Origin of the sequence: Kitasatospora dryopteridis, from assembly GCF_050749075.1 — a bacterium.
In the GTDB taxonomy this organism is placed as follows: domain Bacteria; phylum Actinomycetota; class Actinomycetes; order Streptomycetales; family Streptomycetaceae; genus Kitasatospora.
Genome location: NZ_CP192749.1, coordinates 6,220,470 through 6,275,106, shown reverse-complemented (window position 1 = coordinate 6,275,106; position 54,637 = coordinate 6,220,470). Strand labels below are relative to the sequence as shown.

58 protein-coding genes and 1 tRNA gene (1 of these 59 running past the window's edge) are annotated in these 54,637 nt (G+C 74.2%); 37 read left to right on the top strand and 22 right to left on the bottom strand.

Annotated features, from left to right (window positions below):
- Positions 1-203: 203 nt before the first annotated feature.
- From modA to ACQ614_RS28285, 3 genes are read left to right on the top strand one after another with little or no spacing between them, the layout of a single operon-like run.
- Positions 204-1,025, top strand: a complete 822-nt coding sequence (modA, locus tag ACQ614_RS28295; RefSeq protein ID WP_431681618.1) for a molybdate ABC transporter substrate-binding protein — start codon at positions 204-206, stop codon at positions 1,023-1,025.
- Entirely contained in the window at positions 1,022-1,846 is an 825-nt protein-coding gene (locus tag ACQ614_RS28290; RefSeq protein WP_431681617.1) for an ABC transporter permease, read from the top strand. The genes modA and ACQ614_RS28290 overlap by 4 nt, the downstream gene beginning before the upstream one ends.
- A gap of 19 nt (positions 1,847-1,865) precedes the next feature.
- Complete coding sequence (locus ACQ614_RS28285) at positions 1,866-2,927, top strand: ABC transporter ATP-binding protein (protein ID WP_431681616.1); 1,062 nt, start codon at positions 1,866-1,868, stop codon at positions 2,925-2,927.
- 2 nt (positions 2,928-2,929) lie between these two features.
- Here the strand turns inward: ACQ614_RS28285 and ACQ614_RS28280 are convergent, their stop codons facing one another.
- From ACQ614_RS28280 to ACQ614_RS28270, 3 genes are all read right to left on the bottom strand, one after another.
- Positions 2,930-3,517, bottom strand: a complete 588-nt coding sequence (locus ACQ614_RS28280) for a hypothetical protein (RefSeq protein ID WP_431681614.1) — start codon at positions 3,515-3,517, stop codon at positions 2,930-2,932.
- Between the two features lie 158 nt (positions 3,518-3,675).
- Complete coding sequence (locus ACQ614_RS28275) at positions 3,676-4,305, bottom strand: response regulator (RefSeq protein ID WP_431681612.1); 630 nt, start codon at positions 4,303-4,305, stop codon at positions 3,676-3,678.
- Positions 4,306-4,318: 13 nt separating this feature from the next.
- Entirely contained in the window at positions 4,319-5,482 is a 1,164-nt protein-coding gene (locus ACQ614_RS28270; RefSeq protein ID WP_431681611.1) for a sensor histidine kinase, read from the bottom strand.
- A gap of 128 nt (positions 5,483-5,610) precedes the next feature.
- Here ACQ614_RS28270 and ACQ614_RS28265 point away from each other — a divergent pair, with 128 nt between their 5' ends.
- From ACQ614_RS28265 to ACQ614_RS28255, 3 genes are all read left to right on the top strand, one after another.
- Positions 5,611-6,525, top strand: a complete 915-nt coding sequence (locus tag ACQ614_RS28265; protein WP_431681610.1) for an ABC transporter ATP-binding protein — start codon at positions 5,611-5,613, stop codon at positions 6,523-6,525.
- On the top strand, positions 6,522-7,259 hold the full coding sequence (locus ACQ614_RS28260) for a hypothetical protein (protein ID WP_431681609.1): 738 nt from the start codon (positions 6,522-6,524) through the stop codon (positions 7,257-7,259). Before ACQ614_RS28265 ends, ACQ614_RS28260 begins: the two co-directional genes overlap by 4 nt.
- A 212-nt stretch (positions 7,260-7,471) precedes the next feature.
- The gene (locus tag ACQ614_RS28255) at positions 7,472-8,437 is read left to right on the top strand and encodes a DMT family transporter (protein ID WP_431681608.1); all 966 of its coding nucleotides are present in this window, start codon (positions 7,472-7,474) and stop codon (positions 8,435-8,437) included.
- Between the two features lie 47 nt (positions 8,438-8,484).
- Here ACQ614_RS28255 and ACQ614_RS28250 read toward each other — a convergent pair whose 3' ends face one another.
- From ACQ614_RS28250 to ACQ614_RS28240, 3 genes are read right to left on the bottom strand one after another with little or no spacing between them, the layout of a single operon-like run.
- Positions 8,485-9,225 (bottom strand): class I SAM-dependent methyltransferase, encoded by a 741-nt coding sequence (locus ACQ614_RS28250; protein ID WP_431681607.1) that lies wholly within the window; start codon positions 9,223-9,225, stop codon positions 8,485-8,487.
- Between the two features lie 2 nt (positions 9,226-9,227).
- On the bottom strand, positions 9,228-9,938 hold the full coding sequence (locus tag ACQ614_RS28245) for an aminoacyl-tRNA hydrolase (RefSeq protein ID WP_431681606.1): 711 nt from the start codon (positions 9,936-9,938) through the stop codon (positions 9,228-9,230).
- A 30-nt stretch (positions 9,939-9,968) separates the two neighbouring features.
- Positions 9,969-10,889 (bottom strand): hypothetical protein, encoded by a 921-nt coding sequence (locus ACQ614_RS28240; RefSeq protein ID WP_431681605.1) that lies wholly within the window; start codon positions 10,887-10,889, stop codon positions 9,969-9,971.
- Between the two features lie 216 nt (positions 10,890-11,105).
- Between ACQ614_RS28240 and ACQ614_RS28235 the strand changes: the two genes are divergently transcribed.
- Together ACQ614_RS28235 and ACQ614_RS28230 are read left to right on the top strand one after the other, a co-directional pair.
- The gene (locus ACQ614_RS28235; protein WP_431681603.1) at positions 11,106-11,477 is read left to right on the top strand and encodes a YbjQ family protein; all 372 of its coding nucleotides are present in this window, start codon (positions 11,106-11,108) and stop codon (positions 11,475-11,477) included.
- A 58-nt stretch (positions 11,478-11,535) separates the two neighbouring features.
- Entirely contained in the window at positions 11,536-12,675 is a 1,140-nt protein-coding gene (locus ACQ614_RS28230; RefSeq protein WP_431681602.1) for an FAD-dependent oxidoreductase, read from the top strand.
- 24 nt (positions 12,676-12,699) lie between these two features.
- On the opposite strand, the gene paaE is transcribed toward ACQ614_RS28230, so the two are convergent.
- The 6 genes from paaE to ACQ614_RS28200 all read right to left on the bottom strand — a co-directional run bounded on the left by paaE (position 12,700) and on the right by ACQ614_RS28200 (position 18,049).
- The gene (gene paaE, locus ACQ614_RS28225; protein ID WP_431681601.1) at positions 12,700-13,767 is read right to left on the bottom strand and encodes a 1,2-phenylacetyl-CoA epoxidase subunit PaaE; all 1,068 of its coding nucleotides are present in this window, start codon (positions 13,765-13,767) and stop codon (positions 12,700-12,702) included.
- Positions 13,768-14,250: a 1,2-phenylacetyl-CoA epoxidase subunit PaaD gene (gene paaD / locus ACQ614_RS28220; RefSeq protein ID WP_431681600.1), complete on the bottom strand. Its 483-nt coding sequence runs from the start codon at positions 14,248-14,250 to the stop codon at positions 13,768-13,770.
- Positions 14,250-15,131: a 1,2-phenylacetyl-CoA epoxidase subunit PaaC gene (paaC, locus tag ACQ614_RS28215; RefSeq protein WP_431681598.1), complete on the bottom strand. Its 882-nt coding sequence runs from the start codon at positions 15,129-15,131 to the stop codon at positions 14,250-14,252. Before paaC ends, paaD begins: the two co-directional genes overlap by 1 nt.
- A gap of 31 nt (positions 15,132-15,162) precedes the next feature.
- Positions 15,163-15,456, bottom strand: coding sequence for a 1,2-phenylacetyl-CoA epoxidase subunit PaaB (paaB, locus tag ACQ614_RS28210; protein ID WP_030265759.1), 294 nt, complete (start codon positions 15,454-15,456; stop codon positions 15,163-15,165).
- Entirely contained in the window at positions 15,453-16,400 is a 948-nt protein-coding gene (gene paaA, locus ACQ614_RS28205; protein ID WP_431681596.1) for a 1,2-phenylacetyl-CoA epoxidase subunit PaaA, read from the bottom strand. Before paaA ends, paaB begins: the two co-directional genes overlap by 4 nt.
- A 260-nt stretch (positions 16,401-16,660) precedes the next feature.
- Positions 16,661-18,049, bottom strand: coding sequence for a M20 family metallopeptidase (locus ACQ614_RS28200; protein ID WP_431681595.1), 1,389 nt, complete (start codon positions 18,047-18,049; stop codon positions 16,661-16,663).
- A gap of 539 nt (positions 18,050-18,588) precedes the next feature.
- Here ACQ614_RS28200 and ACQ614_RS28195 point away from each other — a divergent pair.
- The 3 genes from ACQ614_RS28195 to ACQ614_RS28185 all read left to right on the top strand — a co-directional run bounded on the left by ACQ614_RS28195 (position 18,589) and on the right by ACQ614_RS28185 (position 21,230).
- Entirely contained in the window at positions 18,589-19,605 is a 1,017-nt protein-coding gene (locus ACQ614_RS28195; protein WP_431681594.1) for an aldo/keto reductase, read from the top strand.
- A gap of 36 nt (positions 19,606-19,641) precedes the next feature.
- Complete coding sequence (locus ACQ614_RS28190) at positions 19,642-20,229, top strand: TetR family transcriptional regulator (RefSeq protein ID WP_431681593.1); 588 nt, start codon at positions 19,642-19,644, stop codon at positions 20,227-20,229.
- Positions 20,230-20,339: 110 nt separating this feature from the next.
- Entirely contained in the window at positions 20,340-21,230 is an 891-nt protein-coding gene (locus ACQ614_RS28185) for an ADP-ribosylglycohydrolase family protein (protein ID WP_431681592.1), read from the top strand.
- Positions 21,231-21,321: 91 nt separating this feature from the next.
- Here the strand turns inward: ACQ614_RS28185 and ACQ614_RS28180 are convergent, their stop codons facing one another.
- Positions 21,322-21,765: a hypothetical protein gene (locus tag ACQ614_RS28180; RefSeq protein WP_431681591.1), complete on the bottom strand. Its 444-nt coding sequence runs from the start codon at positions 21,763-21,765 to the stop codon at positions 21,322-21,324.
- A 67-nt stretch (positions 21,766-21,832) separates the two neighbouring features.
- On the opposite strand from ACQ614_RS28180, the gene ACQ614_RS28175 reads away from it, so the two are divergent.
- Positions 21,833-22,678 carry a phosphotransferase family protein gene (locus tag ACQ614_RS28175; RefSeq protein WP_431681590.1) on the top strand — a complete coding sequence of 282 codons (846 nt, stop codon included), beginning with the start codon at positions 21,833-21,835 and terminating at the stop codon, positions 22,676-22,678.
- Between the two features lie 134 nt (positions 22,679-22,812).
- Here ACQ614_RS28175 and ACQ614_RS28170 read toward each other — a convergent pair whose 3' ends face one another.
- Both ACQ614_RS28170 and ACQ614_RS28165 read right to left on the bottom strand, forming a co-directional pair.
- Positions 22,813-24,294, bottom strand: a complete 1,482-nt coding sequence (locus ACQ614_RS28170; RefSeq protein WP_431681589.1) for a glycoside hydrolase family 6 protein — start codon at positions 24,292-24,294, stop codon at positions 22,813-22,815.
- A gap of 240 nt (positions 24,295-24,534) precedes the next feature.
- Positions 24,535-24,801: a GlsB/YeaQ/YmgE family stress response membrane protein gene (locus tag ACQ614_RS28165; RefSeq protein WP_431681588.1), complete on the bottom strand. Its 267-nt coding sequence runs from the start codon at positions 24,799-24,801 to the stop codon at positions 24,535-24,537.
- Between the two features lie 206 nt (positions 24,802-25,007).
- Between ACQ614_RS28165 and ACQ614_RS28160 the strand changes: the two genes are divergently transcribed.
- From ACQ614_RS28160 to ACQ614_RS28105, 12 genes are all read left to right on the top strand, one after another.
- A complete protein-coding gene (locus ACQ614_RS28160; RefSeq protein WP_431681586.1) occupies positions 25,008-25,718 on the top strand; it encodes a response regulator transcription factor in 711 nt (236 codons plus the stop codon).
- A complete protein-coding gene (locus ACQ614_RS28155; RefSeq protein WP_431681585.1) occupies positions 25,715-27,154 on the top strand; it encodes a sensor histidine kinase in 1,440 nt (479 codons plus the stop codon). The genes ACQ614_RS28160 and ACQ614_RS28155 overlap by 4 nt, the downstream gene beginning before the upstream one ends.
- A 129-nt stretch (positions 27,155-27,283) precedes the next feature.
- Entirely contained in the window at positions 27,284-27,673 is a 390-nt protein-coding gene (locus tag ACQ614_RS28150) for a hypothetical protein (RefSeq protein WP_431681584.1), read from the top strand.
- The gene (locus ACQ614_RS28145) at positions 27,634-27,873 is read left to right on the top strand and encodes a hypothetical protein (RefSeq protein ID WP_431681583.1); all 240 of its coding nucleotides are present in this window, start codon (positions 27,634-27,636) and stop codon (positions 27,871-27,873) included. The genes ACQ614_RS28150 and ACQ614_RS28145 overlap by 40 nt, the downstream gene beginning before the upstream one ends.
- A 371-nt stretch (positions 27,874-28,244) precedes the next feature.
- The gene (locus ACQ614_RS28140; RefSeq protein ID WP_431681582.1) at positions 28,245-28,775 is read left to right on the top strand and encodes a cysteine dioxygenase; all 531 of its coding nucleotides are present in this window, start codon (positions 28,245-28,247) and stop codon (positions 28,773-28,775) included.
- Complete coding sequence (locus tag ACQ614_RS28135; RefSeq protein WP_431681580.1) at positions 28,772-29,167, top strand: rhodanese-like domain-containing protein; 396 nt, start codon at positions 28,772-28,774, stop codon at positions 29,165-29,167. Before ACQ614_RS28140 ends, ACQ614_RS28135 begins: the two co-directional genes overlap by 4 nt.
- Positions 29,168-29,258: 91 nt before the next feature.
- Positions 29,259-30,299, top strand: a complete 1,041-nt coding sequence (locus tag ACQ614_RS28130; RefSeq protein WP_431681579.1) for an ABC transporter ATP-binding protein — start codon at positions 29,259-29,261, stop codon at positions 30,297-30,299.
- Entirely contained in the window at positions 30,289-30,948 is a 660-nt protein-coding gene (locus ACQ614_RS28125; RefSeq protein ID WP_431681578.1) for an ABC transporter permease, read from the top strand. Before ACQ614_RS28130 ends, ACQ614_RS28125 begins: the two co-directional genes overlap by 11 nt.
- Positions 30,945-31,637: an ABC transporter permease gene (locus ACQ614_RS28120; RefSeq protein WP_431681576.1), complete on the top strand. Its 693-nt coding sequence runs from the start codon at positions 30,945-30,947 to the stop codon at positions 31,635-31,637. Before ACQ614_RS28125 ends, ACQ614_RS28120 begins: the two co-directional genes overlap by 4 nt.
- Complete coding sequence (locus ACQ614_RS28115) at positions 31,634-32,542, top strand: ABC transporter substrate-binding protein (protein ID WP_431681575.1); 909 nt, start codon at positions 31,634-31,636, stop codon at positions 32,540-32,542. Before ACQ614_RS28120 ends, ACQ614_RS28115 begins: the two co-directional genes overlap by 4 nt.
- A gap of 67 nt (positions 32,543-32,609) precedes the next feature.
- Complete coding sequence (locus ACQ614_RS28110; RefSeq protein ID WP_431681573.1) at positions 32,610-33,422, top strand: class I SAM-dependent methyltransferase; 813 nt, start codon at positions 32,610-32,612, stop codon at positions 33,420-33,422.
- A 42-nt stretch (positions 33,423-33,464) separates the two neighbouring features.
- The gene (locus tag ACQ614_RS28105; protein WP_431681571.1) at positions 33,465-34,373 is read left to right on the top strand and encodes a hypothetical protein; all 909 of its coding nucleotides are present in this window, start codon (positions 33,465-33,467) and stop codon (positions 34,371-34,373) included.
- A 65-nt stretch (positions 34,374-34,438) separates the two neighbouring features.
- Here ACQ614_RS28105 and ACQ614_RS28100 read toward each other — a convergent pair whose 3' ends face one another.
- From ACQ614_RS28100 to ACQ614_RS28090, 3 genes are all read right to left on the bottom strand, one after another.
- Positions 34,439-35,707 (bottom strand): multidrug effflux MFS transporter, encoded by a 1,269-nt coding sequence (locus ACQ614_RS28100; RefSeq protein WP_431681570.1) that lies wholly within the window; start codon positions 35,705-35,707, stop codon positions 34,439-34,441.
- A 73-nt stretch (positions 35,708-35,780) separates the two neighbouring features.
- Entirely contained in the window at positions 35,781-36,155 is a 375-nt protein-coding gene (locus ACQ614_RS28095) for an ADP-ribosylation/crystallin J1 (protein ID WP_431681569.1), read from the bottom strand.
- 145 nt (positions 36,156-36,300) lie between these two features.
- Positions 36,301-37,560: an ALF repeat-containing protein gene (locus tag ACQ614_RS28090; protein ID WP_431681568.1), complete on the bottom strand. Its 1,260-nt coding sequence runs from the start codon at positions 37,558-37,560 to the stop codon at positions 36,301-36,303.
- A 274-nt stretch (positions 37,561-37,834) separates the two neighbouring features.
- Here ACQ614_RS28090 and ACQ614_RS28085 point away from each other — a divergent pair, with 274 nt between their 5' ends.
- Positions 37,835-38,842 carry a chitinase gene (locus ACQ614_RS28085; protein ID WP_431681567.1) on the top strand — a complete coding sequence of 336 codons (1,008 nt, stop codon included), beginning with the start codon at positions 37,835-37,837 and terminating at the stop codon, positions 38,840-38,842.
- Positions 38,843-38,864: 22 nt separating this feature from the next.
- Here ACQ614_RS28085 and ACQ614_RS28080 read toward each other — a convergent pair whose 3' ends face one another.
- Positions 38,865-39,188: a hypothetical protein gene (locus tag ACQ614_RS28080; RefSeq protein WP_431681566.1), complete on the bottom strand. Its 324-nt coding sequence runs from the start codon at positions 39,186-39,188 to the stop codon at positions 38,865-38,867.
- Positions 39,189-39,296: 108 nt separating this feature from the next.
- Here ACQ614_RS28080 and ACQ614_RS28075 point away from each other — a divergent pair, with 108 nt between their 5' ends.
- Entirely contained in the window at positions 39,297-40,154 is an 858-nt protein-coding gene (locus tag ACQ614_RS28075; RefSeq protein ID WP_431681565.1) for a carbon-nitrogen hydrolase family protein, read from the top strand.
- 118 nt (positions 40,155-40,272) lie between these two features.
- Positions 40,273-41,667, top strand: a complete 1,395-nt coding sequence (locus ACQ614_RS28070; RefSeq protein WP_431681563.1) for a class II fumarate hydratase — start codon at positions 40,273-40,275, stop codon at positions 41,665-41,667.
- 82 nt (positions 41,668-41,749) lie between these two features.
- On the opposite strand, the gene ACQ614_RS28065 is transcribed toward ACQ614_RS28070, so the two are convergent.
- Both ACQ614_RS28065 and ACQ614_RS28060 read right to left on the bottom strand, forming a co-directional pair.
- A complete protein-coding gene (locus ACQ614_RS28065) occupies positions 41,750-42,217 on the bottom strand; it encodes an SPW repeat protein (RefSeq protein ID WP_431681562.1) in 468 nt (155 codons plus the stop codon).
- Between the two features lie 98 nt (positions 42,218-42,315).
- Positions 42,316-43,359 carry a winged helix DNA-binding domain-containing protein gene (locus tag ACQ614_RS28060; protein ID WP_431681561.1) on the bottom strand — a complete coding sequence of 348 codons (1,044 nt, stop codon included), beginning with the start codon at positions 43,357-43,359 and terminating at the stop codon, positions 42,316-42,318.
- 82 nt (positions 43,360-43,441) lie between these two features.
- Here ACQ614_RS28060 and ACQ614_RS28055 point away from each other — a divergent pair, with 82 nt between their 5' ends.
- The 4 genes from ACQ614_RS28055 to ACQ614_RS28040 all read left to right on the top strand — a co-directional run bounded on the left by ACQ614_RS28055 (position 43,442) and on the right by ACQ614_RS28040 (position 47,312).
- The gene (locus ACQ614_RS28055) at positions 43,442-44,806 is read left to right on the top strand and encodes a hypothetical protein (RefSeq protein WP_431681560.1); all 1,365 of its coding nucleotides are present in this window, start codon (positions 43,442-43,444) and stop codon (positions 44,804-44,806) included.
- Between the two features lie 42 nt (positions 44,807-44,848).
- Positions 44,849-44,923 (top strand) — tRNA-Ser (locus ACQ614_RS28050).
- 116 nt (positions 44,924-45,039) lie between these two features.
- Entirely contained in the window at positions 45,040-45,606 is a 567-nt protein-coding gene (locus ACQ614_RS28045) for a PadR family transcriptional regulator (RefSeq protein ID WP_431681559.1), read from the top strand.
- The gene (locus tag ACQ614_RS28040) at positions 45,606-47,312 is read left to right on the top strand and encodes an acyl-CoA dehydrogenase family protein (RefSeq protein WP_431681558.1); all 1,707 of its coding nucleotides are present in this window, start codon (positions 45,606-45,608) and stop codon (positions 47,310-47,312) included. Before ACQ614_RS28045 ends, ACQ614_RS28040 begins: the two co-directional genes overlap by 1 nt.
- 49 nt (positions 47,313-47,361) lie before the next feature.
- Here ACQ614_RS28040 and ACQ614_RS28035 read toward each other — a convergent pair whose 3' ends face one another.
- Positions 47,362-48,594, bottom strand: a complete 1,233-nt coding sequence (locus ACQ614_RS28035) for a M28 family metallopeptidase (RefSeq protein ID WP_431684047.1) — start codon at positions 48,592-48,594, stop codon at positions 47,362-47,364.
- Between the two features lie 370 nt (positions 48,595-48,964).
- On the opposite strand from ACQ614_RS28035, the gene ACQ614_RS28030 reads away from it, so the two are divergent.
- From ACQ614_RS28030 to ACQ614_RS28005, 6 genes are all read left to right on the top strand, one after another.
- On the top strand, positions 48,965-49,873 hold the full coding sequence (locus ACQ614_RS28030) for a hypothetical protein (protein WP_431681557.1): 909 nt from the start codon (positions 48,965-48,967) through the stop codon (positions 49,871-49,873).
- Between the two features lie 37 nt (positions 49,874-49,910).
- Positions 49,911-50,210 carry a putative quinol monooxygenase gene (locus ACQ614_RS28025; protein WP_431681555.1) on the top strand — a complete coding sequence of 100 codons (300 nt, stop codon included), beginning with the start codon at positions 49,911-49,913 and terminating at the stop codon, positions 50,208-50,210.
- Between the two features lie 53 nt (positions 50,211-50,263).
- Complete coding sequence (locus tag ACQ614_RS28020) at positions 50,264-51,556, top strand: phosphoribosyltransferase family protein (protein ID WP_431681553.1); 1,293 nt, start codon at positions 50,264-50,266, stop codon at positions 51,554-51,556.
- A 165-nt stretch (positions 51,557-51,721) separates the two neighbouring features.
- Positions 51,722-52,930, top strand: coding sequence for a 4-hydroxyphenylpyruvate dioxygenase (gene hppD / locus ACQ614_RS28015; RefSeq protein ID WP_431681552.1), 1,209 nt, complete (start codon positions 51,722-51,724; stop codon positions 52,928-52,930).
- A 27-nt stretch (positions 52,931-52,957) separates the two neighbouring features.
- Positions 52,958-54,157 carry a homogentisate 1,2-dioxygenase gene (locus tag ACQ614_RS28010; protein ID WP_431681551.1) on the top strand — a complete coding sequence of 400 codons (1,200 nt, stop codon included), beginning with the start codon at positions 52,958-52,960 and terminating at the stop codon, positions 54,155-54,157.
- Positions 54,154-54,637, top strand: partial view of a hypothetical protein gene (locus ACQ614_RS28005; RefSeq protein WP_431681550.1) — the 5' portion only. The gene runs 329 nt beyond the window's last position; the window shows 484 of its 813 coding nt (coding positions 1-484); it begins with the start codon at positions 54,154-54,156; its stop codon lies beyond the right edge, outside the window. The genes ACQ614_RS28010 and ACQ614_RS28005 overlap by 4 nt, the downstream gene beginning before the upstream one ends.

The window sequence follows — 54,637 nt, the reverse complement described above, 5'->3', positions numbered from 1 at the left end:
GTGAGGGGGACCACTCTGGCGGGCGGCCGGCGGCCGGGGCCAGGGATTTTCCATCCGGGGTATCGCACATACCAGCTGGAAGCCGCCCGCATGCTGGCCTGTGCGATGAAACAGGGGACGTCCGAGCCGCAAGTGCGACAGTATGATCGGCGTTGTCACCGCACCTCCGCGCCTCCCAGCGGCGCGGCAGAAGGGGAACCCCCATGAGCACCGCCAGACGCCGTTCCGCCGTTGCCGTCCTCGCCGCCGCGGCCCTCGCCGCCGGCCTCACCGCCTGCGGCAGCAGCGGTTCGGGCAGCACCACCGCACCGGCGTCCGCCGCCTCCGCGGGGGCCGCGTCCTCCGCCGCCAAGGTCTCCGGCAGCATCACCGTCTTCGCCGCCGCCTCGCTCAAGGAGTCCTTCACCGAGCTGGGCAAGAAGTTCGAGGCCGCCAACCCCGGCACCAAGGTCACCTTCAACTTCGGCGGCAGCTCCGCGCTCGCCCAGAGCATCGTCTCCGGAGCGCCCGCGGACGTCTTCGCCGCCGCCAGTCCGGCCACCATGAAGACCGTCACCGACGCCAAGGCCGCCAACGGCGAGCCCCAGGTGTTCGTCAAGAACACCCTCGAGATCGCCGTCCCCAAGGGCAACCCCAAGCACATCACAAGCCTCAAGGACCTCACCGGCGTCAAGGTCGCGCTCTGTGCGCAGCAGGTGCCCTGCGGCGCCGCCGCCGTGAAGGCCCTCGACGCGGCCGGTGTGAAGCTCACCCCGGTCACCCTGGAGCAGGACGTCAAGGGCGCCCTCACCAAGGTCGAGCTCGGCGAGGTCGACGCCTCGCTCGTGTACCGGACCGATGTGAAGGCCGATGCTGCGAAGATCGACGGCGTGGAATTCCCCGAGGCCGCCAAGGCCGTGAACGACTACCCGATCGCCGCCCTCGCCAAGGCGCCCAACGCCGCCGCCGCGGCCGCCTTCGTCGAGTACGTCCGGTCGCCCGAGGCCGCCCGGGCCCTCACCGCGGCGGGCTTCCAGGCACCGTGACGACCGCACCGGCCGAGACCCGCCGCCGCACCCGGCGCGGCGGCGGGCGGGTGCCGTACGCCCTGCTCCTCCCGGCCCTGCTGGGCCTGGCCTTCCTCGTCCTGCCGCTGGTCGGTCTGCTGGTCCGCGCGCCGTGGAGCGCGCTGCCCGAGCAGCTCTCCAGCCCGGAGGTCTGGCAGGCCCTGAGGCTCTCACTGATCTGCGCAACGGCGGCCACGGGGGTGTCGCTGGTGCTCGGAGTGCCGCTGGCCTGGCTGCTCGCCCGCACCGAGCTGCCGGGCCGGCGGCTGGTGCGGGCCCTGGTGACACTGCCGCTGGTGCTGCCTCCGGTGGTCGGCGGCGTCGCCCTGCTGCTCGTCCTCGGCCGCAACGGCATCGTCGGCCGATGGCTGGACTCCGCCTTCGGCATCACCCTGCCGTTCACCACACCCGGCGTGGTGCTCGCCGAGGCCTTCGTCGCCATGCCGTTCCTGGTGATCAGCGTGGAGGGGGCGCTGCGCGCCGCCGACCCGCGCTACGAGGAGGCCGCCGCCACGCTCGGCGCCTCCCGGCTCACCGCCTTCCGCCGGGTCACCCTGCCGCTGATCGCCCCCGGCATCGGGGCCGGCGCGGTGCTGGCCTGGGCGCGGGCGCTCGGCGAGTTCGGCGCGACGATCACCTTCGCCGGCAACTTCCCGGGCCGCACCCAGACCATGCCGCTCGCCGTCTACCTGGCGATGGAGTCCGAGCCGGAGGCCGCGATCGCGCTCAGCCTCGTCCTGCTCGCCGTCTCCATCGCCGTCCTGGCCGGCCTGCGGGAACGCTGGATGTCGACCCCGTGACCCTCCTCCGGAGCCCCCGATGACCCCGCCCGCCCTGGACGCCCGGCTGCGGGTCGACCGCCCCGCCTTCCGGCTCGACCTCACCCTCACCGCCGCCCCCGGCGAGGTCGTCGCCCTGCTCGGCCCCAACGGCGCCGGCAAGTCCACCGCCCTGCGCGCGCTCGCCGGGCTCCTCCCGCTCACCGCCGGCCGGCTCGCCCTCGACGGCACCGTGCTGGAGAACCCGGCGACCGGACTGCACACCCCCGCCGAGGAACGCCCGGTCGGCGTGGTCTTCCAGGACTACCTGCTCTTCCCGCACCTCGGCGCCCTCGACAACATCGCCTTCGGCCTGCGCTGCCAGGGCCTGCGCAAGGCCGCCGCCCGGGCGGCCGCCCTGCCCTGGCTGGAGCGGATGGGCCTCGCCGAGCACGCCGCCACCCGCCCGCGCAGCCTCTCCGGCGGCCAGGCCCAGCGGGTGGCCCTCGCCCGGGCGCTCGCGGTGCGGCCCAGGCTGCTGCTGCTGGACGAGCCGCTGGCCGCCCTGGACGCCCGGACCAGGCTGGAGGTGCGGGCCCAGCTGCGCCGCCACCTGGCCGAGTTCGAGGCGGTGGCGGTGCTCGTCACGCACGACCCGCTGGACGCCATGGTGCTCGCCGACCGGCTGGTGGTGATCGAGGACGGCCGCGAGGTGCAGTCCGGCGCACCCGCCGACATCGCCCGCCACCCGCGCACCGACTACATCGCCCGCCTGGTCGGCCTCAACCTCTACCGCGGCACCGCCGAAGGCCACACCGTCACCCTGCCGGACGGCACCGCCCTCACCACCTCCGAGGAGCTCGCCGGCCCGGCCTTCGTGGCCTTCCCGCCGGCCGCCGTCACCCTGCACCGCGGCCGCCCCGACTCCAGCGCCCGCAACGCCTGGCCGCTCACCGTCGCCGGTCTCGACCTGCACGGCGACCGGATCCGGGTCGACCTGACCGGCCCGCTGCCGCTCGCCGCCGACCTCACCCCCACCGCCGCGGCCGAGCTCGACCTCACCCCCGGCACCGAGGTCTGGGCCACCGTCAAGGCCACCCAGACGCACGCCTACCCGGCCTGAGGTCAGGCCTTGTTCAGGGCGGAGAAGTCGACGACCTGGCCGGCCGGCGGCTCCTCGACCGTGAACGGCTTGTCGAACGCGCTGAAGTCCATGGCGCCGGGCTCGCCCTCGGTCTGCTCCATGCGGATCAGATAGGGCGTGCCCTCGGTCGCAACGTGCAGGACGACCTTCTCCCCGTCGGTCATGCTGGTCAGACTGACGGTCTTGACGCCGTTGGTGGTCCCGGCGGCGCCCTTGGAGACCTGGTCCTCCTCGGTGTCACCGAACATGCTCTCGATGAGGTTGCACATGGCCGCGGTCTGGGGCATCTGTGTGTCGAACCCGGTGATGAAGCGGTCCTTGAAGAGCTGTGCGGCGCGCGCGGCCTGCTGCGGGGTCGCGCCTCCCTTCTCGACCTGCTTCCGCCAGGTCTCCTCGTCCGCCTTGATCCAGCTCCTGTTGCCGGTGCGCCGGATCTCGACATTGCCGATGCCGGTCGCCGAGAGGGTTCCGATGCAGTTGCCCTGCTTGTCGGCGAAGAGATGGACCGTCACCCGCTGCTCCTCCACGGTGAGGCTGCCGTCGACCCGCACCGAGCTGAGCGCCGCCATCGCGGCGTGCGCCTTCGCCGCGATCTCCTCCGCGCCGAGCGGGTCGACGGCGGGGGACGACGCCGTGCCGGCCGTTCCTCAACCGGTACCGCTCGGCGTCGGCGCGAATTCGGCATTCCGCCGTGTTCCGGTACTTCGCGGACGGTGCGGACGTGTCGTCAGGCCGGGCGGACGAAGCCGGACTCGTAGGCGGTGACCACGGCCTGGGTGCGGTCACGGGCGCCGAGCTTGCCGAGGACGCCGCTGACGTGGGTCTTGACGGTCTGCACGCCGAGGAAGAGCTCGGCGGCGATCTCCGCGTTGGACAGGCCGCGGGCCATCAGTCGCAGCACCTCGGCCTCCCGGTCGGTGAGGGCGGCTCGGGCCATCGCCTCCGCGGCCGGCCGGTTGGCGCGGCCCGCGGCGAGGCTGCGGATGGCGGCCGGGAAGAGCAGCGACTCCCCGGCCGCGGCGAGCCGGACGGCGTGCACGATCTCGGCCGGACGGGCCCGCTTGAGCAGGAACCCGTCGGCGCCGGCCCGCAGCGCCTCGTACACGTAGTCGTCGTTCTCGAAGGTGGTGAGGACGAGGATGCGCGGCGGGATGTCCGCGTCCCGGAGGATCGCGCGGGTGGCGGTGAGCCCGTCCACCTCGGGCATCCGCACGTCCATCAGGACCACGTCGGGGCGCAGCGACCGGACGAGCCCGAGGGCGGCCGCACCGTCCGCGGCCTCCCCCACCACGCGCAGGTCGCCCTGGGCCTCCAGGACGGCCCGCAGCCCGGTCCGGACGAGTTCCTCGTCGTCCACAGCAGGATGTCGATCATTCGGCCAACCGTAGTGGCAGACGGACCGTCAGCACCCAGTCGCCGTCCTCGCGGCCGGCCCCGGCCTCGCCGCCGAGCAGTGTGGCCCGCTCCCGGACGCCGCGCAGTCCGCGGCCGCCGCCGCGGGCCGGCCGCCCGCCGGCCGGGGCGGCCACCAGGGCGGTGGCGCAGCGGAGTTCGAGCCGGCCGTCCTCGATCGCGGCGCGGATCCGGATCGGTGCACCGGGGGCGTGCTTGAGGGCGTTGGTGACGCCCTCCTGGACGATCCGGTAGGCCTCGCGGGAGAGCACGCCGGTCAGCCGGGCGGCGGCCGGGTCGACGGTCGCCTCGACCGGGCTGCCGGCCGCCCGGGCGGCGTCGAAGAGGGCCGCGGCCCGGTCGAGCCCGGGCTGCTCGGCGGCGGTCTCCTCGGGGGTGTCGCGGAGCAGGAGGAGCATCCGTTCGAGGTCCTCCATGGCCTGCCGCCCGGTGGTCTCGATGGCCTCCAGGGCCTTCTCCCGGAAGGCCGGGTCGGCAACCTCCCGGGCGGCGCCCGCCTGCAGCACGGTGACGGTGAGCGCGTGCCCGATCGAGTCGTGGAGCTCCCGGGCGAGCCGGTTGCGTTCCAGCAGGCGTTCGGCGCGCAGTTCGGCGGCGACCAGCCGATCGGCCACCGACGGGCCGAGCAGCCTGACGGCGAGGGCGAGTTGGAGCCTCCCGGCGAGCACGACCAGCCACAGCAGGGCGAGGACGAGCACCGGCAGCAGCAGCGGCCCGTACGGCGGGGCGTGCAGCAGGCGGGTGCCCAGGTCCAGCGCGCGGACGGTCGCCAGGCCGACCCCGAGGCCCAGCGCGACCCGGGCGACCAACCACAGCGCCGTCCGGCCGCGGTCTGCCCAGCCCACCGAGGGGGCGGCGCCGATCGACTCCTCCCGGTCGGGCACCAGCAGCAGCCTGGCCTGCACCCCCTCGGCGCGCCGGGTGGCCGGGAGCAGCGCGGCCAGGCAGAGCAGCGCGGCATCCAGGGCGGCGCCGAGGGCCACCGTCTCCGGCAGCGACCGGCCCGGCTCGATGCCCGGGTAGACGAGCAGGACGACGCCGACGAACACCGTGCCGATCAGCAGGTGCAGCCAGCGGGCGTAGGTGGCGGCCCGGAACAGCGGGGCGAAGAAGGGTGGCACGGCGCCATCGTGCCAGGCCGGCGCGGTGGGCGGCCTCCCTCCCGGGAGGGAGGCGGTCCACTCCCGGGCGGGATCTCCCGGCGCCGCCGGCCCGGTTGGCTGGAATCATCGACCAGGGAGGTACGACGGTGATCGAGGTCAGGAACCTGACCAAGCGGTACGGCGCGACCACGGCCGTGGACGGGCTGGACTTCCGCGTGGAACCGGGCCGGGTGACCGGCTTCCTCGGCCCGAACGGGGCCGGGAAGTCCACCACGCTGCGGATGGTGCTCGGCCTGGACCGGCCGACCGCCGGCGAGGCGCTGGTGCACGGCCGGCCGTACGCCGAACTCGAGGCGCCGCTGCGCCAGGTGGGTACCCTGCTCGACGCCCACGCGGTGCACGGCGGCCGGACGGCCCGCGGCCATCTGCGCTGGCTGGCGGCGAGCAACGGGCTGCCGCGGCGCCGGATCGAGGAGGTGCTGGAGCAGGTCGGCCTCGGCGCGGTCGCGGACCGCAGGATCAAGGGCTTCTCGCTCGGCATGCGGCAGCGGCTCGGGGTGGCGGCGGCCCTGCTCGGCGACCCGCCGGTGCTGCTGCTCGACGAGCCGGTGAACGGCCTGGACCCGGAGGGCATCCGGTGGATCCGCACCCTGCTGCGCGGCCTCGCCGCGGAGGGCCGGGCGGTGCTGGTCTCCTCCCATCTGATGGCGGAGATGGCGCTCACCGCGGACCACCTGGTGGTGGTCGGCCGGGGCCGGCTGCTGGCCGACCTCACCACCGACGAGTTCCTGGCGCGGCACGGCCGTTCCAGGGTCCGGGTCCGCGCGGTCGACCCGGTCAAGCTGGCCGACCTGCTGCGCAGTTCGGGCACGGTGGCCGAGCCGGTCGAGGGCTCCGGCGGGGCCTGGGAGGTCTTCGGCACCACCTCGGAGGAGATCGGCGCGCTGGCCGCCCGGCACGGCGTCGCCCTGTACGAACTGTCAGTCCAGCAGGACTCGTTGGAGGAGGCTTTCATGCGGATGACCGCGGACGCCGTGGAGTACCGGGCGGTGGCGGCATGACCACCTCGCTCGCCCTGCGCGCCGAGTGGGCCAAGTTCACCACGCTGCGCTCCCAGTGGATCACCCCGCTGATCGCGGTGCTGCTCACCGCCGGCATCACCGCGGCGGTGCAGGCCGCGTACGGCGAGGTCGACCGTTCCATGACGGACGACCCCGCCGAGGGCATCTACTACGGCATGCTCTTCGGCCACGTCGCGGTGGTGGCGAGCGGCATCCTGCTGATCGGCCAGGAGTACGCCTCCGGCACGGTGCGGGCCTCGCTGGCGGCAGTGCCGCGGCGCGGCCGGTTCTACACCGGGAAGCTGCTGCTGGGCACCGGGGTCGGACTGGTGGTCGGCCTGCTCTCGGTGGCGGGGGCACACCTGGCGACCTCCGCCACCGTGGGCCTCGACCTCGGGCAGCCCGGCGCGGTGCGCAGCATCGTCGCCGGGGTGCTCTACCACCCGCTGCTGCTGGTCTTCTGCCTCGGCCTCACCGCGATGCTGCGCAACCTCACCGCGGCGATCGGCCTGCTGACGCCCGCGGTCTTCCTCGGCACGACCTTCCTCACCGCGGTGCCCGGGGTCCGCGAGGCGGCGTACTTCCTGCCGGACCGGGCCGGCCTGTACGCGACGCGGTACCTCACCGACCCGGCCGTCCCCTACGGGCACTGGACGGGACTGCTGGTGATGGCGCTGTGGGCGGCCGCCGCCGCCTGGGGCGGGCTGCTCTCGCTGCGGCGGAACGACGCCTGACACCGGTGGGCGTGTGTCGGTGGGCCCGACCCGGGTCCGTCGGCATACGCCCTATAGGGTGTGGCCCGTGCACCTGACTGTTCTGCCACCGCCCGCCGCCTGAGCGGGCGGCGAGGCCACGGAAGACCGTGACTCCGGGGTGAGACCCCGGGGCGGTCGGCGCTGCCCGCGGACGGGACCACGCGACCGACCTCTTCTGTGGGAGAACACCCATGTCCAACCCCTCCGCCCTGCCCGTCGGCCGGGGCCTGCTCTACATCACCTTCTCCGCGACCGCCTGGGGCACCGCCGGCGCCGCGGCCGCCCTGCTGTACGACGGCAGCGGCCTCGGCCCGCTGGCGCTGACCTTCTGGCGGTCGCTCGGCGGGGTCGTCCTGCTGCTGGCCGTCCGGGCCTGCACCGGCCTCGGCAACCGGAGCCACCGTGGCCCGCGGCGCGCCGAAGCCGCGCTGCCGTGGCGTCGCCGGGCGGTGCGGATCGCCGTCAACGGCCTCGGGCTGACCGTCTTCCAGGCCGCCTACTTCGTGGCAGTCCAGCAGACCGGGCTGGCCGTGGCCACCGTGGTGACGCTGGGCTCGGCTCCGGTGCTGATCGCGATCGGCGCCCGGCTGGCCATGGGCGAGCGGCTCGGCGGCGCGGGCGCGGTGGCGGTCGGCGGCGCACTGGCCGGCCTCGCGGTGCTGGTGCTCGGGGACGGCGGCAGCGGCGAGGTCCGGCCCGCCGGGGTGCTCTGGGCGCTGGTGTCGGCCTCCGGGTACGGCTGCATCACGCTGTACACCCGGTGGCTGGGCCGGGCCGGCGAACGGCAGAGCGCGTCGTCGACCACCCTCTGGTCGTTCGCGGTGTGCACGGTGTGCCTGCTGCCGTTCGCGCTCGCCGAAGGCGTGCTGCCGCAGGCCGAGGGCCTCGGCCGGACGGTGCTGCTGCTGGTCTACCTGGCCTCGGTGCCGACGGCGCTCGCCTACGGCCTGTACTTCGCGGGTGCCGCGGTCGTCCGGGCCACCACCGCCTCGGTGATCGCGCTGATCGAGCCGGTGAGCGCCACCGTGATCGCGGTGCTGCTGCTGGGCGAGCACCTGACCCCCGCGGCAGCTGCCGGGACGGCGGTGCTGCTGGCCTCCGTCACCGGCCTCGCCGTCGCCGAGACCCGCCCGGCAACCCGCCCCCGCCCGGCCTGAGCCGTGCGCCCCCAGGGGCTACCCCCGGCGGGTGCGTTGACGGAGGTTCAGGTGCGTTCGAGGGCGAGCAGGCGGTAGCGGGGCTGGGGGCGGGGGCGGTGCTGGTCGGGAAGGGTGGCGAGGTCCCGGCAGAGGTCGGCGGTGCGGTGCGGGCCGGCCGCGGTGGCCCAGGGGATGCGGCCGGCTTCGATCACCTGTCGCCAGTCGGCGGGGCTGCGGCCCTGGCCGGTGCCGTCGAAGGCGGTTTCGGCGGCGGGCCGGAGCCCGTACCGGGCGCCCAGTTCCAGGACCCTGCGGTGGCCGTCGGCGGGAGAACGGCCGTGGGCCTCCCGCAGGGGTGCGGTGACCCGGGCGACGTCGCTGTCGGCGCCGAAGGCGGCCTGGTTCTTGTCGACCGTGGTGATCAGGACGCCGCCCGGGCGCAAGGCACGGGCGGCGTCGGCGATCACCGGTTCGGCGTCGTCCAGCAGGTGGAGCAGCCAGACCAGCAGGACGGCGTCGACCCGGCCGGTGCCGACCGGCAGCCGGGCGGCGTCGCCGAGCACCACGCCGCCGGGCATCCGTTCCGCGGCGACGGCGGCCATCCCGCGGGAGCGGTCGACGCCGAGGACGGCCCGGCCGGGGCGGCGGAGCCGGGCGGTGACGATGCCGGTGCCGCAGGCCACGTCGAGCACGGTCGCGGCGCCGGCCGGCAACAGCCGCTCGACGGCCTCCGCGGCGGCGGCCGCCCGTTCCTCCCCGCCGCGGGTGGCGTCGTACGTCGCGGCCTCGCCGTCGTAGTCGAGCACCGCTACCGCAGGGCGGGGTGGTCGGCGACGACGGTGCAGCTGCCGGGGGCGATCTCGGTGAAGCCGGCGTCCCGGACGAGCGGCAGGCCGCTCGCGGTGAGGCCGGCCCAGGCGTCCGGGTCGGCGGTGCGGACGGCCAGGGCGAAGCCGGACTCGGCCCACTCCTTGCGCTGGGTGTCGTCCAGGCGCCACCAGGCGAGCTGGGCGGCGTGGCCGGTCTGGGCCATGGTCTTGCCGGCGCTCATCTCCAGGTCGGGGTTGAGCCAGAGCACGGGCAGGCCCTCGGCGGGTGCGGCCGGCGCCTCGGGGTCGTCCAGGTCGGTGCCGGAGACCTGGAGCTTGGCGAGCTCCTTCGGCCAGCCGTCCAGCGGGACCGGTGGGAAGACGCGGACCTCGGCGGCGGCACCGGTGACGGTGATGCCCGTCAGTTCGCCGGCCTTGCGCCACTCCGCGCCGCGGGCCCGCCGGACGACCTTGCGGATGCGGGCGTCCTCCCAGGCCGCGACGCGCTCGGCCCATTCGCCGTCGCCGTCGGTGACCCGCGGGTCGGCGAGCAGGGTCAGCACCGCCCGGGCGGAGGTCTCCAGGGCGTCGGTGCGGGCGGGCGGGTCGGCCCGCTCGATCCGGACGACCAGGGGCAGTACGTACTGCTCCTTGCTGTCGCGGTCGACGGGCTCGTCGGGGCTGCTCGGGGCGTCGAAGGGTGAACTCACCCCACCAGCATGCCAGCAGCCCCCGGGCCGTCAGCGCCGGTATCCGCGCTGGGGGTCGCGCTCCTCGGCGTCCTCGTAGCCGAGGAACCAGCCCTCGGGGTGGGTGGCGGCGAGCAGCTGGTCCGTCCGGTCGGCGGTCTCCAGGTCCGGGTCGCCCTCGTCGGGGCCGTAGACGCCGAAGAGCTCGTCGGCGCAGCCGTCCCAGTCGTAGTCGTACAGGTCGGCGGGGAGGTCGCCCATCATGTCGGCGACCGATTCGGGCTGGGCGCCGAGCAGGCTGCGGGCGTCGGCGAGGGCCATCCGCAGGGCGACCTCCTCGGCGAGGCAGCGGGGCAGCGGCCACTCGCCGAGGGAGAGGTCCTCGGCGAGGTCGTCGAAGGTGCGGGCGAGGGCGCGCCGCCAGGTGCGGTGCATGGACCAGGTGCGGCGGGGCAGCCGGGCGTAGACCGTCCAGTCGGGTTCGTCGCCCTCGGTGACGGGCTCGTCCTCGTGCTCGTCGAGGTCGTCGTAGGAGGCGTCGGCGAGGCCGATGAGCTGGGTGTGCAGGAGGCAGGCGGTGCGGGGGGTGAGCGTCCAGTCGCCGCCCTCGCCGTCCTCGCCGTCGAGCGGGAAGAGCTCGGCGAAGTCGGGGGCGAAGTCGTCGGTGACGCTGATCTCCAGGGTGCCGCCGAGCGCCTCGATGCCGGGGACGGCCGCCACCAGCCGGTCGGGGTGGAGCAGCACGCCGAGGGCGGCGTTCGGGTCGTCGGCGACCTCGCGGAGCAGCTCGGTGCGCTGCCCGGCCGGGTCGGCCCCGTCGAAGTCCAGTTCGTCGACGGCGGCCAGCGCGGCGGCACGCAGCGTCGGCCAGTCGGTGATGCGGATGCCGAGCACCACTGTCGCCTCGATCTCCTGCGCGCCGGAGTCCTCCGCCGCGCCCGGCCCCTGCGGATGATCGCTTCGCTCGCCCATGCGCCTACAGTACGGCCAGGGCGGCCCGGGAATCACCGGTGTCCGCCACCTTCTTCGGCACGGCCCGAAGCGCGCGCCGGGGTGCCGGGGCGGCGGCGGAGCGGGTGAATCCGCCGGACGGGGCCGGCGGCCGCGGCGGAGCCTGTCGGAGGACGTCGGCCGGTGCACCGGCGAGCCGGAGCGGGCGCCCGGCCCCGGGTGCCCGATGGTGGGGGCATGGGAAACATCGACGATTACGGCGGCGGGCAGCACCCGGACTCCGAGGTGCTGGTGGTGACCACCAACGACGTGCCCGGGCACCGGGTGGAGCGGGTCATCGGGGAGGTGTTCGGGCTGACGGTGCGCAGCCGGCACATCGGTTCGCAGATCGGCGCGGGGTTGAAGTCGCTGGTCGGCGGTGAGCTGAAGGGCCTGACCAAGACCCTGGTGGAGAGCCGCAACCAGGCGATGGGCCGGCTGATCGAGCAGACGAAGGCACGCGGCGGCAACGCGGTGCTGATGATGCGCTTCGACGTGTCGGAGGCTGCCGACGTGGGCACGGAGATCTGCGCGTACGGGACGGCGGCGGTGGTCGCCCCGCTCGCCTGACGCCTCGCTCCGGGCAGCTCGCAGGGAACATGGACCGCGTGCGCAATGTTCCACCGGCATGACCGTTGAAGCCGAAACGACCTGGGGTCACGAGCTGCCGCGCGAGGTGGACGTGGTGGTGATCGGCGCCGGGCAGGCCGGGCTGTCCGCCGCCCACCACCTGCGCCGGCGCGGCTTCGAGCCGTACCGGGGCTTCGTGGTGCTGGACGCGGACGAGACCCCGGGCGGCGCCTGGGCGCACCGCTCCCCCTCGCTGCGGATGGCCACCGTGCACGGCTTCCACGACCTGCCGGACTCCGCGCTGCCGGCGCCCGACCCGGACGCCCCGGCCCGCGAGGTGGTGCCGGTCTGGTTCGCCGCGTACGAGGCGGAGCACGCCCTGCCGGTGGTGCGGCCCGTCCGGGTGCGGGCGGTGCGGTCGCTGCCGGACGGCCGGCTGCAGGTGGAGACCGACCGCGGCGACTGGACGGCGCGGGCCCTGGTCAACGCCACCGGCACCTGGACGCGGCCGTTCCTGCCGCACTATCCGGGGCACTTCGCCGGCCGGCAGCTGCACTACGCGGACTACCGCGGGCCGGAGGAGTTCGCCGGGCAGAAGGTCCTGGTGGTCGGCGGCGGCGCCTCGGCGATCCAGGTGCTCTCGGAGCTCGGCCCGGTCGCGGAGACGGTGTGGGCGACCCGGCGTCCCCCGGTCTACCGGGACGGCCCGTTCACCCCGGAGGCCGGGCGGGCGGCGGTGGCGCTGGTGGAGCAGCGGGTCCGCGAGGGCCTGCCGGTGCGCAGCGTGGTGAGCGTGACCGGGCTCGGCCCGTCGGTGGCGTACCGGCGGGCCGAGGAGCTGGGCGTGCTGAACCGCCGCCCGATGTTCGACCGGCTGACCGAGCACGGCGCGGTCTGGGACGGCACCGAGGAACACCTGGACGCGATCGTCTGGGCCACCGGCTTCCGGCCCGAGATCACCCACCTGGCACCGCTGGGCCTGCGCGGCCCCGGCGGCGGCATCCGGATGGAGGGCACCCGGGCAGCCGCCGACCCCCGCATCCACCTGGTCGGCTACGGCCCCTCCGCCAGCACCGTCGGCGCCAACCGTGCCGGCCGCACGGCGGTCAACGACATCGTAGAACTGCTCGGGCCGACCGCTCAGGGGCGCGGGGAACCGCGCAGTTCGAATGCGGGCGCGGTACAGCTCACGGCTTGACCCGAACCGTCGGTGGTCTGCCCCTCAGGCGTCGAAGTCGACGGTGACCTTGTCGGTGACCGGGCGGGCCTGGCAGGTCAGGACGTAGCCGGCGGCGACCTCCTTCTCCTCCAGGGCGAAGTTGCGCCGCATCTCCACCTCGCCCTCGCAGACGAGCGCGCGGCAGGTGCCGCAGACGCCGCCCTTGCAGGCGAACGGCAGGTCGGGGCGGGAGCGCTGGGCGCCGTCCAGCACCGAGCGGTCGCGGGGCAGCGCGAGCACGCTGGAGCGGCCGTCGAGGACGACGGTGACCTCGCTGAGGTCGCCGGAGACGGGGGCATCCTCGCCGCGCTCGTACTCGGGCTCGTCCTCGGCGTGGAACAGCTCCTGGTGGACGCGGTCGGCGGGCACGCCCAGCTCGCCGAGCAGGTGCTTGGTGCCGACGACCATGCCGTACGGGCCGCAGAGCCACCAGTGGTCGACGGTGGGCACGTCGACGAGGGCGCCGAGCAGGGCCTTCGTCCGCTCCGGGTCGAGCCGGCCGCTGAGCAGTTCGGCGTCGCGGGACTCCCGCGAGAGCACGTGGACCAGCTGGAAGCGGTCGAGGTGGGTGTCCTTCAGGTCGGCGAGTTCGTCGGAGAACATCACCGTGTCGCTGCGGCGGTTGCCGTACAGCAGGGTGACCCGGGAGCCGGGGTGGGCGGCGAGCACCGAGCCGGCGATGGACAGCATCGGGGTGATGCCGGAGCCCGCGGCGACCAGCACGTGCTCGGCGGCCTCGCCGAGTTCGGGGGTGAACAGCCCGGTCGGCGGCATCACCTCGACGGCCTCGCCGACCCGCGCCTCGTGCACCAGCCAGCGGGAGAACAGGCCGCCGGGCACCTCGCGCACCGCGATCCGCAGCGACCCGCCGACCGGCGAGCAGAGCGAGTACGAGCGGCGCTCGTCGGCGCCGTCCACGATCCGGCGCAGGGTGAGCGTCTGGCCGGGTCGGAAGGCGAACTCCTCGGCGAGGCCGCCCGGCACCTCGAAGGTGACCGCGACGGCGTCCTCGCAGAGCGGTTCCAGCGCTGCGATGCGCAGCTCGTGGAAGGTCGGGCGGCGGACGGCCATCTAGATCTCCTTGATCCGGTCGAACGGCTCGCGGCAGCTGCGGCAGCGCCAGAGCGCCTTGCAGGCGGTGGAGCCGAAGCGGGAGAGCTCCTCGGTGTCGGCGGAGCCGCACTGCGGGCAGTGCACGGTGCGCCGGGTCGGGCCGAGCTGCAGCAGGCCGCCGGCGGCCGGGGGCGCGATGCCCGCCTCGGCGAGCTTGCGGCGCCCCTCGGCGCTGATCAGGTCGGTGGACCACGGCGGGTCGAGCCGCAGCCGCACCCGGACGTCGGTGTAGCCGGCCTCCCGCAGCCGGGCGTCGACGTCGGCGGCCATCTCGGCGACCGCCGGGCAGCCCGAGTAGGTCGGGGTCAGCCAGGCGGTGACGGTGTCGCCCTGCTCCTCGACCCCGGCGAGCACGCCCAGGTCGGCGAGGGTGAGCATCGGCAGTTCCGGGTCGGTGACGGCGGCGGCCGCCTCCCAGGCGCGGGTGGTCGTGGACGTCATCACCAGGTCGCCCCCGGGTGGGCGCGGGCGACGACCTGCAGCTCGGCGAGGAGCAGGCCGAGGGCCTCGGTGTGGACGCCGTCGCGCCCGGCCCGCCCGCCGACGTACGCCAGCGGGGCGGCGTCCGGAACGGTCAGGGTCGCCTCCGCGATGTCGTCGGCGAGCAGCGCCAGCACGGGCCCGCGCAGGGCGGCCGGGTCGGTGCCGAGCCGCAGCTCGACCGGGTGCGGGGTGAACAGCTCGTCGAGCAGCGGCCAGACGGCGTCGAGGCCGGCTTGCATCCGCTCGTGCGAGTACGGGGTGCCGTCGCCCAGGCGCAGCAGCCACTCCTGCGCCCACTCGCGGTGGTAGGCGAGCTCCTTGACGCCGGCCGCGGCGACCGCGGAGAGCACCGGGTCGGCGTGCTCGACGAGCCGCCGGTACAGGGCGTGCCGGGCGGTGGCGAAGACCAGGATCCGGGCGACGGTGTGCGCGAAGTCGCCGTTGGGCACCTCGACCAGCCGCACGTTGCGGAACTCGTGGTCCTCGCGCCAGTACGCGAGGTCGTCCTCGGTGCGGCCGGAGCCGTCCGCCTGGCCGGCCCGGGTGAGCAGCCGGCGGGCCTGGCCGAGCAGGTCGAGGCCGAGGTTGGCGAGGGCGACCTCCTCCTCCAGCTCCGGCGCCCGGGTGCACCACTCGATGAGGCGCTGGGCGAGCACGAGGGCGTCGTCGCCGAGCATCTGGCAGTAGGCGGCGAGGTCGGCGCCGTCCACGCCGGCCGGCAGGGCGGTGTCGACCCCCAGCAGCGGGTCGGCGAACCCGGTGCCGTACGCCCAGCGGGCCTCGCCCTCGGGCCCCGGCTCGGCCTCGCTGAGCGTCAGGTAGACGTGGTCGTCGGTCATGTCGGCATCCCCTGGTCGGACGGGCACGGGCTCAGATGTGCGGGACATCCTCGGGGATGTCGTAGAAGGTCGGGTGGCGGTAGACCTTGTCCCCGCTGGGGGCGAAGAACGGGTCCTGCTCGTCCGGGGTGGACGCGGTGATCGCCGCGGAGGGCACCACCCAGAGGCTGACGCCCTCGTTGCGGCGGGTGTAGAGGTCGCGGGCGGCGAGCAGCGCCATCCGGTCGTCGGCCGCGTGCAGCGAGCCCACGTGGACGTGGTTCAGGCCGCGCCGCGGGCGGACGAACACCTCGTAGAGCGGCCAGCCGGCCCGGTTCGCGTTCACTGTGCGCTCCGCTTCTTCTCCGCGTACGCCAGGGCCGCCTCGCGGACCCAGGCGCCGTCCTCGTGGGCGGCCCTGCGGCGCTCGACGCGCTGCGTGTTGCACGGGCCCTGCCCGGTGATCACCTTCTTGAGCTCCGACCAGTCGGGCTCGCCGAAGTCCCAGCTGCCCCGCTCCTCGTTCCAGCTCAGCGCCGGGTCCGGGAGGGTGACGCCGAGGTGCTCGGCCTGCGGCACGGTCATGTCGACGAAGCGCTGGCGCAGGTCGTCGTTGGAGTGCCGCTTGATCCGCCAGGCCATCGACCGTGCGCTGTTCGGCGAGTCGTCGTCCGGCGGGCCGAACATCATCAGCGACGGCCACCACCAGCGGTCCACCGCGTCCTGCACCATCCGGCGCTGGGCGTCGGTGCCGGCCATCAGCGTCATCAGCAGCTCGTAGCCCTGCCGCTGGTGGAAGGACTCCTCCTTGCAGATCCGCACCATCGCCCGGGCGTACGGGCCGTAGGAGCAGCGGCACAGCGGCACCTGGTTGCAGATCGCCGCGCCGTCCACCAGCCAGCCGATCACGCCGACGTCGGCGAAGGTCAGCGTCGGGTAGTTGAAGATCGAGGAGTACTTCTGCCGGCCGCTGATCAGCTTCTCGGTGAGCTCGGCCCGGTCGACGCCGAGGGTCTCCGCCGCCGCGTACAGGTACAGGCCGTGCCCGGCCTCGTCCTGCGCCTTGGCCAGCAGGATCGCCTTGCGGCGCAGCGAGGGGGCCCTGGTGAGCCAGTTGCCCTCCGGCTGCATGCCGATGATCTCCGAATGCGCGTGCTGCGCGATCTGGCGGACCAGGGTCGCCCGGTAGGCGTCCGGCATCCAGTCCCGCGGCTCGATCCGCTGCTCGGCGGCCACCACCGCGTCGAAGCGCCCTTCCAGGGCCGCCTCGCTCAGCTCTGTTGCCGTCACTCAACCCACCTCCCGACTGACCGTTCGGTCGGTCCCATTCTGTACGCCGACCCGCCGCCCTGACAAGGCACAGCCAAGGTGACGAAGGGGACGGGGGATAAACCGCGCCACAAGGGGGGTGCCGGGGCGCGGCGCCGGGGGCCGGGACGGCGGCGAGGGAGGAGGGTGGGAGGCACGGGTCCCGGCGGCGGGCGCGAGGTTCCGGGCCCGGGGTGGCCGGTCCGGGCGGGGTGGCCGCCCGGACCGGTCCCGGGCCCGGGTCAGGCGCGGTCGCGCAGGCGGGGCAGCGGTACGGCGAGGAGCGCCGCCAGCAGGGCGATCCGCGGGGCGAACTGGTCGACCACCACGTGCTCGTGGCGGGCGTGCGGGCCTCGGCCGACGGCGCCGAGGCCGTCGAGGGTGGGCAGGCCGCGGGCTCCGGCCAGGTTGGTGTCGCCGGCCCCGCCCGCAGGAGCGCCGTCGAGCTGTTGCCCGAGTGCGGCGGCGAGCGAACGGACGTGCCGCAGCAACGGGTTGGCGGACCGCTCGGGCCAGGCCGGACGGCTGGAGAGCACCTCCGTGCAGACCTTGGCGCCGGGCCGCAGGGCGGTGAGGTGGGCGAGGGTGTCGAGGGCGCGGCGCTGCGCCTCGGCAGTGGAGAAGCGCAGGCCGAGTTCGGCCTCCGCGCGGCCGGCGACCACGTTGGCGCGGGTGCCGCCGGTGATCCGGCCGGTGTTGAGCTCGGTGCCGGGCTGCCGACCGAGGCCGCGGACGGCCACCAGCTGGTCGACCAGCTCGTCCACCGCGGAGACGCCCTCGGTGGCGTTGTTGCCGGCGTGTGCCTCCCGCCCGGTGACGCTGAGCAGGACGCGGGTGGAGCCGCGCCTGGCGGTCTTGAGCCGACCGTCGGGGTGCGGCGGTTCCAGGCCCAGGACGGCTGCGGCGCCGGGGAGTTGGCGTTCGACGACGCGTCGTCCGTCCGGGCTGCCGACCTCCTCGTCGGCGACCACCACGAGCCGGACCGGCCGGTGCGGGCGCTGGCCGAGGTCGGCGAGGAGGGCCATGGCGCCCTCCAGCAGGGCGAGTCCGGCCTTCATGTCGAGGACGCCGGGGCCGCTGAGCCGCCCGTCGCGCTCCTCGACCGGCCAGTCGGCGAGGGTGCCGACGGGCCAGACGGTGTCGTGGTGCCCGACGACGAGCAGGTGCGGCAGGGACTCGTCCCGGCCGGGCCATTCGAGTACCAGGTGGTCGCCGGCCGGGCCGCTCTCGCGGCGGGATCCGGCACCGGTGGCGCGGAAGCCGGCCGACAGTTCCTCGGCGAGGGCGTCGAGTCTGGGTGCGTCGCCGGTGGGCGACTCCATGGCGGCAAGGGCGGCGCAGCGGCGGCGTACGGCGCCGGCGAGGGTGCGGGCCCGGGTGGTGAGCGCCTGCGGGAGGCCCGGCAGGGCGGGCAGTCCGGGGGCGGCGGCGGTGCCGCTCGGCGGGGTGCCCGGGGAGGGGTCGGCTGCCGGGTCGGCGGTGCCGGTGGGGGCGGGCCCGGCCACGGGCGCGGGGCGGGCCGCGGTATTCGCGGGTTCGCCGTCGGCGGCGCGGTCGGCCGCGGGTTGTCCGGCCGCGGCTCCGGCCGGTGCGCTTCCCGGCTCGACCGGGAGGACGGTATGCGGGCTCACCTCGCACCTCCACAACCCGTGGCGGTCCGGGCGGCCGGCCGGGGTTGTGGCGGTTGTTGCGGACTGCAGGCTGCTGCCGGGTCGGGCATCCGGCTGGGTGACGGCCGATGGTGCAACCTCGGACTGGGTGACACGTCGTCCTCCTCGCTCGCTCCGGCGGCCCCGGTCGTCCGGGGCCGGTGGACGGCACCCCCGGTGCGCGGTGCGGCCGGGCACCGGCCGCCGGGGAGGCCCGGACGTGAGCCTAGAAGACCGGTTCGTCTCCGTGCGAGGTGGCCCGGCGGCCCGCGCCCCGCAGGCGAACGGGGTTCGCGCGTCCCGCCTCCCACGATGGACCTGCGGCGACGCTTCGGCAGAACGAACCGCCTGCGGACGGGCGATCCACGTCCGACGGGTGACGGCCGATCAGCCTTTGGTATCGGTCATACCTCTGTTCCCCACCTCCCGCCCGCATTGGATGACAGAAATTGAAATCTGTCATCCGACATGCCATAGTCGAATCACGGAGCCTTCCGTCCGCAGACACCAGGGAGACCGCCATGCCCGCCACCACCGCACGCCCCGCCCGCACCACCCTCGGCACCACCGGGCCGGAGACCTCCGCCCTCGGCCTCGGCCTGATGGGCATGTCCGACCTGTACGGGCCCGCCGACGAGGCCGAGTCGATCGCCACCGTCCGCGCGGCCGTCGACGCCGGCGTCACCCTGCTCGACACCGGCGACTTCTACGGCATGGGCCACAACGAGCTCCTGCTGCACGACGCCCTGCGCGGCCGCGACCGCGAATCCGTGCAGATCAGCGTGAAGTTCGGCGCCCAGCGCGGCCCCGACAACAGCTGGCTCGGCTACGACGCCGGCCCGGCCGCCACCAAGACCGCCCTCGCCTACTCACTGCGCCGGCTGCGCACCGACTACATCGACGTCTACCGCCCCGCCCGCCTCGACCCGGACGTCCCGATCGAGGAGACCGTCGGCGCCATCGCCGAGCTGGTGAAGGCCGGGTACGTCCGGCACATAGGCCTCTCCGAGGTCGGCGCCGACACCCTGCGCCGGGCCGCCGCCGTGCACCCGATCAGCGACCTGCAGATCGAGTACTCGCTGATCTCCCGCTCACTGGAGGCCGACGTCCTGCCCACCGCCCGCGAGCTGGGCATCGGCATCACCGCGTACGGCGTGCTCTCGCGCGGGCTGCTCAGCGGCCACTGGAGCGCCGAACGGGAGATCGGCGCAACCGACTTCCGCGGCTTCAGCCCGCGCTTCCAGGGCGACAACCTGACCCGCAACCTGGCCCTGGTCGAGGCGCTGCGCTCGGTCGCGGAGGCGAAGGGCGCCACCGTCGCGCAGACCGCCATCGCCTGGGTCGCCTCGCGCGGCGCGGACATCGTGCCGCTGGTCGGCGCCCGCCGCCGCGACCGCCTCGCCGAGGCGCTCGGCTCGCTGGAGATCACCCTCACCGCGGAGGACCTCGCCGCCGTCGAGGCCGCCGTGCCCGAGGGTTCGGCCGCCGGCGACAGGTACGCTGCGGCACAGATGGCGCTCCTCGACAGCGAGCGCTGAGCAGCCGCCGCCGAACGACCCGAAGGACGCCTCCCCGTGGCCACGGACAACGCACTCACCGCCGAGCAGATCCTGAGCGCGGCGGAGGACGTCCTGCGGCGGTTCGGCCCGGCGAAGGCCACCGTGGTCGACATCGCCCGCGCCCTCGGCGTCAGCCACGGCAGCGTGTACCGGCACTTCCCCAGCAAGGCGGCGCTGCGCGAGGCCGTCACCCAGCGCTGGCTGGACCGCGCGCACGACGAACTCGCCGCGATCGCCGCCGAACCGGGCCCGGCGGCCGAGCGGCTGCACCGCTGGCTGGCCACGCTGTTCGCCGCCAAGCGGCAGAAGGCGCTGGAGGACCCGGAGATGTTCGCCACCTACATGGCGCTGGTCGGCGAGGTCAGCACCACCGTGGAGGCGCACATCGAGACCCTGGTCGCCCAGATCCGGGCGATCGTCGAGGACGGCGTCCGCCGGGGCGAGTTCCGCGACACCCCGGCCGGGCCGGTGGCCCGCTCGGTGTTCCTGGCCACCGCACACTTCCACGACCCCGCCCACGCCGCCGAGTGGTCCCGCCCGACGGCGGAGGCCGACTTCGAGGCGCTCTGGTCGCTGCTCCTGGAGGGCCTGCGCGGCCGCTGACGGCGCCCGGCACCGCGTGCCGCGGCCCGCCGCCCGCGGAAATCCGCTCGCCCGCCCGGCCCTCCGGCCGCGAGAATGCCGATCACGGTCATTCTCACCCGGAGGACAACATGCGCGCACCGGCCCCCGCCCTGGACAGCCTGCAGGGCCTCGCCCTCGGCGACGCCTTCGGCGACCGCTGGTTCTCCCCGCGCGTCGACGAGGCCGCCGCCGAGCAGGCCGCCCGCATCCCCCGCCCCGGGCCGTGGAAGTGGACGGACGACACCGCCATGGCCCTGGTCCTCCTCCGGCACCTCGGCCGCCACGGCGAGGTCCACCAGGACGGGCTCGCCCGCGAGTTCGCCGCCGCCTACACCGCCGCGCCGCACCGCAAGTACGGGCCGTCGATGCACCAGGTGATGCGGGCCGTCCAGGCGGGCGCCAACTGGCGGTCCGTCACCACCGCGATGTTCGGCGGCCAGGGCTCGCACGGGAACGGCGCCGCGATGCGGGTCGCCCCGCTCGGCGCCTGGTTCGCCGAGGACCTCGCCGTCGTCGCCGAGCAGGCCGGGCTCTCCGCGCGGACCACCCACAGCCACCCGGAGGCCGAGGCCGGCGCGGTCGCGGTGGCGGTCGCCGCCCGCAGCCGGGGCTCGGCCCCACCCGGCCGGGCCGAGTTCCTCCAGGAGGTCGCCGGGCACCTGCCGGAGAGCGACGTCCGGTCCGGCCTGCGCACGGCCGCCCGCTTCCCGGCCGGCACCACCGTCCGGCACGCGGCCGTCGTGCTCGGCTCCGGCGCCGGCCTCTCCGCCCAGGACACCGTGCCGTTCGCCCTGTGGTCGGCCGCCGGCGCGCTCGACTCCCTCCCCGACGCCCTCTGGGAGACCCTCGGCGGCTGGGGCGACATGGACACCACCTGCGCCATCGCCGCCGGCGTGGTCGCCGCCCGCACCGGCCTCTCCGGCGTCCCCGCCACCTGGCTCGCCGCCCGCGAGGACCTGCCCGACTGGGTCACCGCCTGATCCGGAGCCTCCACGGGCACTCGGACGGTCCGCACTTGGTTGATCCATCGCCGGGTCCGGCGACGACGCCCGGCCCCGCGAAGGGCGCCGGTCACCGATAGGCGGCGTACTCCAGGCGCCGTCCCCAGCGCGGCCAGAGGGGCAGCGGCAGGCACCCCACCGGCGCCTGCCCGCTGCTCCGCCTCTCACAGGTGCCGTCGGCCAGGAACACCGTCACCTCCGCCCGGCCCGGCGCGAGGACGGCACGGACCCGGCCGGCCGCCACGCTCCGGACGACCTCCGCCAGGAAGTCCAAGTCCTCGGCGGTCGGCTGCAGCTCCCAGGAGACACCGCGGACATCCACCCCGAGGACGATGCCCCCGCAGTGGCTCCACCAGAACCCCAGCGCGTCCCGCCGGCGCGGCTCGACCGCGACCTGCCGGCACCCGTCCTCCCCCGATTCACGCACGGTGAAGCTGCCCGCCGCCGTCTCGCCCAGACTGTCGAGCACGGCCCGCAGCCTGCGGTCCACCTCGGAGAATTCGGTCCCGGTCACCGCAAGAGGCTAGTGCCTCGGCCCGGCCACGCCTGAGGGCTGTTTCCGGTCCGGGGCGGCGGTGGTCGTGTGCCTGCTGGAAAGATCGCGTCCCATGACGTCCGTTCCCTGGAGCACTCACGCCGTCGAGCTTCGGCCGGACAGTGTGACCAAGAGGTTCCGGCGCGAGAGCCGCGGAGCGTGCGAGCGCGAGTGGCGTGCACTGACGCTGCTCGCCGCCCACGCACCGGGCCTGGCCCCCGTCCCGCTGAGCGCCGGCCTTGCGGCGGCGGAGCTGGTGGTGGTGATGTCGCGCCTGCCGGGTGAGGCCCTGCGGGGGAAGCCGCTCGGTGATCAGCAGTTGCGGGCTCTGGCAGCGGCAGCGAGCGAGCTGTACACGGCCGTGCCCGCAGAGGTCCTGGCCGAGGTCCCTCCCCGGCCCGGCCGACAGTATCAACTCGTCGCCCGGATCAGCGCCTGGGCGCCGCAGGCCCGCCCGCACGTCGGCCGGGCGGTGGCGGCGGCTATGGACCGCGGCCTCGACTGGCTGGCCCGTTCGGGCATGGACGGGGCCGACCGGCCGGACGTCCCCGTGGTTTTCGGCCCCGGGGACGGCAATCTCGCCAACTATCTCTGGGACGGCAGTCGTGTGCGGGTCGTCGACTTCGAGGACTCCGGACTCAGCGACCGCCCCTTCGAACTGGCGGAGATCACGGAGCACGTGGCCGCCTGGGTCGGTCCGCCCCTCGACGCGGAGGCCTTCCTCGGCCTGTTCGACCTGACTGCCGCCGAACGCGTGCGGCTGACGGAATGCCGCAGGCTGCTGGCGCTCGTGTGGCTGTTCCTCCTGTCCTTCGACGACCCCCGGAATCCGCGCAACCCGCCGGGAACGGCCGAGCGGCAGGCCGCCCGGCTGTCCGCACTTCTCACCTGAGGCCGAAGGGCTTGTGCGCCCGGGCCGGCAGGTTGTGGTCGGCCCGGTGCCGATCCCGTCCGCCCGGCAAAGGCGGAGCCGCCGACCGCTGTGGGGAAGCGGTCGGCGGCCGTCGGGTGCGGCGTGCTGCGGTGTCAGGCGACGGTGCAGGTGGAGCCGTTCAGGGTGAAGGCGGTCGGGGACGGGTTGGCGGAGCCGTAGGTGGCCTGGAAGCCGAAGGCGGTGGAGGCGCCGGCGGCCAGCGAGCCGTTGTAGCCGAGGTCGGTGGCGGTGACCGCGGCGCCGGTCTGCGTCACCTTGGCGTTCCAGGCGCTGGTGACCTTCTGGTCGCCGGGGAAGGTCCACTTCAGCGTCCAGCCGCTGATCGCGGCGGTGCCGGTGTTCTTGACCGACACATCGGCCGTGAAGCCGCCCGTCCAGGAGTTGGCCCGGTAGGTGACCGCGCAGGAGGCCGTACCGGTCGGCGGCTGCGAGGTCGGGGGCTGCGAGGTGGGCGGCTGGGACGTCGGGGGCTGGCTGGTCGGCGGCTGCGACGTGGGCGGCTGGGACGTCGGCGGGGTGCTCGGGTCGGCCGCGTTCTGCGCCAGCTGGTAGGCGATGTCGGGCACGAAGGTGCCGGCGGCGGCCGCGCAGCCGTCGGCCTCGCCCGGCGGCTTCACCCACAGGAAGGCATCGATGGCGGCGTCGCCGGTGGCGGCCGTCGGGTAGTTGCCGATCTTCCGGCCGGAGGGGTCGCACCAGACTCCGCCCGCAGGCCCGTTGCCGTTGCGGCTGGTGTCGATCACGGCGTGCAGGTTGGCCGGGTTGCCGAGTGCGGAGAGCACGGACTTGGCGTAACCGACCTCGCCCGAGGTGGTGTTGAAGTTCGAGACGTTGGTGAAGAAGCCGTCCGCGTTGGCGATGCCGGCGCTGCGCAGCCGGTTGGCCTGCTCGGAGGCGCTGTTCCAGGTGGAGTGGCCGCCGTCGAGGTAGACCTTGGCGTTGGGCGCGGCCGCGTGGATGGCGGCACCGGCCCGGGAGAGCGAGGCGAAGCGGTCGGCCTGCTGCTGGGCGGAGAGGCAGGTGGTCAGGGCGATCGAGTCGGGCTCCAGGACGACCACCGAGCGCCCGCTGCCCAGTCCGGCCGCGAACTTGGTGACCCAGGCGTCGTACGCGGCCAGGTCGGGCGCGCCGCCGGCGGAGGCGCCGCCGCAGTCGCGGTTGGGGATCTCGTACACCACGAGCACCGGCACCTGGCCGGCCGAGGCGGCGGCGGAGGTGATCGCGCGGACGTCCGAGGTCACGGTGTCCGGCTTGTAGTTGGCGAACCAGATGCCCTGCGACTGACTGGCGATCCGCTTGGAGATCACCTGTGTCCGGGAGTCGCTGGGGTTGGCGGCGACCCACTTGGCGACCTGGGAGGCCGGGTCCTTCCAGAACTGGGTGTCCGCCGGGAGGCTGCCCTGCACGGCGGCGCCTGCTCCGGTCTGGGTGCCGGCCAGGACGGCGGCGGCGACGGCGCCTGCAGCCAGGGCCAGGGCGGCGGCCCGGCCGCGGCGGGCGGCGTGCCGTGGGCGGTCGTGAGTGGGGTGGCCGGGCACCGGAACGGCCCGTCGGACGTTGTGGGGGGTGCGCACTGTTGGTCCTCCGCGTGCTCTCGGGTGGGAGAGGATGGGACGGCCGCCGGGCGTGGGAGCGCTCCCGCTCGACCGCGGCCGATAGTAGCCGCGCGGGCGGTTGAGGGAAATCCCTTGTGCAGAAGGAAGTTTCGACGCTGTTCGACGGCTGCGACCAAGCCCCTGATGGGAGCGCTCCCGAAGCGAAGGGGAAGACTCCGGAATCGGCGGGCCCGGGCACCGGGCCCGCCGCGCGGCCGGTCAGTCCCTCGAGTTGCCGAACAGGAGGCGGTACGCGATCAGCAGCACCAGGGCGCCGCCGATCGCCGACACCCAGGTCGCCAGGTCGAAGAACTCCTTGGCCACCGGGCGGTGCAGCACCGTCGACGAGACCCAGCCGCCGACGAACGAGCCGGCTATGCCGATCAGTGTGGTCACGATGAGGCCGCCCGGGTCGCGCCCGGGCAGCAGGAACTTGGCGATGGCCCCGGCGATCAGGCCGAGGACGATCCAGCTGATGAAACCCATACCTGTCTCCTTGCCCTCCGGGGTCCAACGCCGAACCGCGGTGTTCCAAAGGACGCCCCCGGCAGCACCGCCGGTTCCCCGCCCGCACGCCGCCCTGACGGGCCGGCCCGGCCGAACCACCCGGCGCCCCACCGTGACCCGGCCCGCCGCGGTGTGGGAGAGTCGGCGGCCCCGGGGCCCGCCGGGCCCGACCCGAGGAGGCGCCGATGACCGCAGGCCCGCAGGCCGGCCGGGTGCTGGTGGTGGACGACGACGCGGCGATCCGGCGCTCCCTGCAGCGGGGCCTGCGACTGAGCGGCTTCACCGTGGCCGTCGCCGAGGACGGCGAGTCGGCCCTCCATCGGGCCTCCGCCGAACCCCCCGACGTGCTGGTCCTCGACGTGTCGATGCCCGGCCTCAGCGGCACCGACGTGTGCCGGACGCTGCGCGCCCGCGGCGACGACACCCCCGTGCTGATGCTCTCCGCGATGGACGAACTCGCCGACCGGGTCGCCGGACTGCAGGCCGGCGCGGACGACTACCTGGTGAAGCCCTTCGCCCTGGAGGAGCTGGTGCTGCGGCTGCACGCCCTGCTCCGCCGCCGGCCCGCACCGCCCTCCGACGTGCTGCGCGCCGGGCCGCTGACGGTCAGCCCCGCCACCCGCCAGGTGCACTGGGAGGGCGCCGAAGTCCACCTCACCCGGCGCGAGTTCGAGCTCCTCGCGCAGCTCGTCCGGAACACCGGCCTGGTGCTCACCCGGGACCAGCTCCTCGACCGGGTCTGGGGCTACGACTTCGACGTCCGCAGCGACGCCGTCGACACCTTCGTCAGCTACCTGCGCCGCAAGCTGGAGGACGGCGGTCGGCCGCGGCTGATCCACACCGTGCGCGGGGTCGGCTTCGTACTGCGCGCACCGGCCGACGGGGGCGCCCGGTGAAGCTCTCCACCCGGATCGCACTGTCGGTGACCGTACTGGTGCCGCTGCTGGTGCTGGCGGCCGGGCTGCTGCTGCTCGGCCTCGTCCACCGCGACCTGCTGCGCCAGCAGGACGACCTGCTGCGGGCCCGGGCGGCGGCCGTCCTGCCCAGCGCCCGGACCCTGCTGGCCGCGGACGCGCGCAACCGGCCGAAGGCCGAACAGAACCAGCAGCGCAAGGTCCTCGACGGCGCGCTGGACTCCGGTGTCCGGCTGGCCGGCGCCGACGGCGCGGTACGACTGGCGGTGGGCCCGCAGCCCGCCGAGTCGGTGCCGCTGCCGGCGGCCGGCGGCGGCCCGGCCACCGTCCGGGACGCCGGGCGGGCCTGGCGGGTGCTGGCCGTCCCGGTGAACGGCGCGAACCCGGGCACGCTGTGGCTGGTGGAACCGTCCACGGCGGTCGACCCGCAGGTGAAGGCCGTCCGCCGACGGGTGCTGCTGGTGGCCCTGCTGGCCGCCCCGGTCGCCGGGCTGCTGGCCTTCGGACTGGCCGGGCGGGCCACCGGCTCGCTGCGCCGGCTCAGCGGCAGGGCGGCCGCTCTCGACCCGCGCACCGGCGCCGGATCGCTGGAGCACCACCGCAGCGGCGTCACCGAGGTCGACGAACTCGCCGCGGCCCTCTCGCTGCTGCTCGCCCGCTACGACGAGCAGGCCGTCCGCACCGCCCAGGCGCTGGACACCGCGCGGTCGTTCTCCTCGGCCGCCTCGCACGAACTGCGCACCCCGCTGACCGCCATGCGCACCAACCTCGACGTGCTGGCCGCCCACCCCGGCCTGGACGCCGCCGAACGGGCCGAGATCGTCTCCGAACTGGCCGCCGACCACGCCCGGTTGGAGGACGTGCTGAGCGCCCTGCGGTCCCTCGCCGTCGGCGACCTGGTGGAGCTCTCCGCCTTCGCCGCCCTCGACCTGGGCGACCTGGTGGAGGCGGCCGCCGCGGAGGCCGTCCGGCGCCACCCGGAGGCCGCCATCGAGGTCGAAGCCGCCTCCGGGGTCAGGGTGTTCGGCTGGGAGGCCGGGCTGCGCATCCTGCTGGCCAACCTCCTCGGCAATGCCGCGGTGCACGGCCGGACGGGCGGCGGACCGGCCCGGATCGCCGTCCGGCTGCGGGCCGGGCGCAGCGGTTCGGCGGTGCTCACCGTGGACGACTCCGGGCCGGGCGTGCCGCCGGCCGAGCGGACGGCGGTCTTCCAGCGCTTCCACCGCCGCCCGGGCAGCCCGGGCTCCGGCCTGGGGCTGACCCTGGTGGCACAGCAGGTTGCGCTGCACCGCGGCACGGTGACCGTCGCCGAGGGCCCGGGCGACGCCGGCAGCCGCTTCGAGGTGCGGCTGCCGCTGCTGCGCCCGGAGGCGCCCACCCTGGTGCTGCCGGCCCGCCGCGACTGGATCAACGGCTGACCCGGACGGCGCTGCGGGGCACCAGGGTGTCCCCGGACACGGGGGCTCCTGCGGTCACAGGGTTTCCACAAGAAGGCGTCCTACGCTCGCCGGCGTCCGATCCCACAGGTATCCGGAGGAGAGACCGCCATGCCCCTGAACCGCAAGGCCGCCGCGCTCGGCGCCCTCGCCCTGGCAGGCTCCGTGCTTGCGGGCGCCGCCCCCGCGCAGGCCGCCGCCACGCCGAAGGGCGACGGCGCCAAGGTGATCTGCAAGCGCCTGCCGGCCACCCAGGCCCGTATCGACAAAGCGCTGAAGCGGCTGAACGGCGACGCCACGGTCGCCGGCTCCGTGGCACGGCTGGAGAAGCGTGTGGCCGAGGCCAAGGCCGCCGGCCACACGGAGGTGTACACGTTCCTCAACGACCGTCTGGACTTCCGCAAGACCCTGGTGCCGACCCTGGTGCTGCGGCAGAACGACCTGAAGGCGGTCGCCGACTGGTGCGCCAAGCAGCCGTCGTCCTCGGCGGGGTCGAAGTGAGCCGCCGGGCCGGTGCCGCCGTCGCGGCGCTCGCCGCGGCCGCCGCCCTGCTGCTGACGGGCTGCGGGCCGCACGGGGAGGGCGCCGGCAAGGCCGCGCAGTCCCAGCAGGACGACGGCACGCAGCAGATGCAGCAGAAGCTGGACGCCGCGGAGAGTGCCGCCGCCCAGGCCGACACGGATGCCGCACAGAACAACTGACTGACCGTCATCGCAACGGCCCGTCCCGGACGATCCCGGGGCGGGCCGCTCCCGTGTGCCCGCCGAACGGGGCACCCCTGCCTCCCGCCTGCCGGACGCGGCTTGACGCGGCCCGCTCGCGTCGTGAACGATCGGCGCATGAAGCCCGGCACCTCCCTGGTCTGCCGCCTGCACGTCGATCTGCGACGCCAGGCGAGCGACATGTGTGCCTGCTGACGGTTCCGTTCCGCCCCGTGCCGTTCTCCGGGGCGGGTGCCTGATCCGTTCGGCACCCGCCGGGACCGTCCGCTCCTGAAGCCCCTCCCCCTTCGGCCTGTGCACCGCTGTGCCCGCGTGCGCCGGCCGCCCCTCCGGTCATCCGAGGACGTGCCATGAGCCTGGACTTCGCCGTACCCGCAGCCGTATCCACAACCGCAACCGCCGGCGATCCCGCCGGCGGGGTGTCCCGCCCGCTGTCGCCGAACGCCCTGCGGGCGATCGTCCGCGATCTCGCCGAGCAGCCCGACCGGTGGATCCACCGGGTGCGGCTCGCCACCGGGGAGCGCTGGTACGAGCGCCTGGAGAGCGCCGAGGACCACGAGGTCTGGCTGATCAGCTGGCTGCCCGGGCAGTCCACCGGGTTCCACGACCACGGCGGTTCGCGCGGTGCGTTCGCCGTGGCCCTGGGCGAGCTGGAGGAGCTGTCGCTGGGCGGCCCGCAGGACGGGCTGCTGATCCGCCGGGTGGCCTCGGGGACGGTCCGGGCGTTCGGCGCGGAGTACCTGCACGACGTCCGCAACACCTCGTCCGGGCCGGCCGTGACGATCCATGCGTACTCGCCGCCGCTGAGCGGGATGACGCGCTACGAACTGCGGGCCGGCGGCCTGGTCCGCACCACCGAGGAAGGACCGGAGCAGTGGTGACGACGATCGAGGACCTGGTGGCCCGCTCCCGCGCCGGAGTGCACCGGCCCGGCCCGGCGGAGGCATACGCGGCGGTGGCCGAGGGGGCGCTGCTGGTGGACATCCGGCCGGCGGCGCAGCGGGCCCGCGAGGGCGGTATCCCCGGTGCGCTGGTGATCGAACGGAACGTGCTCGAGTGGCGGCTCGATCCGGCGGGCAGCCACCGCATCCCGGAGGCCTCGGACCACGGGGTGCACTGGATCGTGGTCTGCTCCGAGGGGTACGCCTCCAGCCTGGCGGCCGCGAGCCTGCGCGAACTCGGACTGCACCGGGCGACCGACCTGGACGGCGGCTTCGTCGCCTGGGCCGCCGCCGGCCTGCCCACCCTTTCGGTCGACGGGGGTTTGACCTGACGTTTCTCCGGGGACCCGATCAGGTGTTCGCTTGTCACATACGCATCACCCGTTTCCACCTCACTATTCGTCAGGCTGCAGAGAACCACACGTGATCACATTCGAGGGCGCCGGCAAGCGCCATCCGGACGGCACCGTGGCCGTCGAGGGCCTGGACCTCGACGTCCCGGCCGGCCGAATAACCGTTCTGGTCGGCCCGTCCGGCTGCGGCAAGACCACCATCCTGCGGATGGTCAACCGGATGGTCGAGCCGACCGCCGGCCGGGTACTGCTGGACGGTGCCGACGTGGCCGGGCTGAACGCCGCCCGGCTGCGCCGCGGCATCGGCTACGTCATCCAGCAGGCCGGGCTGTTCCCGCACCGCCGGGTGCTGGACAACATCGCCACCGTGCCCCGGCTGCTCGGCTGGGACCGCAGGAAGGCCCGGGCCCGGGCCGCCGAGCTCCTGGAGCTGGTGGGCCTGCCCCCGGAGACCGCCCGCCGCTACCCCTTCCAGCTCTCCGGCGGCCAGCAGCAGCGGGTCGGCGTCGCGCGGGCGCTCGCCGCCGACCCGCCGGTGCTGCTGATGGACGAGCCGTTCAGCGCGGTCGACCCGGTCGTCCGGGCCGGGCTGCAGGAGGAACTGCTCAGGCTGCAGTCCGAGTTGAACAAGACCGTGCTCTTCGTGACGCACGACATCGAGGAGGCCGTCCGGCTCGGCGACCGGGTGGTGGTGCTCCGCGAGCACGGCCGGATCGCCCAGCACGCGGACCCGCACACCCTGCTGACCGCCCCCGCGGACGACGGCGTGGCCGCCTTCCTCGGCCGGGACCGCGGCCTGCGCGGCCTCGGTCTGCGCCCGGCCGCCGACGTGGCCCTGCTGCCCGCAGGCGGCGAGCAGCACGGCTGGCGGCTCGCCCTGGACGGCCACGGCCGGCCGGAGGCCTGGGTGCGCGGGGGCGAACGGCTTCCCGCCCCGGTGTTCGCCCCCGCCGCCGACAGCCTGCGCGCCGCACTGGACGCCGCCGTGCTCTCCCCCGCCGGCGCCGCCGTCGCGGTGGACGCCGCCGGCCGGGCCACCGGCCTGGCCACCCGGGCCGCCGTCCTCGCCGCCCTCGGCCCCGGCAGCGCGGAGCCGTCCGGTGGACGATGAACCGCTCGTCCGATGGCACTGGATCGGCGACCACCTCTCCTACCTGCGCGACCTGACGCTGGACCACGCGGTGATCTCGCTCGTCCCGGTGCTGATCGCGCTGGCCGCCGCCGTCCCGCTCGGCCTCGCCTGCGCCCGGCTGCCCAGGCTCTACCAGCCGCTCGCCGCGGTCTTCAACGTGGTCTACGCGCTGCCCGCGCTCGCCGTCTTCGTGGTGCTCATCCCGTACACCGGGCTGGCCACCCGGGCCACCGTCATGGTGCCGCTGACCTGCTACGCCCTGGCCGTCCTGCTGCCGGCCACGGTGGACGGGCTGCGGGCCGTGCCGGAGGACGTCCGGCAGGCGGCCACCGCACTCGGCTACGGGCCGTGGCGCCGGCTGGCCGCGGTCGAACTCCCCGCCGCCGTGCCGTACCTGGTGGCCGGCGTCCGGGTGGCCGCGGTGTCCTCCATCTCGCTGGCCGCGGTCGGTGCCCTGGTCGGCCGCGGCGGCCTCGGATACCTCTTCGTCGACGGCTTCCAGCGGACCTTCCCGACCCCGATCGTCGCCGGGATCGCCCTCGTCGCCCTGCTCGCGCTCGCCACCGACCTGCTGCTGGTGCTCACCCGCAGGCTGCTCGCCCCCTGGGCCGCCGGAGGTGCCCGGTGAACTGGCTCGGCTGGCTCCAGACCTTCTTCACCGCCCCCGCCCGGCAGAGCGGCCCGGACGCGATCGGCCACCGGATCGCCGAACACCTGGTGTTCTGCGGGGAGGCCCTGCTGTGGGCCGCGGTGCTCGCCGTCCCGCTGGGGCTGCTGATCGGGTACACCGGCCGCGGGGCCTTCGTGGTCACCGCGCTCACCGGCACCGCCCGCGCCCTGCCCACCCTCGGCCTGGTGACGCTGGCCGTGCTGCTCGCCGGGGTCGGCGACACCGCCGTGCTCGTCCCGCTGGTGGCACTGGCCGCGCCGCCGCTGCTGGTGGCCGCCGCCGAGGGCGTCCGCGGCACCGACCCGACCGTCCGCGACGCCGCGCTCGGCATCGGCCTGACCCACCGCCAGGTGCTGTGGCAGGTCTGCCTGCCCGCCGCCCTCCCCACCCTGCTCGCCGGGCTGCGCACCGCCGCCGTGCAGACCATCGCCACCGCCACCGTCGCCGCCTACGTGGGCCTCGGCGGCCTCGGCCGGTACGTGGTCGACGGGCTGGCCACCCGCGACTACCCGGCCACCGTCGGCGGCGCCCTGCTGGTCGTCCTGCTGGCCGTCGCCGCGCAGCTGCTCTTCGCCCCGCTGATCCACCGCTCGCTCCCGCCGGGGGCGCGCACCCGCCGTACCGTCCGACCGAAGGAAGCCTCATGACGACCCGCCTGGTCCGAACCCTCGCCGCAGCCGCCCTCGTGCTGGGTGCGGCGGCCTGCTCCTCCTCCGGCGGCGACCCGCTCGCCGCGGACGGCGGCGCTTCGAAGCCCGCCGGCTCGAAGACCGTGGTCGTCGGCTCCGCCAACTTCCCGGAGAACGTGCTGCTCGCCTCGATCTACTCGCAGGCCCTCAAGGCCAAGGGCGTCAAGGTCGAGGAGAAGTTCAACATCGGCAGCCGCGAGGTGCTGTACGGGCAGCTGAAGAGCGGCAGCCTGACCGTGCTGCCCGAGTACAACGGCGCCCTGCTCGGCTACCTCGACCCCAAGAGCACCGCCGCCGGCACCGAGGCCGTCGACGCCGAGCTGCAGCAGAAGCTGCCCGCCGAACTCGCCCTGCTGGACCCGGCCGCCGCCGAGGACAAGGACTCGCTGACGGTCAGCAAGGAGACCGCCGAGCGGCTGAAGCTCACCTCCGTCGCGGACCTGGCCGGCAAGGCCGGCGAGCTGGTGATCGGCGGACCGCCGGAGTTCAAGTCCCGCCGCGAGCAGCAGTTCAAGGACGTGTACGGGCTGGCCTTCAAGGAGTGGAAGCCGACCGGCGACACCACCGCCAACGCGCTCAAGGACGGCACCGTGCAGATCGGCAACGTCTTCACCACCGACCCGCGGATCGTCCAGCTCGGGCTCGTCCCGCTCGCCGACCCGAAGAACGTGTTCAGCGTGCAGAACGTCGTCCCGCTGGTGAACAAGGCCGGGGTGGACGCCACCGCCACGGCCGCCCTCAACGCCGTCTCCGCCAAGCTGGACACCGCCGGGCTCACCGCCCTGATGAAGCGCGTGGCCGTCGACAAGGAGGACCCGTCCGCCGTGGCCAAGGACTGGCTGAAGTCCAACGGCCTGGGCTGACGACCCGCACCACCGCCGCAGGAAATCCCGGTGACCGGCGCCCGGGCGGACGATCATGATGATCGGCATGACCGACGACACCGTGACCGTCCGCCCGGAGATCCTCGATCACTACAACCGCGGCGCCGAGCAGGGCCGGCTGCAACGCGCCCACAACCGGCTGGAGTTCTGGCGCACCCAGGACGTGCTGCGCCGCCTGCTCGGACCGGCCCCGCAGCGGGTGCTGGACGTCGGCGGCGGCGCCGGCGTGCACGCCGAGTGGCTCGCCGCCGACGGCCACCGGGTCGACCTCGTCGACCCGGTACCGCTGCACGTCGAGCAGGCCTCCGCGCTGCCCGGTGTCCGGGCCGCCCTGGGCGACGCCCGCGCGCTCGAGGCCGCCGACGGCTCGTACGACACCGTGCTGCTGCTCGGGCCGCTCTACCACCTCACCGAGCCGGCCGACCGGCTGCGGGCGCTCGCCGAGGCACGGCGGGTGTGCCGGCCCGGCGGCCTGGTGGTCGCCGCCACCATCAACCGGTTCGCCGGCCTGCACGACCAGCTGCGGGTGGAACGCTACTTCGAGCCGGGCCCGCGCGCCGCGACCGACGCCTGCGCGGCCACCGGCCTGCTCGCCTCCACCCCGGACAACCCGCTGTTCACCACCGCCTGGTTCCACCACCCGACCGACGTCCTCGACGAGTTCGCCGCCGCCGGCCTGGCGGGCGCGCGGCAGTACGGGCTGGAGGGCGCCGTCTGGCTGATGGGCGGGGTCAACGACTGGCTGGACGACCCGGAGCGCCGCGCCACCGTGCTCGCCGCGCTGCGCACCACCGAGTCGGAGCCCTCGCTGCTCGGCGTCAGCGGCCACCTGCTGACCGCCGCAGCCGTCCCGAGCTGACGGGTTGCACCGGTAGGACCGTCAGCTCATAGGATCGCGCGCATGACTGACGGGCGGGGCACGGTGCAGGGGTGGGGCGGGCCGGCGGGTGCGGGCGAGCCGGACTGGGCGGCCATGGCCGACCAGCACGAACAGGAGGTCAAGCGCCGCAGGCAGCTGCAGATCATCGGCGGCGTGGTCGCCGCCACCCTGGTGGTCGGCGGGATCACGGCCACCGCGGTCGGGCTCACCGGCAACTCCGACAAGGGCGGTGCACCGGCCGTCGCAGCCTCCGGCACCCCGTCCGCCGGCGGCCCCGCGGCAGAACCGGTGGAGGTCCTGACGAGCAGCTCCGCCGTGCCCTCCCCGTCGCCGTCCGTTTCGGCCTCCGCCTCTGCCGGCGCCTCCGCCCGGCCGAGCGGCAGCGCCGGTGGCCGCACCTCGGCAAGCGCCTCCGCCCCGGCCGACCCGCTGACGCTCATCTCCTCGGCCGCCACCGACACCGCCCCGCTCGACCCGGCCAAGCTCTTCCCCGCGACCGCCACCGTCGACGGCCGCACCTGGACCAGGCTGGCCACCGCCGTCACCGACCCCTGCTGGAAGGCCACCACCGGCGGCCTCGGCGACGTCCTCGCCGCCCACGGCTGCCGCAGCATCCTCCGCGCCACCTACACCTCCGGCAGCAGCGCGGTGACCGTCGGCATCGCCGTCCACGACAGCAAGGCCGACGCCGACGCCGTGGCCGGCTCCCACCGCGGCCAGGTGCAGGGCCTCGTCCCGGCCGGCAGCACCTCGTACTGCACCAGCGCAGGCTGCGCCAACACCCATGCAGCAGTGGGCCGGTACGGCATCTACACGGTGGCCGGCACGGTGAAGCCCGGCGGCAACGCCCAGGACGCGGTGGCGACCGCCGCCCAGCCCGACTTCGCAGCCCGCACCCGCACCACCCTCCTGGCCCGCGGCCGTCACTGACACCCCGGGCCGATTCAGGGCCAGGGCAGACCCATAGGGCAAACCCACAGGGGCGCTGGGGGCACCTACTGCGGTTCGCGCTGGTCCCAGGGCCGGCAGAGCAGCACGAACGCCCCCAGCGACAGCACCGCACAGACCAGCACCACGCTGCCCAGCAGCACCGCGGAGGGCTGTCCGCCGACACTGCTCAGCGGGGCCACCACGGCCCCGCAGAGGAAGCTGCCGAGGCCCAGCATCGCCGAGGCGGAGCCGGCCGCGTGCGGGGCCATGGTGAGGGCCTGCGCGGCCGAGTTGGGGCCGACCATGCCCATCGAGGCCATCAGCAGGCACATCGCCGGGCAGACTGCGGCCAGCCCGAGGTCCCACACCCCGGCGAAGAGGGTCAGGGCGAGGCCGGCCGTGACGGCGGCGAGCAGTCCGAGCAGCATCAGCGAGGTCGGCCGCAGCCGGGTGACCAGTACCCGGCCGTTGAGCTGGGTGGAGGCCATCAGGGCGATCGAGTTCACGGCGAACAGCAGGCTGTAGGTCTGCGGCGAGACCCGGTAGACCTCCTGCAGGACGGTGGAGGAGCCGCTGACGTAGGCGAAGAGGGCGCCGAAGGCGAAGGTGCTGGTGAGGACGTAGCCGAGGAAGCGGCGCTCGCGCAGCAGGCCGCCGATGGCACGCAGCGTGGTGGCGAGGCCGCCGCGGTGGCGCCGTTCCGGGGGCAGCGACTCGCGCAGGACGGCGGCCGCGAGCAGGGTGAGCACGGCGCCGAGGCCGGCGAGCACGGCGAAGGTGCCGCGCCAGTCGGTGACGTGCAGCAGTTGGGCGCCGAGGACGGGTGCGACGATCGGGGCGAGGCCGGAGATCATCGCCAGCGAGGCCATGAAGCGGATCATCGCGACGCCCTCGTACCGGTCGCGGGCGATCGCGCGGGCGATCACCAGGCCGGCCGCCCCGGCCGCGCCCTGGACGAAGCGGGCGGCCACCAGCACCGGCACGCTGGGGGCGAGCGCGCAGATCAGGGTGGCCAGCGCGTACACCGCCATGCCGGCGAGCAGCGGGCGGCGGCGGCCGTGCCGGTCGCTCAGCGGACCGAACACCAGCTGGCCCGCCGCCATGCCGAACATCGATCCGGTGAGCGTGAGTTGGACGGCCGGCGCGGTGGAGTGCAGGTCCGCGGTGAGGGCGGGCAGGGCCGGCAGGTAGAGGTCGGTGGTGAAGGGCCCGAGCGCGACCAGGCCGCCCAGCGCGGCGACGGTGGCCCGGCCGGGCGGCGCGGCGGCGGTTGCGGTGCCGGCGGCAGCGGTGGTGGACCGCTCGCCGCCGGCGTCGACGCTCGGGCCTGCCATGGAGCTCCTCGGGGTCGTCGGACGCGATCGGCCGCGGGTGCCGGGACTCGTACCGTAACCCGCGGTGCAGGGCTCAGGCTCGGGCACCGTCCGGCCGGTCGGCGGCACCGAAGGTGCGGACCACCTCGATGGTGCCGACGATGTGACGGTTGAACTCCTCCAGCTCCTCGGCGGGCACCCAGAGTTCGAGGATGGTCTCGCCGCCGGCCTGCCGGACGGGGAAGCGCTCCAGGTAGGCCGTGTCGACCTCGAACCGGGTGACGTAGCCGGCGCCCGAGGCGGGCACGTTCCAGTCCCGTGCGATGCGGATCGCGTAGTCCTCGTTGAGCACGGGGTAGAAGATCGGCTGCTCGGGCAGCCGGGGCGGCCAGGCACGCCATCCCGAGGCCTCGACGAGCGCGAGCTCCTTGGGCCCGGTGGGGCGCCAGAGAGTGGTGGTCGTTCGCATGGCGCACCACCCTAGGCGGGACGGCTCGGCGGCGGCGACGCCTTTTCGGCCGTCCGGAGCGGGCTGCCCCGGGCGGGAACGGCGGACGGCCGGTGCCGGGGTGCCCCGCGGCACCGGCCGTCCGGTTCGACGTACGTCCTCGCGACTACGCCCGCGAGCGGCGGCGGGTCGCCAGCAGCGCGGCGCCGCCGAGGACGACGGCCGCACCGCCGGCCGCGGCGAGGCCGCCGAGCGGCGCCTCGGTGCCGGTCGACGCGAGCCGGTCGGTGGTCGAGCCGGTGCCGCCCGCGGTGGTGCCGTTCCCGGTGCCGGAGACGGGGGTGACGGTGGTGCCGCCGGTGCCGGTCTGCGTCCCGCCGGTGCCGCCCTGGCCGGCCGCGGCCTTGTCCTTGGCCTCGGCCTCGGCCAGGCCCTTGGTCAGGAACTCGATGAGCGCCTCGTGGGTGCCGGCCGCCAGTGCGGCGAGGGCGGCCTTCTTCACCTCGGGGCCGCCGGACTCGGCCAGCTGGGAGACCTTGAGCCGGTCGTCGGCGTACCGGATCGAGGGCAGCTTGGCGAGGAACTCCTCGATGTCCGCGTCGCTGCCGTTCAGCGCCTTGAGGGCGGCCTCGCGGAGGATCCGGCCGATGCCCTTCTCCTCGGCGATCTGCGACACCTTGACCCGGTTGTCCGAGGCCCGCAGCTTGGGCAGGTCCACGGTGAGGAAGTGCTCGATCTCGGCGTCGGTGCCGTTGAACGCCTTCTGGGCACCCTCACGGACGCGCTTCCCGGTGTTCGGGTCGGAGATCAGCTGGACGAGCTTGACCCGGTTGTCCTGCGCCCGCAGCCGGGGGTAGTCCACGGTGAGGAAGTACTCGACGTCGGCGTTGGTGCCGTCCAGAGCCTTGCCCGCAGCCTCGCGCACGCCCCGCCCGGTGTTCGGGTCGGCCATGATCTGCGACACCTTGACCCGGTTGTCGTCCGCCCGCACCTTGGGCAGCTCGACCGTGAGGAAGTGCTCGATCTCGGCGTCGGTGCCGTTGAACGCCTTCTGGGCGGCCTCGCGGACACCGGGTCCGCTGTTCGGGTCGGAGATCAGCTGGACGAGCTTGACCCGGTTGTCCTGCGCCCGCAGCCGGGGGTAGTCCACGGTGAGGAAGTGCCGGCGGTCCTCCGGGGTGCCGGCGAGCGCCTTGGTGACGGCTTCGCGGACACCGCGGCCGGTGTTCGGGTCGGCCAGGATCCGCTGGATCTCGGCGCGGTCGGCCGCGTCCTGCTTGTCCGCCTCGTCGGCAGCCGGAGCCGCGTCCGGCTGGGACTGGCCGGCCGGCAGGCCCTCGGCCATCGCCGGCGCGGCGCCGAATGCGGCGGGCGCGGACACCGCGGCCACGAAAACGGCAGCGGCCAGCGAACGACGGATGCTCACGAATACCCCCGGGGAGACGGTCTGACGTCGTGCCATCACTGTGGATCTTCACACGGTGGGGCGCGGGTGATCGTACAACAATCACCCCGGACGTTGGCGAACTGATTCTTCACAACGGACCGGGCGGACCCGCGGCGCGGTGGCACCCTTTTCCGCCTTCAACTTCCCTTAAGGCACGCCCTCTTGATGTGCACACGGTCGCCTGCTTTGCTGGGCGCCCGCGGTTAGGAAACTTTCCTGACGATCTGCGGCACCCCGCCACGAACGGAGGACCATGCCCTCGCACGCCCTGAAGCGCGGCCACGCCCGCCCCCTGCTCGCGCTCGCCACCGCCGCCGCCCTGACCGCCGGGGCGTTCGCCCTGGCGCCGGCGGGCCAAGCGGCCGCCGCCGATCCGGTCGGCCTCAACGCCCCGTACGAGTACCTGGGTTGGGGCAGCCCGCAGAAGCCGACCGACGTCATGGCGGCCACCGGGGTCAAGCAGTTCACGCTGGCCTTCATGCTCAGCGACGGCGGCTGCAACCCCAAGTGGGACGGCACCCGCCCGCTCACCGGCGGCAGCGACCAGAGCGCGATCAACGCGATCCGGGCGGCCGGCGGCGACGTGGTGGTCTCGTTCGGCGGCTGGAGCGGCGCCAAGCTCGGCGAGAAGTGCAGCTCGGCGAGCGCCCTGGCCGCCGCGTACCAGAAGGTGATCGACGCCTACAAGCTGAAGGCGATCGACGTGGACATAGAGAACACCGAGGTCGCCAGTGCCGCCGTCCGGCAGCGGGTGGTCTCGGCGCTGAAGACCGTCGAGAGCAGGAACCCGGGCATCCGCACCTACCTGACCTTCGGCACCACGCCGACCGGGCCGGACGCCAACGGCCTGGACCTGATCAAGCGCGGCGCCGCGAGCGGGCTGGCCCTGGACGGCTGGACGATCATGCCGTTCGACTTCGGCGGCCACAGCGGCTCGATGGGCAGCGTCTCCACCAAGGCCGCCGACGGCCTGCAGAAGGCGGTGGCGTCCGCGTACGGCTACGACGGCGCGACCGCGTACCGGCACATCGGCATCTCCTCGATGAACGGGAAGACCGACGAGGCCGGCGAGACCGTCTCCACCGGCGACTTCACCACCATGCTGAACTACGCCAAGGCGCACCACCTGGCACGGTTCACCTTCTGGGCCGTCAACCGGGACCGCCCCTGCCCGTCCGGCACCCCGGCGGGCGACTCGTGCAGCGGGATCGGCCAGTCCGCCTACGCCTTCACGAAGATCGTCGCCGGCTACCACGGCTGAGCCGGGCCGGCCGCGCGGCGGCTCAGCGCGGTGCGATCAGGGCCGCCTCGGCGAAGTTGTCCCAGTGGGCGGCCGCGCCGAGCGGGATGCAGGCCCAGTCCTTCATCGGCCGGCCGCCCACCGGGTCGAAGATGTGGGCGCCCGGCAGCCGCAGCGCCTCGGCGAGGGCGGGCGTGTCGCGGCCCAGCCGGCAGACCAGCTCGCTCTCGTGCAGGCCGGCGAAGGCCTTGCCCGCGGAGTCCTTGAGGCAGGGCATGCCGAACATCTTCGCCTGCACGGCACCGCGCGGAGCGAGCTCGTCGGCGATCTCCGCGTACCGCGCGGCCGGGTCCGGTCGGTCCGTCATGGCGCCATGGTGGCACCGGGCCCGGTGCCCGGACACGCGCCACGCGGACCGGCCCGGGCCCGGCGGGGCCTTGAGGTCGACACCCCCACCATGTAAGGATTGGGGTCCGTGAGAACCCCTGTACACGCGCTTCCCGCTTCCCCGCTCCGCGTCGCCGTCGCACAGGCCCCCGTCGCCCCGCTGGACGTCGCCGCGAACACCGCCACCGCCGCCGAACTGGTCCGCCGGGCCGCCGCACGGGGCGCCCGGCTGCTGCTGCTCTCCGAGCTGTTCCTGACCGGCTACGAGACCGCCGGGATCGCCGCCGCCCCGGACGCCCTCACCCTCGCCCCCGACGACCCCCGGCTCGCCCCGCTGGCCGCCGCCTGCGCCGAGACCGGCACCGCGGTGGTGGTCGGCGCCCCGGTGCGCGACGAAGCGACCGGCGCGCTGCACATCGCGGCCCTCGCCCTGGACGGCACGGGCCGCCTCGCCGCCGTCTACCGCAAGCAGTTCGCCACCCCCAACGAGCGGGCCGCCGGCTTCTCCGCCGGCGACGGCGGCTGCACCCTGGAGCTGGACGGCTGGCGGCTCGGCCTCGGCGTCTGCTGGGACTCCGGCTTCCCCGAGCACGCCCGCGCCGCCGCCCTGGACGGCGCGCACGCCTACCTGGTCGGCGCACTCTTCGGCCACGGCCCCGGCGCCCACCAGCGCCGCACGGTCTTCCCCGCCCGGGCGCTCGACAACACCCTGTACGTGCTGCTGGCCAACCACGTCGGCCGCTCCGGCCCGTACACCGGCTGCGGCGGCAGCGCCGTCTGGGGCCCGGACGGACGCCTGCTCGCGGAGGCCCCCGAGGACGCGCCCGAACTGCTGACCGTGCTGCTCGACCCGCAGGAGCTGGCCCGCGCCCGCACGGAGGACCCGGTCCTCGTCCAGCCCGGCCTCACCGCCGCCCCGACCCGCACCACCGCCACCCTGGCCTGAAGGGTCACCCCAGCGCCCCCGAGTGGTCACCCCCGTGCCCCTGAATGGCCGATCCGGGCGTCCCGGCGCGGAATTCCGCGGGCCGCGGCGCGTTGTGCTGTGCAGGAGGTGTCCCACCATGGGTGACGAGGAGCAGTTCCGCATCGAGCACGACTCGATGGGCGAGGTCCGGGTGCCGGCCGAGGCCAAGTGGCAGGCGCAGACGCAGCGGGCGGTGCAGAACTTCCCGGTGTCCGGCCAGCGGCTGGAGCGGGCGCACATCGCGGCGCTGGCCCGGATCAAGGCGGCCGCGGCGAAGGTCAATGCGGAGCTGGGGGTGCTGGACGGCGACGTCGCGGAGGCCGTCCGGCAGGCCGCCGAAGAGGTGGCGGAGGGCCGCTGGGACGACCAGTTCCCGGTGGACGTCTTCCAGACCGGCTCCGGCACCTCGTCCAACATGAACACCAACGAGGTGATCGCCACCCTGGCCTCGGAGCGGCTCGGCCGGCCGGTGCACCCCAACGACCACGTGAACGCCAGCCAGTCCTCCAACGACGTGTTCCCCTCGTCGATCCACATCGCGGCGACCGCCGCCGTGACCGGCGAGCTGGTGCCGGCGCTGGAGCACCTGGCGGCCGCGCTGGAGGGGAAGGCCGAGCAGTTCGCCGAGGTGGTCAAGTCCGGGCGTACGCACCTGATGGACGCCACCCCGGTCACCCTCGGCCAGGAGTTCGGCGGGTATGCGGCGCAGGTGCGGTACGGCGTGGAGCGGCTGCGCGCCGCGCTCCCCCGGGTGGCCGAACTCCCGCTCGGCGGCACCGCGGTGGGCACCGGCATCAACACCCCGAAGGGGTTCTCCGCCGCGGTGATCGCCGAGGTCGCCCGGGCCACCGGGCTGCCGCTGACGGAGGCCCGCGACCACTTCGAGGCCCAGGGCGCCAGGGACGGACTGGTCGAGCTGAGCGGCCAGTTGCGCACGGTCGCGGTCGGCTTCACGAAGATCGCCAACGACCTGCGGTGGATGGGCTCCGGCCCGCGGACCGGCCTCGGCGAGCTCAACCTGCCGGACCTGCAGCCGGGTTCGTCGATCATGCCGGGCAAGGTGAACCCGGTGATCCCCGAGGTGGTCCTGATGGTGGCGGCCCAGGTGGTGGGCAACGACACCACCGTCACGGTGGCGGGCGCGAGCGGCAACTTCGAGCTGAACGTGATGCTGCCGGTGATCGCCCGGAACGTCCTGGAGTCGGTCCGGCTGCTGGCGGCCGCGGCCCGGCTGCTGGCCGACCGCACGGTGGACGGGCTGACCGCCAACGTCGAACGGGCCCGGGAGTACGCGGAGTCCTCGCCCTCCGTGGTCACCCCGCTGAACCGCTGGATCGGCTACGAGGAGGCGGCGAAGGTGGCCAAGCAGTCGCTGGCCGAGCGCAAGACGATCCGCCAGGTGGTGCTGGAGCGCGGCTACGTGGAGCGCGGGCTGCTGACGGAGGAACAGCTGGACGAGGCGCTGGACGTGCTGCGGATGACCCGGCCCTGAGCCGGACGCCGGCCGGCGGAACGGCCGACGGGTGCGGACCGCGCGGTCCGCACCCGTCGGGGGTTGTCCGTGTCGGTCTCCGTCATCCGCGGCTCCTGCCCATCCTCGAGGACATGCCGGTCAGCGCCATGGCGATGGCCACGCCCGCCAGGCAGGTCATCACACCGCCGGTCACGACGTTGGTCCAGATCGTCCGGTAGAAGGCCTGGTCCCCGACGGTCGCCCACGGGGCGACGATCGTCCAGACGCCGATCGCCAGCCCGGCGTAGGCGCGCGCGTGGGTACGCTCGAAGGCGGTGGCGTAGCCGCCCATCAGGAAGGCGAAGACGAGGCCGCAGATCAGGTTGCTCAGGGTCACGCCCTGGATGCCACCCGCGGCGGGGAAGAGGGCGAAGCCGACCACCCAGGGAGAGATCGCCAGGAAGAGTCCGGCGACGATGCAGAGCGCCTCCACGCCCTGCGCGAGCATCGTCGATGTGACGCGCTCGTAGTGTTCACGCATTGCAAGGATGTCCGGATGGCGCTCCATACCCGGAAGCTGGGTCGACACCGGGAACCACCTCCAAGGTCCGTGACAAGGCAGGCGACTGCCCTTTACCCGCTGTGTCCCTTATCTAACCTTTACGCTCGATTATCACCCTTTTGTCATCATCCGGCAGGTCGCTCGACCCTCAGCCCGGCATCGACCTGCAGGAACGCCGCCACCGCCGCGGCCTCCTCCGCGAGCCCCTCCCGAACCGCCCCGGGCAGCGGCTCGAAGGGCTTCACCACCAGCTCGTCCTTCTCCCTGCGCCAGGAGCCGAGCACCCGCCCGTCGGCCACCAGCGCCGGCCGGACGATCCCGCCGCCCGTATTGATCCGCCGGGCGAACTCCGGCCGCAGCACGGCGTCCCGGTCCCGGTAGCCGAGCACGTAGTTGTCGAACGCGCCGAGCAGCCGAACCACGGGCGGCCCGGCCGGCAGCTCCTCCGCACCGGCGGCGGCGAACAGTCCCGGCCCCGCCTCCACCGCCCCGGACGCCGCCACGGCCTCCCTGGCCGCCCGCACCGGCAGGCCCGACCAGGCCGCGAAGTCGGCGGGCCCGGCCGGGCCGAAGGCCGCCAGGTAGCGGGCGGCGAGCTCAGCGGCCGGGTCGGCCGGGGCCGGTCCGCCCGCGGGCAGCGGCACGTGGCCCGGCTGCCGCGGGGCCACGTCGGCGCCCCGGCAGAGCACCCCTTGCGCCGCGGCGAAGCCGATCAGATGGGCCGGGGCCTGGCCCTCCGGGTCGATCCCGAGGCCCTGTTCGTTGAGCAGGCGGACCAGCTCGGCCCGGCTGCGCGGCACGTCCAGCAAGCCGGGCAGCAGCTCCAGCGCGCGTTCGCAGACCTCCTCGGTCAGGCCGAGTTCGCGCCGCCGCCGGGCGGCGGCGGCCAGGTTCCGCTCGGCGAACAGGCCGAGCAGCCAGCGCGCGTCCGCGGCCGGCACCAGGTGCAGGGTGCCGCGCATCAGTGCCAGCACCACCGTCTCCCCCGCGGCGAGCGCCCGCCCCGGCTCGCCCGGGTCCACCACCCCGCGCACCCGCAGCGCCAGCCGGGCCGCCCCGGCGTCCTGGGCCTGCACTCCCCCCGACTCCCGGGCCACCGCAACGGCCCGCCCGGCCGGCCGCCCGAACTGCGCCTGCATCCGCCGCCGCAGCAGCTCCTCCTCGTCCATCCGGCCATTCTCCCGCCGGGCCTCGGGGCAGCGCGGGAAAATTCGCTGGTACCGCGGGGCCGCTGCTGCCAGCCTGGGCCGCATGCCCTCGCCCACCGATCGCCTGCTGCGCGAGCTGTACGACTCCCTCGACCGGCGCAGACGCCCCGAGGACATCGCCCGGACGGTCCTGGACCTGTTCGAGGCCGACGGCACGGAGATCGGCCCGCGGACGCGCGCGGCACTGGAGAAGGCCGCCGGCAACTCCCTGCAGAGCCTCTGGCACGGCTACACCTCGATGCTGGAGGACTTCGCCCGCCCGGTCGGTGCGCAGCGCCAACTGGCCGCCGCGGCCGAGCTGTTCGACACCCTGCCGGTCCTGCCTCCGGAGGCCGGTGACGACCCGGAGCGGATCGAGGCCGCCATCCGCACGGCCGGCGCCGAGATCCGCAAGGAGTACGGCCTGAGCGACTTCCACGAGGACCGGCTGAACCGCGCCGAGCGGGCTGCGGCCGGGATCGGCGAGGTCTCCGCCCGGCGCTACAACAAGCGGTTCCGGCTGCTGCGGCGGATGGAGGAGAAGCCGCTCCGCGTCCTGGAGGGGCAGCGCCGGCGCGAGATCACCGTGATCGGCAAGAGCGGCCTCGCCTCCCGTCTGCCGTACGAGCTGTTCGCGGCCGACACCGTGACGGCGGCGTTCGTCGCCTACCTGACGGCGCGGGCCAATCTGCGCGGGCGGTTCACGATCCACGGGCAGACCCGGCCGTACGACGAGGTGGCCGCCGCGCTGTTCCGGCAGCTGGCCCCGGACACCGCCCAGTGGTTCGCCATTGCGCACGTCCACCCGGTGCCGGAGGTCCTGGAGCACGTAGGGGACGAACAGCGCGGTCTGCTGCTCGGCCGCTGGTACGGCATCCTGCTGGAGGTCGCCGAGCAGCTGGAGACGCTCTGGGAGAAGGACCGGCCGGACCGCAGCACGATGATCGTGCGGCGCGGCAGCGACTCCACCGCCTGGAACCAGGCCGCCCGGGCCTGGTCGAAGGCGCGTTCGCACTGGTTCGCCCTGCTGGAGGCGATGGGCGCCGAGGAGATCCTGGCCCGGATCTGCCCCGGCAAGGTGATGATGCTGGTCGCCGCGGACGTGGCGTACTGGCACCGCAGGTCGGGCCGGGGGCTGCACCCGGACACCGACGTGTGGGCCGAACTGCCGCTGCCGTGGGAGGTGCTGCGCGGCGAGGCGCAGTGCCCGCAGTGGCTGGTCGAGCAGGTGTGCCGGCGGCACGGCGTGGTCCCCGGGCTGAGCGGCTGGACGCAGGCCCGGCGGGCGCCGGTCGCCGTACCGTTCGAGCCCACCCCGGAGCTGGTGCACGGCGTGACCGTGGCCGACCCGCTGCTCGCCTCCCTGTTCCGTTCCGCCGGGGTCTTCTCCGGGCGCCCGCCCCGCCCGGCGGCCGCGGAATTGCGTTGACCGCCGCCCGCCGCGGCGGGAAGGATGCTGCCCGGTCCATGGGCACCGGGAAGCTCTGCGGTGGAGCGCCCGGCTCGACTTCCAGGTGGCCGCAGGTTCGAATCCTGCCCCCGTGCCCATGGGCCCCCTTCCTCCTCCCCCTCCCGTGCCGGCGACGCCTGCCCGCGTGAGCTGTGTCTCACCCCGGCGCGCCCGCATTGCCTATGCAACTCGTTGCATAGCAGGATGCGGGCATGGCACTGGAGCACGCGATCCTCGTCTCCCTCCTGGAGCAGCCCGGGTCGGGCTACGAGCTGGCCCGCCGCTTCGACCGCTCCATCGGGCGCTTCTGGACCGCCACCCACCAGCAGATCTACCGGGTGCTGCGGCGGATGGAGGCGGACGGCTGGGTCGCCGCGGAGGAGGTCGCCCAGGACGGGCGGCCGGACAAGAAGGTGTACTCGGCCACCGCGGAGGGCCGCGGCGTCCTGGTCGGCTGGCTTCGCGAGCCGGTCGAACCGGAGACCGTCCGGCACGAGCTGGCGGTGAAGATCCGGGCCGCGGCCTTCGACGACCCGGCCGCGCTCGTCCCCGAGGTCGAGCGGCACCGCACCGAGCACGCCGCCCTGCTCGCCCGCTACCTCTCCGGCGAGCAGCGGGACTTCCCCGACCCGGACGCCCTCGACGCCCAGCAGCGCCTCCAGCGCGTGGTGCTGCGCGGCGGCATCGAGTACGAGCGGATGATCCTCGCCTGGCTGGACGACGTGCTCGCCACCCTGCACCGCCTGCAAGCCCCGCCACCCTCGACCCCTGGGACCTGATGATGCAGCTGTTCAACCCGCGCACCTACGACCCCGCGCAGTTCGACGACACCACCCGCCGGCTGCTGCGCGCGACCGTCGACTGGTTCGAGTCGCGCGGCAAGAAGGCGCTGATCGACACCTACATCGACCGCACCTGGTACGCGGACTTCCTGGAGTTCGCCGCCAAGGAGGGCCTGTTCGCGGAGTTCCTGACGCCGTCCTCGGCCGACCCGGCGAAGCGCTGGGACACCGCCCGGATCGCCGAGCTCAACGAGATCCTCGGCTTCTACGGCCTCGGCTACTGGTACACCTGGCAGGTCACCATCCTCGGCCTCGGCCCGGTCTGGCAGAGCGAGAACGAGGCGGTCCGCGCCCGCGCGGCGCAGCTGCTCTCCGAGGGCCACGTGATGGCGTTCGGCCTGTCCGAGCGCAGCCACGGCGCGGACATCTACTCCACCGACATGGTGCTCACCCCGGACGGCGAGGGCGGCTTCACCGCCACCGGCTCCAAGTACTACATCGGCAACGGCAACGTGGCCGGCCTGGTGTCGGTCTTCGGCCGCCGCTCCGACGTGGAGGGCCCGGAGGGCTACGTCTTCTTCGCCGCCGACAGCCGACACGAGGCGTACCACCTGGTCAAGAACGTGGTGAACGCGCAGATGTACGTCAGCGAGTTCCGCCTGGAGGAGTACCCGGTGCGCGCCGAGGACGTGCTGCACACCGGCAAGGCCGCCTTCGACGCCGCGCTGAACACCGTCAACGTCGGCAAGTTCAACCTGTGCACCGCCTCGATCGGCATCTGCGAGCACGCGATGTACGAGGCCGTGACGCACGCCCACAACCGGGTGCTGTACGGCAAGCGGGTCACCGAGTTCGCCCACGTGAAGCGGGAGCTGACCGACGCGTACGCCCGCCTGGTCGCGATGAAGCTGTTCAGCTCGCGGTCGGTGGACTACTTCCGCACCGCCTCCCCGGAGGACCGCCGCTACCTGCTCTTCAACCCGATGACCAAGATGAAGGTCACCACCGAGGGCGAGAAGGTCATCGACCTGATGTGGGACGTCATCGCGGCCAAGGGCTTCGAGGCGGACACCTACTTCGACAAGGCCGCCAAGGACATCCGCGGCCTGCCGAAGCTGGAGGGCACCGTCCACGTCAACCTGGCGCTGATCCTCAAGTTCATGGGCAACTACCTGTTCAACCCGGCGGAGTTCGCGCCGGTGCCGAGCCGGGTGGACGCCGCGGACGACGAGTTCCTGTTCCGCCAGGGCCCGGCCCGGGGCCTGGGGGCGATCCGCTTCCACGACTGGCGCACCGCGTACGACGCGCACGCCGCCGTGCCGAACGTGGCCCGCTTCCGCGAGCAGGCGGACGGCCTGTGCGCCCTGCTGCTGGCCCACGCGCCGAGCGCCGAGCAGCAGCAGGACCTGGACTTCCTGCTGGAGATCGGCCAGCTCTTCGCGCTGGTCGTCTACGGCCAGCTGGTGCTGGAGCAGGCGGAGCTGACCGGCGTGGACGGCGACGTCCTGGACCAGATCTTCGACGCCCTGGTGCGGGACTTCTCCGCGCACGCCACCGAGCTGCACGGCAAGTCCTCCACCACCGAGGAGCAGGCCGCCTGGGCGCTGGCGCACGTCCGCCGCCCGGTGGCCGACGCGGAGCGCGCCGCCCGGGTCTGGGCGCAGGTCGAGGCGCTGTCCGGCTCCTACGAGATGCAGCCGTAAACGCGAGGGAGGGGGTGCCGCCTCTCCGGCACCCCCTCCGCCCTTCCCGTCAGAAGGTCAGCTTCCAGCTGTCGATCTTGCCGGTGTCCTGCGCGGCCACGTCCTGCACCTTCAACTTCCAGGTTCCGTTGGCGACTTCACTGGAGGCATTGACGGTGTAGGTGGTGATCACGTTGTCGGCCGAGTCGTTGGAGCTGGAGTTCTTCAGCCGGTAGGTGCTGCCGTCCGGCGCGACCAGGTCGACCACCAGGTCGCCGCGCCAGGTGTGCTTGATGTCCACGCCCACCTGCAGGGCGGCCGGGGCGTTGCCGGACACGCCGGAGACGGTGATCGAGGAGGTCACCGCCGCGCCCGCGTCCGGGATCGCCACGTCGGCGGTGTTCTCGAAGACCGTGCCGGGCGGCGGGGCGGTCTCGGTGCCGAGCGTCCAGATCGCGTGCGCGATGGCGTCGCTCATCCGGTCCAGCGCGGTGTCGTTGATGTTCGCGGCGGTGTCGCAGGACGAGTGGTAGCAGCGGTCGAAGGCCTGGCCCGCGGTGCCGCCCCACTTGCTCGCCTGGGCGCTGGTCTTGGTGTAGTCGGCGCCGCTGAACAGGCCGCCGACGGGGATGCCCGCGTTCTTGAACGGCGCGTGGTCGGAGCGGCCGTCGCCCTCGGTCTCGGGCTCGGTGGCCACACCCAGGCCGGAGAAGTACGTCTTGAACAGGTTGTCCAGCTTGGTGTCGTCGTCGTAGACGAAGTAGCCCGGGTTCGGCGAGCCGATCATGTCGAAGTTGAGGTACGCCTCGATGCTCGAACGATCGGCGCTGGACAGGCTGTTGACATAGTTCTTGGAGCCGATCATGCCGTACTCCTCGGCGCCCCACCAACCGAACCGCAGGTGCTTGGTGGGCTGCAGGCCGGCCCGCGAGACGGCCAGGGCGACCTCGAGGATGCCGGCCGAGCCGGAGCCGTTGTCGTTGATGCCGGGACCCCCGGTGACGGAGTCCAGGTGGGAGCCGGCCATCACCGTGTGCGAGGTGTCGCCGCCCGGCCAGTCGGCGATCAGGTTGTAGCCGGTGGCGCCGTTGTAGCTGAAGGTCTTCAGCGACGTGGTGTAGCCGGCGGCGTCCAGCTTGGCCTTCACGTAGTCGATCGAGGCCTTGTAGCCGGCCCGGCCGTGCGCCCGGTTGCCGCCGTTGGCGGTGGCTATGGACTGCAGCTGGGCGAGGTGCGCCTTGACGTTGGCGACCGGGATGTCGGGGGCCGCGGCGACGGTCGGCGCAGCAGCGGGCCGGGCCATGGCGTTGGGCGCGAGAAGGGTGACGGCCACGCTGGCGGCGGCCACGGCGAGGAGTGCGGCGGGAGGGCGCAGGCGGGATCGCCGCTGCGCACGCCGGTGGGCATGCAGGGACACGTAGGACTCCGAGTTCCGGTGGGGCAGAAACGGGACCTGACGGCACGCCGAACGGTGGGGTGGGGCGGTCGGCGCGCAATTGACGCGCTCATGATGATCGGGGGTCGGTAAAGCTACCGTCAAGGGGCGTGCCGGTAAAGGCTGTTCGCCTGACAAGCGGTCACCGCGGGCCACGGACGGAGCAGCAGCGCGGGCCGCAGCCACCCGATCCCGGCACAGTGGCCAGGAGTGCCCCCGCAGTGAAAGGCCCGCCGGCATGCCGCCGAACCTCCGCCCGCCCCTCCTCCCCCGCCTGCCCCTCCTCCGCCACCTGCTGGCCGCCGCCGCGCTGGCCGCCGCCCTGCTCCCCGCCGCCCCGGCCGCCGCCGCGCCCCAGGTCCGCACCGCCTACGGCCGCCCCGTCCCGTTCGGCGACGGCGCCGCACACACCTACGTCCGGCTGCGCGGGAACGAGCCCGTCGAGATCGGCGTCGCCCTCACCCGAGGCTCGCTGGACGATCTGCCCACCGAACCCAGCGACGGCCGGCACTGCTTCGACCGCAACGCCGACGGCACCGTCGACCCCGTGCACGAGTGCGCCGGCGGCCACGAGTACGAGCTCGCGCTGCCCCGGGCCCTGCGGGACGTTCCCGGGGTGCCGCTGACCTTCGCCATGCTCGACTGGGACCCGGCCGGCCACGGCCCGCCGCACGTCTACGACCGCCCGCACCTGGACGTCCACTTCTACCTGCAGTCCGACAGCGAGCGGCAGGCGATCCGCCCCGGCCCGTGCGGCGCCCTGGTCGACTGCACCGACTACGCCACCGCCACCCGGCCGCTGCCGCCCGAGTACCTGCCCGCCGACTACGTGGACAAGGGCATCGTCCAGGTCGCCATGGGCAACCACCTCACCGACCCCATGAGCGACGAGTGGCACGGGCACACGTTCACGCGCACCTTCGTCTACGGCACCTACGACGCCCGGATCACCTTCCTGGAGCCGATGATCACCTTCGACGCGCTGAAGGCCGCCGAGGGCGCCGACCCGGCGGACGCCTGCCGCCCGATCAAGCAGCCGCAGGCCTGGCAGGTGCCCGGCTGGTACCCGCAGGCCTACTGCCTGCGCCACTCCCCCCTCAGCGGCGAGTACACGGTGTCGCTGGAGGACTTCGCCCGGCACTCCTGAGCACGGCCGTCCCACCCGATCACACCTGGAGGTCCCCATGCCGCCCGTCGGACTGCTCGCCCGCATCGAGGCCAAGCCGGAGCACGCCGAGGAGGTCGCCGAACTGCTGATGGGCGCCCTCCCGATGGCCGTCGAGGAGGTGGACACCCGGACCTGGTTCGCCTTCCGCGAGAGCGAGACGGTCTTCGGCATCTTCGACACCTTCGACGACGCCCAGGGCCGCGAGTACCACCTCCAGGGCCGGATCGCCGCCGCCCTGATGGAGGCCGCCCCCCGGCTGCTCACCGCCCCGCCCGACATCCGCTACGTCGACGTCCTGGCGGCGGCCCTGCCGTAGCCCTGGGGTGTGCCCCGCCTGCGGACGTACGGTGGACGTGGAGAGGCTCAGCCATGATCTACACCGACCGCGAGGAAGCGGGCCGCCGACTGGCGGCCGAACTGCAGCGGTGGCGCAGGGCCGACCCGGTCGTGGTGGCCCTGCCCCGCGGCGGCGTCCCGGTGGCCGCACCGGTGGCCCGGGCGCTCCGCGCACCGCTCGACATCTGCGTGATCCGCAAGCTCGGCGTGCCCTTCCAGCCGGAGCTCGGCATGGGTGCGATCGGCGAGGGCGGCGCCCGGGTGGTCAACGAGGCGGTGGTGCGCGGCGCCCGGGTCAGCCACGAGCAACTCGCCGAGGTCGAACGGCACGAACGCGCCGAGCTGGAGCGCCGGGCCGAGCGCTACCGGCGGGGCCGCCCGCCGGTGCCGCTGGAGGGCCGCACCGTGATCGTGGTGGACGACGGCGTGGCGACCGGCTCGACCGCGCTGGCCGCCTGCCGGATCGTCCGTGCCAGGGGCGCGGCCCGGGTGGTCCTGGCGGTGCCGGTGGCGCCGCAGGACTGGGCGGCCCGGCTCGGCGAGGACGTGGACGAGCTGGTGTGCCCGCACACGCCGTCCAGGTTCTGGGCGATCGGCGAGTTCTACACGGACTTCTCGCAGACCTCCGACGCCGAGGTGATCGCCCTGCTGGACGAGGCGGCGGCGGACCGGCTCCGGCCGGAGGAGGCGCCGGAGATCGCGCTGGAGGTGGGCGGGGTGGAGCTGCAGGGCGTGCTGACGCTGCCGCAGGACGCCCTGGGGGTGGTGCTGTTCGCGCACGGCAGCGGCAGCAGCCGGCGCAGCCCGCGGAACCGGTACGTGGCCGGCGAGCTCAACCGGGCCGGTCTGGGCACCCTGCTGTTCGACCTGCTGACGCCGGCCGAGGAGATCGACCGGGTGAAGGTCTTCGACACCGGGCTGCTGGGGGCCCGGCTGGCTGCGGTGACCCGCGAGGTCACCGCCCGGCCGGACTGCGCCGGGCTGCCGGTCGGCTACTTCGGCGCCAGTACGGGTGCCGCGGCGGCGCTGTGGGCGGCCGCCGAGCCGGATCTGCGGGTGGCCGCGGTGGTCTCCCGCGGCGGCCGGCCCGACCTGGCCGGGCCCCGGCTGGCGGAGGTCGGCTCCCCCACCCTGCTGATCGTCGGCGGCGCCGACCGCACCGTGCTGGAGCTGAACCGGAGGGCGAAGGAGCAGCTGCACTGCGAGAGTGCACTGGCGGTGGTGCCCGACGCCACCCACCTGTTCGAGGAGCCCGGGGCGCTGGAGGCGGTGGCCTCCCTCGCCGCGGAGTGGTTCGCGGAGCACCTTGCGCCGGTACCCCGATGACTGGGCAATCCGTACAGCCCGGGCTGCCCCGACCTGCTCACCTTGTACACATTGATCAGTGGAATCAGCAGCTGTTGCCCAACCCTCCGGCCGGAGGCAAGCTCTGCGCAACCGCCACCGCCCGACCCTTCGCGGTGCGGAGAACCTCAACGTGGAGGAGCACCGATGACCGCCAACGCCGTGGAACTCACCCCCGCCGAGCTGGAGGCCGGCCTCGACGCCGAGCAGCTCCGCACGCTCGTCGGCCTGGTCGAGCACGACCCCGCGGGCGACCCGTTCCCGGTCACCGCGCAGGACGCGGTGGTCTTCGTCGTGGGCAACGCCACCCAGACGGCGCAGTTCTACCAGGCCGTGTTCGGCATGGAGCTGGTCGCCTACTCCGGCCCGGAGACCGGCCGCCGCGACCGCAAGGCGTTCGTGCTGCGCTCCGGCTCCTGCCGCTTCGTGATCAAGGGCGGTGTCTCCCCGGACAGCCCGCTGCTGGACCACCACCGCCGGCACGGCGACGGCGTGGTCGACCTGGCGCTGGAGGTGCCGGACGTCGACAAGTGCATCGCGCACGCCCGTGCCCAGGGCGCCACCGTCCTGGAGGAGCCGAACGACGTCTCCGACGAGAACGGCACCGTGCGCCGCGCCGCGATCGCCACGTACGGCGAGACCCGGCACACCCTGATCGACCGCTCCCGCTACAACGGCCCGTACCTGCCCGGCTACGTCGTCGCCGAGAGCAAGGTGCAGCGCCCCGAGGGCGCGCCGAAGCGGCTGTTCCAGGCGCTGGACCACGCGGTCGGCAACGTGGAGCTCGGCAAGATGGACGAGTGGGTCTCGTTCTACAACCGGGTCATGGGCTTCGTGAACATGGCCGAGTTCGTCGGCGACGACATCGCCACCGAGTACTCCGCGCTGATGTCCAAGGTCGTCGCCAGCGGCAACCACCGGGTGAAGTTCCCGCTGAACGAGCCGGCGATCGCCAAGAAGAAGTCGCAGATCGACGAGTACCTGGAGTTCTACACCGGTGCCGGCTGCCAGCACATGGCCCTCGCCACCAACGACATCCTCACCACCGTCGACGTGCTGCGTTCGCGCGGCGTGGAGTTCCTCAACACCCCGGACTCCTACTACGACGACCCGGCGCTGCGCGAGCGCATCGGCAAGGTCCGCGTGCCGATCGAGGAGCTGAAGTCGCGCGGCATCCTGGTCGACCGCGACGAGGACGGCTACCTGCTGCAGATCTTCACCAAGCCGATCGGCGACCGCCCGACCGTCTTCTACGAGTTCATCGAGCGGCACGGTTCGCTGGGCTTCGGCAAGGGCAACTTCAAGGCGCTCTTCGAGGCCATCGAGCGCGAGCAGGAGAAGCGCGGAAACCTCTGACCGACCCCCTGACGAGGAGACCGGGACATGGCGCACTACCGGCAGCTGGGCGACATCCCGCCCAAGCGGCACACCCAGCACCGCACACCCGAGGGCGGGCTGTACTACGAGGAGTTGATGGGCGAGGAGGGCTTCAGCTCGGACTCCTCGCTGCTCTACCACCGGGGTATCCCCTCGGCGATCGTGGACGCCCGGCCCTGGGAGCTGCCGAGCCAGGCCACCACGCCCAACCTTCCGCTGATCCCCCGCCACCTGAAGCTGCACCAGCTCTTCGGCGAGGAGTGGAAGGGCACGGACGTGGTGGCCGGGCGCCGCCTCGTCCTCGGCAACTCCGACGTGCGGATCTCGTACGTGGTCGCCGGGGCGCCCAGCGAGCTGTACCGCAACGGGCTCGGCGACGAGTGCGTGTACGTGGAGGACGGCGAGGCCACCGTCGAGACCGTGTTCGGCTCGCTGGAGGTCGGCCGCGGCGACTACGTGATCATCCCGCGGGCCACCACGCACCGCTGGGTGCCCACCGGCGACGGCCCGCTGCGCGCGTACTGCATCGAGGCCAACAGCCACATCACCCCGCCCAAGCGGTACCTGTCCCGGTTCGGGCAGCTGCTGGAGCACGCGCCGTACTGCGAGCGGGACCTGCGCGGGCCGGTCGGGCCGCTGCTGGTCGAGGGCACCGACGTCGACGTGCTGGTCAAGCACCGCGGCGCGACCGGCGTGGTCGGCACCCGCTACACCGTGCCGCACCACCCGTTCGACGTGGTCGGCTGGGACGGCTGCCTGTACCCGTACGCCTTCAACATCGAGGACTACGAGCCGATCACCGGCCGGATCCACCAGCCGCCGCCGGTGCACCAGGTGTTCGAGGGCAACAACTTCGTCATCTGCAACTTCGTGCCGCGCAAGGTGGACTACCACCCGCTGTCGATCCCGGTGCCGTACTACCACTCCAACGTGGACAGCGACGAGGTCATGTTCTACTGCGGCGGCAGCTACGAGGCCCGCAAGGGCTCCGGCATCGGCCAGGGCTCGATCTCGCTGCACCCCGGCGGCCACACCCACGGCCCGCAGCCGGGCGCGTACGAGCGCTCCATCGGCGTCGAGTTCTTCGACGAACTCGCCGTCATGGTCGACACCTTCCGGCCGCTGGAGCTCGGTGAGGGCGGCACCGCGAGCGAGGACCCGGGCTACGCCTGGACGTGGTCGGGCGGACGGGGGCCGGTCCGGTGAAGCCGCTCTTCGCAGGACTCTTCGACGACGCCGCGCTGTTCCCGCCCGGCGACCTGCCGCTGGCCGAGGCGGTGCCCGCCCACCGCGGGCACCGCACCGCCTGGTACGCCTGGGCGGTCGGCCCGTTCCTGTGCGGGCCCGGCCGGCTGGCCGAGCTGGTGCGCACCGCCGGCACCGGCCCGCTGCCGGTCGGGCTGGTGCTGCCGGGGGGCGGCGCGGGTCCGGCCGCGGCCCTCAAGGAGGCCGCCGGGCTGGACGTGGTGAGCATCGAGATCGCCGCCGCCGACGTCGCCGCCACCGTGGCGCAGCTGGCCGCCGAACTGCCCTCCGGGGTCACCGCGGCCGTCGAACTGCCGCGCGACGGTCGGCCGGAGGACTCGCTGGACGCCCTGGCCGGCACCCCGTACCGGGCCAAGTACCGCACCGGCGGGCTGACGGCCGACGCCTTCCCGCCGGTCGGCGAGCTGGCGGCCTTCCTGG

What these genes read in the sequence shown, in the direction of transcription:
- ACQ614_RS28095 (WP_431681569.1), bottom strand. Translation starts at nt 36,155, where the DNA reads ATGCGAACGACCACCACTCTCTGGCGCCCCACCGGGCCCAAGGAGCTC.
- ACQ614_RS28030 (WP_431681557.1), top strand. Translation starts at nt 48,965, where the DNA reads ATGCCGCCGAACCTCCGCCCGCCCCTCCTCCCCCGCCTGCCCCTCCTC.
- ACQ614_RS28160 (WP_431681586.1), top strand. Translation starts at nt 25,008, where the DNA reads ATGACCGCAGGCCCGCAGGCCGGCCGGGTGCTGGTGGTGGACGACGAC.
- paaC (WP_431681598.1), bottom strand. Translation starts at nt 15,131, where the DNA reads ATGACCGACGACCACGTCTACCTGACGCTCAGCGAGGCCGAGCCGGGG.
- ACQ614_RS28045 (WP_431681559.1), top strand. Translation starts at nt 45,040, where the DNA reads ATGGCACTGGAGCACGCGATCCTCGTCTCCCTCCTGGAGCAGCCCGGG.
- ACQ614_RS28055 (WP_431681560.1), top strand. Translation starts at nt 43,442, where the DNA reads ATGCCCTCGCCCACCGATCGCCTGCTGCGCGAGCTGTACGACTCCCTC.
- modA (WP_431681618.1), top strand. Translation starts at nt 204, where the DNA reads ATGAGCACCGCCAGACGCCGTTCCGCCGTTGCCGTCCTCGCCGCCGCG.
- ACQ614_RS28040 (WP_431681558.1), top strand. Translation starts at nt 45,606, where the DNA reads ATGATGCAGCTGTTCAACCCGCGCACCTACGACCCCGCGCAGTTCGAC.
- ACQ614_RS28195 (WP_431681594.1), top strand. Translation starts at nt 18,589, where the DNA reads ATGCCCGCCACCACCGCACGCCCCGCCCGCACCACCCTCGGCACCACC.
- ACQ614_RS28140 (WP_431681582.1), top strand. Translation starts at nt 28,245, where the DNA reads ATGAGCCTGGACTTCGCCGTACCCGCAGCCGTATCCACAACCGCAACC.
- ACQ614_RS28235 (WP_431681603.1), top strand. Translation starts at nt 11,106, where the DNA reads ATGGGAAACATCGACGATTACGGCGGCGGGCAGCACCCGGACTCCGAG.
- ACQ614_RS28255 (WP_431681608.1), top strand. Translation starts at nt 7,472, where the DNA reads ATGTCCAACCCCTCCGCCCTGCCCGTCGGCCGGGGCCTGCTCTACATC.
- ACQ614_RS28285 (WP_431681616.1), top strand. Translation starts at nt 1,866, where the DNA reads ATGACCCCGCCCGCCCTGGACGCCCGGCTGCGGGTCGACCGCCCCGCC.
- ACQ614_RS28035 (WP_431684047.1), bottom strand. Translation starts at nt 48,594, where the DNA reads ATGGCCCGGCCCGCTGCTGCGCCGACCGTCGCCGCGGCCCCCGACATC.
- ACQ614_RS28080 (WP_431681566.1), bottom strand. Translation starts at nt 39,188, where the DNA reads ATGACGGACCGACCGGACCCGGCCGCGCGGTACGCGGAGATCGCCGAC.
- ACQ614_RS28150 (WP_431681584.1), top strand. Translation starts at nt 27,284, where the DNA reads ATGCCCCTGAACCGCAAGGCCGCCGCGCTCGGCGCCCTCGCCCTGGCA.
- ACQ614_RS28230 (WP_431681602.1), top strand. Translation starts at nt 11,536, where the DNA reads ATGACCGTTGAAGCCGAAACGACCTGGGGTCACGAGCTGCCGCGCGAG.
- ACQ614_RS28020 (WP_431681553.1), top strand. Translation starts at nt 50,264, where the DNA reads ATGATCTACACCGACCGCGAGGAAGCGGGCCGCCGACTGGCGGCCGAA.
- ACQ614_RS28060 (WP_431681561.1), bottom strand. Translation starts at nt 43,359, where the DNA reads ATGGACGAGGAGGAGCTGCTGCGGCGGCGGATGCAGGCGCAGTTCGGG.
- ACQ614_RS28240 (WP_431681605.1), bottom strand. Translation starts at nt 10,889, where the DNA reads ATGGGCGAGCGAAGCGATCATCCGCAGGGGCCGGGCGCGGCGGAGGAC.
- ACQ614_RS28010 (WP_431681551.1), top strand. Translation starts at nt 52,958, where the DNA reads ATGGCGCACTACCGGCAGCTGGGCGACATCCCGCCCAAGCGGCACACC.
- ACQ614_RS28100 (WP_431681570.1), bottom strand. Translation starts at nt 35,707, where the DNA reads ATGGCAGGCCCGAGCGTCGACGCCGGCGGCGAGCGGTCCACCACCGCT.
- ACQ614_RS28025 (WP_431681555.1), top strand. Translation starts at nt 49,911, where the DNA reads ATGCCGCCCGTCGGACTGCTCGCCCGCATCGAGGCCAAGCCGGAGCAC.
- ACQ614_RS28070 (WP_431681563.1), top strand. Translation starts at nt 40,273, where the DNA reads ATGGGTGACGAGGAGCAGTTCCGCATCGAGCACGACTCGATGGGCGAG.
- ACQ614_RS28110 (WP_431681573.1), top strand. Translation starts at nt 32,610, where the DNA reads ATGACCGACGACACCGTGACCGTCCGCCCGGAGATCCTCGATCACTAC.
- ACQ614_RS28085 (WP_431681567.1), top strand. Translation starts at nt 37,835, where the DNA reads ATGCCCTCGCACGCCCTGAAGCGCGGCCACGCCCGCCCCCTGCTCGCG.
- paaD (WP_431681600.1), bottom strand. Translation starts at nt 14,250, where the DNA reads ATGACGTCCACGACCACCCGCGCCTGGGAGGCGGCCGCCGCCGTCACC.
- ACQ614_RS28260 (WP_431681609.1), top strand. Translation starts at nt 6,522, where the DNA reads ATGACCACCTCGCTCGCCCTGCGCGCCGAGTGGGCCAAGTTCACCACG.
- paaE (WP_431681601.1), bottom strand. Translation starts at nt 13,767, where the DNA reads ATGGCCGTCCGCCGCCCGACCTTCCACGAGCTGCGCATCGCAGCGCTG.
- ACQ614_RS28165 (WP_431681588.1), bottom strand. Translation starts at nt 24,801, where the DNA reads ATGGGTTTCATCAGCTGGATCGTCCTCGGCCTGATCGCCGGGGCCATC.
- ACQ614_RS28105 (WP_431681571.1), top strand. Translation starts at nt 33,465, where the DNA reads ATGACTGACGGGCGGGGCACGGTGCAGGGGTGGGGCGGGCCGGCGGGT.
- ACQ614_RS28280 (WP_431681614.1), bottom strand. Translation starts at nt 3,517, where the DNA reads ATGGCGGCGCTCAGCTCGGTGCGGGTCGACGGCAGCCTCACCGTGGAG.
- ACQ614_RS28185 (WP_431681592.1), top strand. Translation starts at nt 20,340, where the DNA reads ATGCGCGCACCGGCCCCCGCCCTGGACAGCCTGCAGGGCCTCGCCCTC.
- ACQ614_RS28115 (WP_431681575.1), top strand. Translation starts at nt 31,634, where the DNA reads ATGACGACCCGCCTGGTCCGAACCCTCGCCGCAGCCGCCCTCGTGCTG.
- hppD (WP_431681552.1), top strand. Translation starts at nt 51,722, where the DNA reads ATGACCGCCAACGCCGTGGAACTCACCCCCGCCGAGCTGGAGGCCGGC.